At 70.5% G+C, this 56,938-nt stretch carries 54 protein-coding genes and 2 tRNA genes (1 of these 56 cut by a window edge); 22 read left to right on the top strand and 34 right to left on the bottom strand.

The annotated features are described in order from the left end of the window. Positions 1-1,874: the 5' portion of an alpha-ketoacid dehydrogenase subunit alpha/beta gene (locus VFF97_RS01730; RefSeq protein ID WP_325031768.1), read on the bottom strand. The gene continues 316 nt to the left of window position 1, outside the view; the window shows 1,874 of its 2,190 coding nt (coding positions 1-1,874); its start codon is at positions 1,872-1,874; the stop codon falls past the left edge of the window. Between the two features lie 154 nt (positions 1,875-2,028). Here VFF97_RS01730 and VFF97_RS01725 point away from each other — a divergent pair, with 154 nt between their 5' ends. Then, entirely contained in the window at positions 2,029-2,559 is a 531-nt protein-coding gene (locus VFF97_RS01725; protein WP_325031767.1) for a VOC family protein, read from the top strand. 5 nt (positions 2,560-2,564) lie between these two features. Further along, entirely contained in the window at positions 2,565-3,233 is a 669-nt protein-coding gene (locus VFF97_RS01720) for a GntR family transcriptional regulator (protein ID WP_325031766.1), read from the top strand. A 12-nt stretch (positions 3,234-3,245) separates the two neighbouring features. On the opposite strand, the gene VFF97_RS01715 is transcribed toward VFF97_RS01720, so the two are convergent. The 15 genes from VFF97_RS01715 to cysS form a co-directional block, all read right to left on the bottom strand. After that, positions 3,246-4,556 carry a Xaa-Pro peptidase family protein gene (locus VFF97_RS01715; RefSeq protein ID WP_325031765.1) on the bottom strand — a complete coding sequence of 437 codons (1,311 nt, stop codon included), beginning with the start codon at positions 4,554-4,556 and terminating at the stop codon, positions 3,246-3,248. Further along, the gene (locus VFF97_RS01710) at positions 4,553-5,491 is read right to left on the bottom strand and encodes an NAD(P)-dependent oxidoreductase (RefSeq protein ID WP_325031764.1); all 939 of its coding nucleotides are present in this window, start codon (positions 5,489-5,491) and stop codon (positions 4,553-4,555) included. The genes VFF97_RS01715 and VFF97_RS01710 overlap by 4 nt, the downstream gene beginning before the upstream one ends. Positions 5,492-5,520: 29 nt before the next feature. Beyond that, positions 5,521-5,985: a RidA family protein gene (locus VFF97_RS01705; RefSeq protein WP_325031763.1), complete on the bottom strand. Its 465-nt coding sequence runs from the start codon at positions 5,983-5,985 to the stop codon at positions 5,521-5,523. A gap of 120 nt (positions 5,986-6,105) precedes the next feature. Next, positions 6,106-7,137, bottom strand: a complete 1,032-nt coding sequence (locus VFF97_RS01700; protein ID WP_325031762.1) for a LacI family DNA-binding transcriptional regulator — start codon at positions 7,135-7,137, stop codon at positions 6,106-6,108. 36 nt (positions 7,138-7,173) lie between these two features. Then, positions 7,174-7,806, bottom strand: a complete 633-nt coding sequence (locus VFF97_RS01695; protein WP_325031761.1) for a helix-turn-helix domain-containing protein — start codon at positions 7,804-7,806, stop codon at positions 7,174-7,176. Positions 7,807-7,825: 19 nt separating this feature from the next. Beyond that, positions 7,826-8,488, bottom strand: a complete 663-nt coding sequence (locus VFF97_RS01690; RefSeq protein WP_325031760.1) for a cupin domain-containing protein — start codon at positions 8,486-8,488, stop codon at positions 7,826-7,828. Then, the gene (locus tag VFF97_RS01685) at positions 8,485-10,149 is read right to left on the bottom strand and encodes an amidohydrolase (protein ID WP_325031759.1); all 1,665 of its coding nucleotides are present in this window, start codon (positions 10,147-10,149) and stop codon (positions 8,485-8,487) included. Before VFF97_RS01685 ends, VFF97_RS01690 begins: the two co-directional genes overlap by 4 nt. Positions 10,150-10,161: 12 nt before the next feature. Then, entirely contained in the window at positions 10,162-10,875 is a 714-nt protein-coding gene (locus VFF97_RS01680; RefSeq protein ID WP_325031758.1) for an ABC transporter ATP-binding protein, read from the bottom strand. Then, complete coding sequence (locus tag VFF97_RS01675; RefSeq protein WP_325031757.1) at positions 10,872-11,669, bottom strand: ABC transporter ATP-binding protein; 798 nt, start codon at positions 11,667-11,669, stop codon at positions 10,872-10,874. The genes VFF97_RS01680 and VFF97_RS01675 overlap by 4 nt, the downstream gene beginning before the upstream one ends. A gap of 10 nt (positions 11,670-11,679) precedes the next feature. Next, positions 11,680-12,972: an ABC transporter substrate-binding protein gene (locus VFF97_RS01670; protein ID WP_325031756.1), complete on the bottom strand. Its 1,293-nt coding sequence runs from the start codon at positions 12,970-12,972 to the stop codon at positions 11,680-11,682. A gap of 11 nt (positions 12,973-12,983) precedes the next feature. Then, a complete protein-coding gene (locus tag VFF97_RS01665; RefSeq protein WP_325031755.1) occupies positions 12,984-14,042 on the bottom strand; it encodes a branched-chain amino acid ABC transporter permease in 1,059 nt (352 codons plus the stop codon). Next, positions 14,042-14,908, bottom strand: coding sequence for a branched-chain amino acid ABC transporter permease (locus tag VFF97_RS01660; protein ID WP_325031754.1), 867 nt, complete (start codon positions 14,906-14,908; stop codon positions 14,042-14,044). The genes VFF97_RS01665 and VFF97_RS01660 overlap by 1 nt, the downstream gene beginning before the upstream one ends. A 243-nt stretch (positions 14,909-15,151) precedes the next feature. Then, entirely contained in the window at positions 15,152-15,793 is a 642-nt protein-coding gene (locus tag VFF97_RS01655; RefSeq protein ID WP_325031753.1) for an NAD(P)-dependent oxidoreductase, read from the bottom strand. An 83-nt stretch (positions 15,794-15,876) separates the two neighbouring features. Continuing rightward, a complete protein-coding gene (gene rlmB / locus VFF97_RS01650; RefSeq protein ID WP_325031752.1) occupies positions 15,877-16,881 on the bottom strand; it encodes a 23S rRNA (guanosine(2251)-2'-O)-methyltransferase RlmB in 1,005 nt (334 codons plus the stop codon). Beyond that, the gene (gene cysS, locus VFF97_RS01645; RefSeq protein WP_325031751.1) at positions 16,881-18,383 is read right to left on the bottom strand and encodes a cysteine--tRNA ligase; all 1,503 of its coding nucleotides are present in this window, start codon (positions 18,381-18,383) and stop codon (positions 16,881-16,883) included. Before cysS ends, rlmB begins: the two co-directional genes overlap by 1 nt. Positions 18,384-18,422: 39 nt before the next feature. Between cysS and VFF97_RS01640 the strand changes: the two genes are divergently transcribed. Both VFF97_RS01640 and VFF97_RS01635 read left to right on the top strand, forming a co-directional pair. After that, entirely contained in the window at positions 18,423-19,349 is a 927-nt protein-coding gene (locus VFF97_RS01640; RefSeq protein ID WP_325031750.1) for a DMT family transporter, read from the top strand. A 4-nt stretch (positions 19,350-19,353) separates the two neighbouring features. Further along, on the top strand, positions 19,354-19,833 hold the full coding sequence (locus VFF97_RS01635) for a GNAT family N-acetyltransferase (protein WP_325031749.1): 480 nt from the start codon (positions 19,354-19,356) through the stop codon (positions 19,831-19,833). Between the two features lie 19 nt (positions 19,834-19,852). Here VFF97_RS01635 and ispD read toward each other — a convergent pair whose 3' ends face one another. Both ispD and VFF97_RS01625 read right to left on the bottom strand, forming a co-directional pair. Beyond that, positions 19,853-21,070, bottom strand: a complete 1,218-nt coding sequence (gene ispD / locus VFF97_RS01630; protein WP_325031748.1) for a 2-C-methyl-D-erythritol 4-phosphate cytidylyltransferase — start codon at positions 21,068-21,070, stop codon at positions 19,853-19,855. Between the two features lie 21 nt (positions 21,071-21,091). After that, positions 21,092-21,574, bottom strand: a complete 483-nt coding sequence (locus tag VFF97_RS01625; protein WP_325031747.1) for a CarD family transcriptional regulator — start codon at positions 21,572-21,574, stop codon at positions 21,092-21,094. Between the two features lie 143 nt (positions 21,575-21,717). On the opposite strand from VFF97_RS01625, the gene VFF97_RS01620 reads away from it, so the two are divergent. Continuing rightward, entirely contained in the window at positions 21,718-22,185 is a 468-nt protein-coding gene (locus VFF97_RS01620) for a DNA modification methylase (RefSeq protein ID WP_325031746.1), read from the top strand. Between the two features lie 26 nt (positions 22,186-22,211). Here the strand turns inward: VFF97_RS01620 and VFF97_RS01615 are convergent, their stop codons facing one another. Both VFF97_RS01615 and VFF97_RS01610 read right to left on the bottom strand, forming a co-directional pair. Next, positions 22,212-22,895, bottom strand: a complete 684-nt coding sequence (locus tag VFF97_RS01615; RefSeq protein ID WP_325031745.1) for a response regulator transcription factor — start codon at positions 22,893-22,895, stop codon at positions 22,212-22,214. Continuing rightward, on the bottom strand, positions 22,892-24,127 hold the full coding sequence (locus tag VFF97_RS01610; protein ID WP_325031744.1) for a sensor histidine kinase: 1,236 nt from the start codon (positions 24,125-24,127) through the stop codon (positions 22,892-22,894). Before VFF97_RS01610 ends, VFF97_RS01615 begins: the two co-directional genes overlap by 4 nt. A 167-nt stretch (positions 24,128-24,294) precedes the next feature. Here VFF97_RS01610 and phoU point away from each other — a divergent pair, with 167 nt between their 5' ends. Further along, the gene (gene phoU / locus VFF97_RS01605; protein ID WP_325031743.1) at positions 24,295-24,981 is read left to right on the top strand and encodes a phosphate signaling complex protein PhoU; all 687 of its coding nucleotides are present in this window, start codon (positions 24,295-24,297) and stop codon (positions 24,979-24,981) included. A gap of 9 nt (positions 24,982-24,990) precedes the next feature. Here the strand turns inward: phoU and VFF97_RS01600 are convergent, their stop codons facing one another. Further along, the gene (locus VFF97_RS01600) at positions 24,991-25,740 is read right to left on the bottom strand and encodes a phosphoglyceromutase (protein ID WP_325031742.1); all 750 of its coding nucleotides are present in this window, start codon (positions 25,738-25,740) and stop codon (positions 24,991-24,993) included. 50 nt (positions 25,741-25,790) lie between these two features. Here VFF97_RS01600 and VFF97_RS01595 point away from each other — a divergent pair, with 50 nt between their 5' ends. Further along, positions 25,791-26,636 (top strand): class I SAM-dependent methyltransferase, encoded by an 846-nt coding sequence (locus VFF97_RS01595; protein ID WP_325031741.1) that lies wholly within the window; start codon positions 25,791-25,793, stop codon positions 26,634-26,636. 15 nt (positions 26,637-26,651) lie between these two features. Here the strand turns inward: VFF97_RS01595 and VFF97_RS01590 are convergent, their stop codons facing one another. The 3 genes from VFF97_RS01590 to VFF97_RS01580 form a co-directional block, all read right to left on the bottom strand. Continuing rightward, complete coding sequence (locus tag VFF97_RS01590; RefSeq protein ID WP_325031740.1) at positions 26,652-27,755, bottom strand: YgfZ/GcvT domain-containing protein; 1,104 nt, start codon at positions 27,753-27,755, stop codon at positions 26,652-26,654. Continuing rightward, complete coding sequence (locus VFF97_RS01585; protein ID WP_325031739.1) at positions 27,755-28,363, bottom strand: FABP family protein; 609 nt, start codon at positions 28,361-28,363, stop codon at positions 27,755-27,757. Before VFF97_RS01585 ends, VFF97_RS01590 begins: the two co-directional genes overlap by 1 nt. A 166-nt stretch (positions 28,364-28,529) precedes the next feature. Further along, positions 28,530-28,820 (bottom strand): hypothetical protein, encoded by a 291-nt coding sequence (locus VFF97_RS01580; RefSeq protein WP_325031738.1) that lies wholly within the window; start codon positions 28,818-28,820, stop codon positions 28,530-28,532. 125 nt (positions 28,821-28,945) lie between these two features. Between VFF97_RS01580 and VFF97_RS01575 the strand changes: the two genes are divergently transcribed. The 7 genes from VFF97_RS01575 to pstB all read left to right on the top strand — a co-directional run bounded on the left by VFF97_RS01575 (position 28,946) and on the right by pstB (position 36,985). After that, positions 28,946-29,659, top strand: coding sequence for a response regulator transcription factor (locus VFF97_RS01575; RefSeq protein WP_325031737.1), 714 nt, complete (start codon positions 28,946-28,948; stop codon positions 29,657-29,659). Positions 29,660-29,701: 42 nt separating this feature from the next. Further along, entirely contained in the window at positions 29,702-31,867 is a 2,166-nt protein-coding gene (locus VFF97_RS01570) for an RNA degradosome polyphosphate kinase (protein ID WP_325031736.1), read from the top strand. Beyond that, positions 31,864-32,802 carry an NUDIX hydrolase gene (locus VFF97_RS01565; RefSeq protein ID WP_325031735.1) on the top strand — a complete coding sequence of 313 codons (939 nt, stop codon included), beginning with the start codon at positions 31,864-31,866 and terminating at the stop codon, positions 32,800-32,802. Before VFF97_RS01570 ends, VFF97_RS01565 begins: the two co-directional genes overlap by 4 nt. A gap of 145 nt (positions 32,803-32,947) precedes the next feature. After that, positions 32,948-34,045 carry a phosphate ABC transporter substrate-binding protein PstS gene (locus VFF97_RS01560; protein WP_325031734.1) on the top strand — a complete coding sequence of 366 codons (1,098 nt, stop codon included), beginning with the start codon at positions 32,948-32,950 and terminating at the stop codon, positions 34,043-34,045. 77 nt (positions 34,046-34,122) lie between these two features. Next, positions 34,123-35,076, top strand: a complete 954-nt coding sequence (gene pstC, locus VFF97_RS01555; RefSeq protein WP_325031733.1) for a phosphate ABC transporter permease subunit PstC — start codon at positions 34,123-34,125, stop codon at positions 35,074-35,076. A 1-nt stretch (position 35,077) separates the two neighbouring features. Beyond that, positions 35,078-36,178, top strand: a complete 1,101-nt coding sequence (gene pstA / locus VFF97_RS01550; protein ID WP_325031732.1) for a phosphate ABC transporter permease PstA — start codon at positions 35,078-35,080, stop codon at positions 36,176-36,178. Positions 36,179-36,205: 27 nt separating this feature from the next. After that, positions 36,206-36,985 (top strand): phosphate ABC transporter ATP-binding protein PstB, encoded by a 780-nt coding sequence (pstB, locus tag VFF97_RS01545; RefSeq protein ID WP_325031731.1) that lies wholly within the window; start codon positions 36,206-36,208, stop codon positions 36,983-36,985. Between the two features lie 9 nt (positions 36,986-36,994). Here the strand turns inward: pstB and VFF97_RS01540 are convergent, their stop codons facing one another. Together VFF97_RS01540 and VFF97_RS01535 are read right to left on the bottom strand one after the other, a co-directional pair. Beyond that, positions 36,995-37,879, bottom strand: coding sequence for an aminodeoxychorismate lyase (locus tag VFF97_RS01540; protein WP_325031730.1), 885 nt, complete (start codon positions 37,877-37,879; stop codon positions 36,995-36,997). Positions 37,880-38,042: 163 nt separating this feature from the next. Next, positions 38,043-38,678 (bottom strand): DNA-directed RNA polymerase subunit beta, encoded by a 636-nt coding sequence (locus VFF97_RS01535; protein ID WP_325031729.1) that lies wholly within the window; start codon positions 38,676-38,678, stop codon positions 38,043-38,045. Positions 38,679-38,836: 158 nt separating this feature from the next. Between VFF97_RS01535 and VFF97_RS01530 the strand changes: the two genes are divergently transcribed. The 7 genes from VFF97_RS01530 (at position 38,837) to VFF97_RS01500 (ending at position 48,480) form a co-directional block, all read left to right on the top strand. Next, complete coding sequence (locus VFF97_RS01530; protein ID WP_325031728.1) at positions 38,837-40,288, top strand: serine/threonine-protein kinase; 1,452 nt, start codon at positions 38,837-38,839, stop codon at positions 40,286-40,288. A 41-nt stretch (positions 40,289-40,329) separates the two neighbouring features. Continuing rightward, a tRNA-Lys gene (locus VFF97_RS01525) sits at positions 40,330-40,402 on the top strand. A gap of 60 nt (positions 40,403-40,462) precedes the next feature. Next, on the top strand, positions 40,463-44,164 hold the full coding sequence (locus tag VFF97_RS01520; RefSeq protein WP_325031727.1) for a nitrate reductase subunit alpha: 3,702 nt from the start codon (positions 40,463-40,465) through the stop codon (positions 44,162-44,164). Then, positions 44,164-45,858: a nitrate reductase subunit beta gene (gene narH, locus VFF97_RS01515; RefSeq protein ID WP_325031726.1), complete on the top strand. Its 1,695-nt coding sequence runs from the start codon at positions 44,164-44,166 to the stop codon at positions 45,856-45,858. Before VFF97_RS01520 ends, narH begins: the two co-directional genes overlap by 1 nt. Further along, on the top strand, positions 45,855-46,478 hold the full coding sequence (gene narJ / locus VFF97_RS01510) for a nitrate reductase molybdenum cofactor assembly chaperone (RefSeq protein ID WP_325031725.1): 624 nt from the start codon (positions 45,855-45,857) through the stop codon (positions 46,476-46,478). The genes narH and narJ overlap by 4 nt, the downstream gene beginning before the upstream one ends. Then, complete coding sequence (narI, locus tag VFF97_RS01505) at positions 46,475-47,254, top strand: respiratory nitrate reductase subunit gamma (RefSeq protein ID WP_325031724.1); 780 nt, start codon at positions 46,475-46,477, stop codon at positions 47,252-47,254. Before narJ ends, narI begins: the two co-directional genes overlap by 4 nt. Continuing rightward, positions 47,251-48,480: a nitrate/nitrite transporter gene (locus tag VFF97_RS01500; RefSeq protein WP_325031723.1), complete on the top strand. Its 1,230-nt coding sequence runs from the start codon at positions 47,251-47,253 to the stop codon at positions 48,478-48,480. Before narI ends, VFF97_RS01500 begins: the two co-directional genes overlap by 4 nt. Positions 48,481-48,495: 15 nt before the next feature. Here the strand turns inward: VFF97_RS01500 and VFF97_RS01495 are convergent, their stop codons facing one another. Further along, complete coding sequence (locus tag VFF97_RS01495; RefSeq protein WP_325031722.1) at positions 48,496-49,077, bottom strand: isochorismatase family protein; 582 nt, start codon at positions 49,075-49,077, stop codon at positions 48,496-48,498. Next, on the bottom strand, positions 49,074-51,356 hold the full coding sequence (locus VFF97_RS01490) for an MMPL family transporter (protein WP_325031721.1): 2,283 nt from the start codon (positions 51,354-51,356) through the stop codon (positions 49,074-49,076). Before VFF97_RS01490 ends, VFF97_RS01495 begins: the two co-directional genes overlap by 4 nt. 87 nt (positions 51,357-51,443) lie before the next feature. Between VFF97_RS01490 and VFF97_RS01485 the strand changes: the two genes are divergently transcribed. Then, positions 51,444-52,406 (top strand): EamA family transporter, encoded by a 963-nt coding sequence (locus VFF97_RS01485; protein WP_325031720.1) that lies wholly within the window; start codon positions 51,444-51,446, stop codon positions 52,404-52,406. A 34-nt stretch (positions 52,407-52,440) separates the two neighbouring features. On the opposite strand, the gene VFF97_RS01480 is transcribed toward VFF97_RS01485, so the two are convergent. The 6 genes from VFF97_RS01480 to VFF97_RS01455 all read right to left on the bottom strand — a co-directional run. After that, positions 52,441-52,833 carry a hypothetical protein gene (locus VFF97_RS01480; protein WP_325031719.1) on the bottom strand — a complete coding sequence of 131 codons (393 nt, stop codon included), beginning with the start codon at positions 52,831-52,833 and terminating at the stop codon, positions 52,441-52,443. Between the two features lie 53 nt (positions 52,834-52,886). Next, positions 52,887-52,959: transfer RNA gene (locus tag VFF97_RS01475), tRNA-Thr, on the bottom strand. An 83-nt stretch (positions 52,960-53,042) separates the two neighbouring features. Then, on the bottom strand, positions 53,043-54,590 hold the full coding sequence (locus VFF97_RS01470) for an alpha/beta hydrolase (protein WP_325031718.1): 1,548 nt from the start codon (positions 54,588-54,590) through the stop codon (positions 53,043-53,045). Continuing rightward, on the bottom strand, positions 54,587-55,765 hold the full coding sequence (locus VFF97_RS01465; RefSeq protein WP_325031717.1) for a DNA polymerase III subunit delta': 1,179 nt from the start codon (positions 55,763-55,765) through the stop codon (positions 54,587-54,589). The genes VFF97_RS01470 and VFF97_RS01465 overlap by 4 nt, the downstream gene beginning before the upstream one ends. A 39-nt stretch (positions 55,766-55,804) precedes the next feature. Next, a complete protein-coding gene (tmk, locus tag VFF97_RS01460) occupies positions 55,805-56,467 on the bottom strand; it encodes a dTMP kinase (RefSeq protein ID WP_325031716.1) in 663 nt (220 codons plus the stop codon). Beyond that, positions 56,464-56,938: topoisomerase C-terminal repeat-containing protein (locus VFF97_RS01455; RefSeq protein WP_325031715.1), on the bottom strand; the 475-nt coding region annotated here is incomplete at its 5' end. The genes VFF97_RS01455 and tmk, both read right to left, overlap by 4 nt.

Below are 56,938 nucleotides of genomic sequence, written 5' to 3'. Positions count from 1 at the left end.
CCGGTCTGCTCGATCGCCTCCGCGGCGTGGTGGACCATCGACAGGTACGTGAGCACGGTCACCTCCGAGCCCTCGCGCCGCACAGCGGCCGTGCCCGGCGGAATGATGTAGTCGAGATCGCCGTCGGGCACGCGGTCGGCGCGGCCGTACAGGTCGACGTGCTCGATCACCAGCACGGGGTCTTCGAGCGCGAGCGCGGCGTTCATGAGTCCCACGTAGTCGGCCGCGCTGGAGGCCGCCGCGATGCGCCACCCGGCCGAGGTCGCGAAGATGCCGGCGGGGTCCATGAGGTGCTGCGAGCCGTAGCCCGACCCCATCGCGACCTTCGTTCGCAGCACGAGCGGCATCGAGTGGTTGTTCCCGAACATGTGCCGCGCCTTCGCGACCTGGTTGAAGACCTGGTCGGCGGCGACCCACATGAAGTCCGGGTACATGAACTCGACGACGGGACGGAACCGGCCGTCGGCCGCGAGGCCGCCGGCCAGACCGAAGAACCCGTTCTCGCTGATCGGCGTGCCGATGATGCGGTCCGGGCCGTACTTCTTCGCGAGGCCCTTCGTCGCGCCGTTCGTGCCTCCGTTGAGGCGGTGCACGTCCTCGCCGAGCACGACGATGCGCTCATCCACCGCCATGCGACGGTCCATGACCTCGGCGACGGCGTCGACGAACTTCGTGTCGCGCCAGGCGCCGTCGTACGTGAGCGGCTCGCCCACGGTGAGCGATTCGAGCTCGGATGCGTCACCGCGGATGCCGACGTCGACGAATCCCGGATCGGGCCACAGGTCCGGCTTGATGCGCCGCTTGCCCTCGGTCTCCGGGTCGTCCTCGATGAGCTCGGCGACCGCGGCGGTCATCGCCGCCTGCGCCTGGGCCCGCACCGATTCGACGCCCGCCTCATCGATGAGCCCGAGCGTGATCATCTCCCGCGCGACGCGGTCGAGCGGGTCGCGCGCACGCCACTGCCCCTCCTCGTCCTTCGTGCGATACCCGAAGGCGCTGCCGGGGAACGGCCCGTTCTGGTGGAAGAACCGGTACACCTCGGCCTCGATGATCGCGGGACCCTCGCCCGATCGCATCCGCGCCTCGGCCTCCTGCATCGCGAGGTGCACGGCGAGCGGGTCCATGCCGTCGACGCGCCACGAGGGGATGCCGAAGCCCTGCCCGCGCACCGAGAAGCGCGAGTCGGCGGTGACCTCGTCGGCGTGGGTCGAGACGGCGTAGAGGTTGTTCTCGATGAAGTAGAGCACCGGCAGCTTCCACGCCGCCGCGAGGTTGAACGACTCCAGCACCGAGCCGATCTGGCTCGCGCCGTCGCCGAAGTAGTTGATGCTGATGTCGGTCGTGCCCGAGTGCTTCTGCGCCCACGCATGGCCCGTCGCAGCGGGCGCGCCGCCGCCGACGATCGCATTCGTGCCGAGCGCGCCGGCCTCGAGCCACTGCAGGTGCATCGAACCGCCGCGCCCTCCCGAGAACCCCTGCGCGAGGCCGAGGATCTCGGCGAGCGTGCGCTGCAGGACGGCCTGCACGTCGGGGGTGACGAGCGCCGCGAGGTCGAGCGAGCCGCCCGAGACGTGGGTGATGACCTTCGCGAGGAACTGGTGGTGCCCGCGGTGCGAGCCGTTGACGGCATCCGTCGATCTGAGTCCGACGATCGAGCCGACGGCACCGCCCTCCTGCCCGATGCTCGAGTGAGCGGGTCCGTGGACGAGCCCCTCGGCGGCGAGGTCGAGCACCGTCTCCTCGAACGCGCGGATGAGGTGCAGCTCGCCGAGCATCGTGGCCAGCAGGGCAGGGTCGGCCGCCTTCCAGTCATCCGGCGTGGTCTCGAGCTGGATCCAATCGACCCCGGTCTGCAAGCGCCGTCGCTCCGCCATGTCAGCCCACTTCCCTGTGTCGCGGCACGCTGTATGCGTGTACACACTGTAGGACGCGGTTGGATCCAATACAAGGCATGCACCGCCCCTCGCGCTGGCGTTCAGCGCTGGCTTGCGGCAAGATGGGATCCAATCGGACGAGGAGGTCGCGAACATGCCAGGGATCCCCGGTCTGCGCGGAACGGACCACATCGGCTTCACGGTGCCCGATCTCGACGAAGCGGAGCACTTCCTCGTCGACGTGCTCGGCGCAGTGCACGTCTACACGCTCGGTGCGAAGCGGTCCGACGACGATGACTGGATGACTGTGCAGCTCGGCGTGCATCCGCGCACCGTCATCCGCGAGATCCGCTTCTATCGGCTCGGCAACGGCTCCAACCTCGAGGTCTTCCAGTACGACGCGGCCGACGGTCAGGCGCCGCAGCCCCGCAACAGCGACATCGGCGGCCACCACCTCGCGCTGTACGTCGACGACATGGACGCGGCGATCGAGCACCTGCGCGCGCACGACGTCGAGATCATGGGCGAGCCGGTCGCGAGTGCGGGCGCATCCGCGGGTCAGCGGTGGCTGTACTTCCGGGCGCCATGGGGCATGCAGTTCGAGCTCGTGAGCTTCCCCGAGGGCAAGGCGTACGAGAAGGACGCGGGCGTGCTGCTGTGGCATCCGGCCCATCCAGAGAAATGAGCGCGATGGACGTCGACACGGACGGCCACGGCCGGGCGGGAGCCCGCATCGCGGGACTCGTGCGCGAGGCGATCCTCGACGGCGCGTACGCGCCGGGCGCGCGCATCCGCCAGGAGGACCTCGCCGACCGCTACAAGGCGAGCCGTGTGCCGGTGCGCGAGGCGCTGCGCATCCTCGAGTCCGAGGGACTCATCACGCGCGTCGCCAACGCCGGCGCGTGGGTGTCGCAGCTCAACCTCGCCGAGTGCGAGGAGCTGTACCAGGTGCGCGAGCGGATCGAGCCCCTTCTGCTGCGGCTCAACGTGCCCCTGCTCACCCCGGGCGCGATCGACGAGCTCGACGAGCTCGCGGGCAGCATGGAGGCCGCCGCCGACGCCGAGGAGTTCCTCGCGCTCGACCGCCGCTTCCACCTCGCGACCTACGCTGCCGCGCCGACGATCATGCTCCACGAGACGGTCGTGCGCCTGTGGAACCGCACGCACCACTACCGCCGCGCGTTCGTTCGCGTCGCGCGGTCGACGGGCGACGCCTCCGCCCATCACGACCACCGGCTGCTCGTCGCCGCGCTCCGCCGGCGCGACGCCGACGAAGCGGAGAGCATCATCGCTCACCACATCCGCCGCACGCGGCTCGAGCTGGCGCGGCATCCGGAGATCTTCGCCGACCCCTCCTGAACCGCGACCCGGTCAGTACGGGTTCGCGACGAACAGGTCCTGCGCCGGGAAGCGCGTGAGCACCTCGATGCCGTAGTCGGTGACGACGACCTCCTCCTCGATGCGGGCGGCGGAGAACCCGTCGGATGCCGGGCAATACGTCTCCATCGCGAAGACCATGCCCGCCCGCAGCTCCACGGGGTCCTTCATCGAGTTGAGCCGCGAGATGATCGGCCGTTCGTGCAGGCCCAGCCCGAGGCCGTGGGCGAACTGGAGTCCGAACGCAGCGAGCTCGTTCTCGAAGCCGAAGTCGGTCGCCTTGGGAAGCACCGCAGCGACCTGGTCGCTGCCGACCCCCGGGCGAATGGCGTCGAGCGCCGCGTCCATCCACTCGCGCGCCTGCTTGTACGCGTCCTGCTGGCTGGGCGTGGCCCACCCCACGCCGAACGTGCGGTAGTAGCACGTGCGGTACCCGTTGAACGAGTGGATGATGTCGAAGAACGCCTGGTCGCCGGGGCGGATGATGCGGTCGGTGAAGTTGTGCGGATGCGGGTTGCACCGCTCCCCCGAGATCGCGTTGATCGCCTCGACCTGGTCCGACCCGTACTCGTACAGGCGGTGGTTCGCGAGCGCCACGATCTCGTTCTCGCGCACGCCGGGCTTCAGGGCCTCGGCGATCTCCTGGTAGACGCCGTCGACCATCGCCGCCGCCTGGTTCAGCAGCAGGATCTCGTCCTGGTTCTTGATGACGCGCGCGTCGAGCATCGCCTGTTGCGCGTCGACGATGCGAAGCCCCTGCCGCTGTGCCTCGAAGAGGAACGGCGGCTCCACGATGTCCACCCCGAGCGGCGCATCCGCGAGCCCTTCCGCGCGCAGCAGCGACACGATCTCCTCGATCGCCTCGCGCATGAGTCCCGCCGGCTCGGGCGCGACGGCGCCGCGGAACCCGAGGAAGCCGGCGCGGTAGTTCTCGTCGGGCACCCAGTCGGAGTAGAGCTTGTGGTGCCGCACCGCCGAGCCGAAGTCCCACAGGACCGGGTCGCGTCCGCGCATGAGCAGCGCGTAGCGGATCATCTTGTCGCCGAGCGCGCCGCCGATCCACGTCTGGGTCGTGTAGCGGATGTTGTAGAAGTCGAACAGCAGGAAGGCTCCGCACTCGCTCGCCTCGAGCGCGGCCCTGGCGCGCCCGAGCCGGTACTGCCGCAGCCGCTCGAAGTCGACGCGGTGCTCGTAGTCGACGCCGTTCTGTCCCGGCGCCCCGAGTGGGCGCACGCCGGCGGGCCGGGCGCTCGGGCGCTCGAACCGGCGCGCGCCGCCGTGCGCGTGGCCGTGACCGTGGCTCATGACTCAGGTGCCAATCCGTCGTCGACCTCGACGTTCTCCGGCTGCAGGTCGATGCCGGAGTGCAGAGCCGCACGCACGATCATCGACGCGAAGTCCTGCTCCGTGTTGCCCGCGTTCACCTCGGTCGCGACGACCTCCCGCGTGACCGCCGTGACGGGCATGACGACACCGAGTTCACGGGCGGCGGCGAGGCCGAGGTCGAGGTCCTTCAGCAGCAGCACCGGCGTGAACGTCGGGGTGAAGTCGAGGTTGACGAGCGCGGGCGACTTGTAGCGGCTGTACGGCGATCCCATGACGGAGTCGTTGAGGAAGGCGAGGAAGTCGGCACGCTTCACGCCCGCCTTCTCGGCGAGCAGCGTGATCTCGATGAGGTTCTGGATGACGACGCCGAGGAACACGTTGTGGGCGATCTTGACGATGCGCGCGGCTTCGCCCTCGCCGACGTACGTGACGCCGCGCCCCCACGTCTCCAGGAGCGGGCGGATCAGCTCGAAAGCGTCGCGAGGGCCGGATGCCGCGACCGTGAGCTTTCCTGCCGCGATCACCTTGGGGTTGCCCGACACGGGCGTCGCGACGAACCCGACGCCGCGCTCCTCGGCGGCGGCGCGGATCTTCGCGCTCGCCTCCATCGACACCGTCGACGCGTCGCCGATGGCCTTCGGGGCGTGGTTCGGGTCGGTGAGCAGACCGCCGTCGCCGAGCATGACCTCCTCGAGGTCCTTCGATGCGGACACCATCACGAAGACGACGTCGCGCTGCGCCAGATCGGCCGGGCGGTCGACGAGGGTGGCTCCGGCCTCGGCGAGCGGCTCGGCCTTGGCCCGCGTGCGGTTGTAGACCGCGACGTCGTGGCCGGCCGCGAGCAGCCGCTGCACGAGCTGCGCGCCCATGCGTCCCGCCCCGATCCAGCCGATGGTCGGCGATGCATCCGTCATGTCGTCTCCTCCTTCTGCGCGGCCGCGCGTCACTCGCCCGCGACCGCCGCGACGGCCTGGATCTCGAGCCGCAGGCGCGGATCGGTCGCGAGGCGAACGACCTGCACCGAGCTGCTCGTGGGGATGTGTCCGCCGAACCACTCGGCCTGGTGGCGGTTCACCGTGTCTTGATCGGCGTCGACGTCGGTGAAGAACCGGATGAGGTTCACGACGTCGGACCGCTGCGCGCCGGCGGCCTTCAGCGCGAGGTCGAGGTGGTCGAACGCGTTCGCGACCTGGCCGGCGATGTCGAGGGGGGTCGAGTCGAACACCTCCGCGCGGTGCGGGTGGTCGTGGTAGACCGGCGCCCCGGTGACACCGCTGATGAACACGAGGCGCGCGCCCGAGACGGTTCGGATCGCAGGCACGAACGGACTGAAGATCGTCTCGTCGTAGCCCTCGTGGTGGATGATCTCGGCGCTTCCGACGCGCCGCGGTTCCGGGATCGAGCTCATGGGAGACCCCCTTCTTCGTCGAACGAGTCCCTGCGTCGATCGCCCCGCGCCAGAACACGGGCGCAATCGATTGCATTCATGCAACCGGACACGGCTCCCGGTGTCAACAGCTCTTCTCAATCAACGGGGTGCGGGGCCCGTGGAATCGCGCACGACGAGCGACACCGGGAGCACGATCCGCGCGTGATCCTGCTGCTCGCCGTCGAGCTGGGCGAGGAGCATCCGCGCCGCCTCCGCGCCCATCTCGGTCGTCGGCACGTGCACGGTCGTGAGCGGGGGCTGCACGTCCTCGGCGAAGGGCATGTCGTTGAAGCCGACGACCGACACGTCGCCGGGGCACTCGAGGCCGTGCGCGCGCAGCGCGCGCAGCACGCCGAGCGCGATGAGGTCGTTGCTCGCGACGATCGCCGTCGGGGCTTCGTCGGCGAGCACGGCCTCCATCGACTCGCGACCGGCGGAGACCGTGAGGGCGGATGCCTCGACCACGCTCCCCCGCATGCCGTCGCGTGCGGCGACGGCGGTCCGGAAGGCGTCGGCGCGCACGATGCTCGTCGAGAGGTCGAGCGGGCCGGCGATGTGCACGACATCGCGGTGCCCGAGCTCGTGGAGGTGCTCGACGGCCGCCGTGACCCCGGTGGCGTCGTCGCCGGTCACGAGCGGGTACGGCAGCGACCCCGCGTCGCGGTTGAGCATGACCGCCCGCACGCCGGCCTCGTGCGCGCGCTCGAGCACGGGCTGGTCGCCGTGCCGGCCGGTCGCGACGATGAGACCGTCGACGCGACGCCCGAGCAGCGTCGTGAACTGCGCCGCCTCCGCCGCGTCGTCGCCGTCGGTGTTGGCGATGAGCGCGGTGTAGCCGCGGGGCTGGAGGTGGTCCTCGATGCCGCGCACGATCGGCGGGAAGAACGGGTTCGTGAGGTCGGGGATCACGACGCCGATCGTCATCGACGCGTTCTTGCGGAGGCCCCGTGCGACGATGTTCGGCACGTAGCCGAGCTCGCTCGCGGCCTCGCGCACGCGGCGGACGGTCTCGTCACTGATGAGGCCCGCGGTCGCCGGGTCCAGCGCGCGCGACACCGTCGCCTTGTGCACCCCCGCGCGCTTCGCGACGTCGTCGAGCGTCACGCGCCTCGTGCTGTCGCGCTGCGGCATCCCCCACCTCCGGCGCCACAGTATCGCGCGGCGGACTCACGCGTGCGGCACGGAGCCTCCGGTGATGCGGTCGCGCACGAACCAGATCGCGCGCACGTCCTCGTCGGACTCGTTCCAGAACCGATGCGGCAGGTGGGAGTCGAACACGATCGAGTCCCCCGGCTCGAGCACGGTCTCCGCACCGTCCACGACGACGTTGAGCCGCCCCGAGATGACGATGCCGTACTCCCGCCCCTGATGCCGGATGTCGTCGGCGGGAGCCGGCGTGCCGGCCGCGTACACGACCTCGAGGAACTCGGCGTCGGGCTCGCCCACGACCGTGAGCCGGCTCCACCGCGGCCCCGAGCTGAGCTTGATCACGGGATGATCGGCGGCGCGCTGCACGATGCCCGACACGGCGAGGTCGCGCCCGGTCGGGGGTCGCGAGCCCCGCACGCCGGCGGGGACCGCGGGCGGGTCGAGCAGCTCGTTCATCGACACGCCCAGCTCACGCGCGACCGAGTACAGCGCGGGCACGCTGAAGGCGCCGATCCCGCGCTCGACCTGCGACACGTGACTGGCCGAGACGCCGATCCGCCGCGCAAGCTCGCGCACCGACATCCCGGCGGTCGTGCGCGCCGAGCGCAGGCGCTCTCCGACGGTGTTCCACGGCGTGTCGAGGTCGGGCATCGGTCTCCTGTGTCGTCGGTCACCCGCCCACACGGCGGGGCAGGCGGCTCATGGCGTCGAGCGCGTCGACGGCGTCGCGCACGGGGCCCGGTGCGGAACGGGCGGATGCCCCGCCCCCGCGGTCCGCGACGAACCACACGCCTTCGGCCATGGCATCCGTGTCGTTCCGGAACAGGTGCGGGCGCGACGAGCTGAAGCAGAACGAGTCGCCCGCGCGGATGACGTAGGTCTCGAAGTCGATCTTGAGCGTGAGCTCCCCTCGGATGAGATAGCCGTACTCCGTGCCCGGGTGGCGCATGTGGGTGTCGTCGGGCGAGCTCGCCGCGCCCGGCGCGTAGGTCACGAGCACGGCATCGACGTTCGAGTCCATGACCGCGAGGCCGCGCCATGTGACGCCGTTCTCGACGACGATCTCGGGCGCGTCCCTGGCCCGCTGGATCGGGTTCGGATGCTCGACGCGCAAGGGCTCGCGCGACGCCGGCGAGTGCCCGAGCACCGCGTCGATCGACAGCCCCAGGCACGTCACGATGGCCCACAGCGTGCTCACCGAGGGCTGCACCTTTCCCGTCTCGACCTGCGAGAGCAGGCTCGGCGAGATGTCGGCCTCGGCCGCCATCGCGCGCAGGCTCATTCCCCGTGCGATGCGGGCTTCGCGGATGCGCCCGCCGAGCTCCGTCGTCATGACACCCCTCCCCCCGTCGACGCGAACACGCCCGAATCGTGCGTCACCCGGCCGCCCATGATCGTGAGGTCGCTCATGATGTCGCGCAGCTCGTCGTCGGAGCACGTGAGCGGATCCGCCGTGGGGACGCACACATCGGCGTCGTACCCCGGCAGCAGGCGGCCGCGATGCCCGTGCTCGCCCGTGAACCAGGCCGCATCGCGCGTGTACGCCGCGAGCGCGTCCCACCGCGAGAGGCGGTGGCGAGGCAGACGCGTGCCGCGCCCGTCGAGCGTCGCACCCGTCACGAGCCACCAGATCGACGCCCAGGGCGAGAACCAGTTCGCGCGCGTCGCGTCGGTGCCGCCGCCGATGACGATCCCGAGGTCGCGCATGGCGCCGATGGGCGGTGCGTTCTCGGTCGCCTCCGCGCCCCACGCGTCGACGTAATCGCCGCCCTTGAGCACCAGGCGGTTCTGCACGAGAACACCGGCGCCCAGCCGCGCGATGCGTTCGAGGTTCGGCTGCGACGCCTCGTCGGCGTGGACGATCGCGAAGCCGGCGCCGGTGATGCCGCCCGTCTCGCGGTCGACCTCCTCCCACGCGTCGAGGACACGCGTGAGCGAGTGGTCGAGCACGGCGTGCACGATCATGCGCCAGCCGCGCTCGACGCACACGCGCACGATCTGGACGAGCTCACGATAGGCCTCGTCGCCCAGCTCGAACGGGTCGAGGCCCTCGAGGTCATGGCAGCCGAGATGGGCGATCTCGCCCGCACCGGCGATGCGCAGCATGTCGTCGCCCGACCCGGGCTGGACGAGTTCGGTGAGCGACCGGAAGTCGTCGATCTCTCCCCCGCGTGTCCACGCCGACAGGAAGAGCCGCGTGCGCACGTCGAGCCCGCCGTCGCGCCACACCGCGTAGAGCGCGTCGTAGTCGCGCGGGGTGACGAGCAGGCCACCGCCGTCGACGACACCCGTCAGCCCGTGCCGCGCGAACTCGGCGTTCATCGCGCGCACGCCCGCCTGCGCCTCTTCGCGACTGACGCGCAGGGCGAGCGCGGTCGGCACCGCGAACGCGCCGACGCCGCGCACCTCGCCCGTGAGGTGTCCGCGCTCGTCGCGCACGAGCGTGCCGCGCGGGGGATCGTCGGACTCCTCGGAGAATCCGCACGCGCGCAACCCCGCCGAGTTGAGGACTCCGTGGTCGTACAGCTCCTGCACGTAGACGGGATTGTCGGGGGCGACCGCGTCGAGCTCCTCGCGCGTCGGGCCGCGCCGCTCGGCCAACTGCGTCGAATGCCAGCCGCCGATGACGCTCACCCATTCGCCGGGGCCGCGGGCCGCGGCATCCGCCCTCGTCCGCTCCAGCGCCTCGGCGAGTGACCTCACGTCCTCCCAGTGCATCGTGCGCGTCCACGAGACGCCCGCGCGCACCGCGTGGATGTGCGAGTCGTTGAGCCCCGGGATCGCGCGGCGACCGGCGAGGTCGACGACGCGCGCGGCGAGCGCGATATAGGGCTCGATGTCGGCGTCGCTGCCGATCGCGACGACCCGACCGCCGGCGAGCGCGATCGCCTCGACTTCTTCCGGCCCCTGCACGGGATCGGCGAACGTCGAGATGCGGCCGTTGTGCAGCACGAGGTCCACGACGGGCAGGGCGGCGGGAGGGCTGTGCGTCATCTGCGACCTCGCCTAGATGCTCAGGTGGCGCTCGAGGAGTCCGGCGTCGGCGCGCAGCTCGGCGGGCGCGCCCGTCCACGCGATCGTGCCCGTGTCGTCGATGACGATCACGCGCTCGGCGATCTCGAGCGCGAGGTCGACGTTCTGCTCGGCGATGAGGATCGACAGGCCCGACGACCGCAGTCCTTCGAGCCGGTCCTGGATGACGTCGAGCACATTCGGCGCGAGGCCCTCGCTCGGCTCGTCCATGATGAGCAGCGTCGGGTCCGACATGAGCGCGCGCCCGATCGCGAGCATCTGCTGCTCGCCGCCCGACAGCGACCGAGCCATCGACTTCGACCGCTCGGCCAGCCGCGGGAAGAACTCGAACACGCGCTCGACCGTCCACGCCTCACCGTCCGCGCGGCGTCGGCGTGGCACGACGGTGAGGTTCTCGGTCACCGTGAGCGAGCCGAACACGCGGCGGCCCTGGGGGACGATCGCGATGCCCGCGCGCGAGATCTGGAAGCTGGGTCGCTTGGTGAGCTCGACGCCCTCGTACGTGATGGTGCCCGCCGTGACGACGGGCGGCCGCAGTCCGCAGATCGCGCGCACGAGGGTCGTCTTGCCCATGCCGTTGCGACCGAGCAGCGCGACGCTCTGACCGGACTCGACCGTGAAGTCGACGCCGTTGAGCACGCGCGCCGTCGCGTAGCCCGCGTGCAGTCCGCTCACCTCGAGAGTCACTTCTGGCCACGCCTTCCCAGGTAGATCTCCTTGACCTTCTCGTGCTCGCGCACCTCGTCGGGGGTGCCGGTCACGACGTGCCGCCCGTTCTCCATGCACATCACGCGATCGGTGAGGCCGAGCGCGAGCGACATGTCGTGCTCGATGAGCAGGATCGGCAGCGTCCGCGGCAGGTGCTCGATGAGCTCGCGCAGCGTGCTGCGCTCGGTCGCCGAGAGGCCCGCCGCGGGCTCGTCGAGTAGCAGCAGGTCCGGCTCGCCGACGAGTGCCATCGCGATCTCGAGCTGACGCTGCTCACCGTGCGAGAGGTCCGCCACGGTGTCGTTGCGCCGCGACATGAGCCCGACGGCCTCGAGGTGGTCGAACGCGCTCCGGGTCACGGCATCCGACAGTCCCTGCGTGCGCCAGAAGACGCGCGCCTTCGCCGTCCCGCCGCGCGCGGCGACGCGGACGTTGTCGAGCACCGTCATGTCGCGGAACAGGTTCGACACCTGGAACGTGCGTCCGACGCCGAGCCGCGCGCGGCGGGCGGTGCTCATGCGGGTGACGTCGCGGCCGAAGATCTCGATCGTGCCGGTCGTCGGGCGCACGTCGCCCGCGATCATCTTGAACAGCGTCGTCTTGCCCGCGCCGTTCGGTCCGATGACCCCCATGCGCTCGCCCGGCGCGAGCTCGAGCGAGATGTCGACGACCGCCTGCACGCCGCCGTACCTCTTGCCGGCGCCCGCGACCACGAGCGCCGGGGCTCCGGTCCCGGGCCCGTTGGGGCCCGGGACCTTCGCCTGATCCGTCATCGTGTGCACGCTACCCCTGGAAGGACTGGCTGTACGTCGGCTGCTGCATGGCCTCTTCGGGGTCCTTGCCCAGCCACTGGTCGACGTCCTCGAACGTCTCGATCGGGACGTTCACCCAATTGCCGTCGACCTCCTGCACCTCACGGATGTAGACCGGGCCGACCGTGTTGTTGTAGTCGTCCCACGAGACGCGGCCGAAGATGCTGTCCTCGAACGTGTACTCGGTGATCGCCGACACGAGCTCCTCGCCGGTCACGAGGCCGTTCTCCTCGAGCACCGCGGCGACGAGGCTGGCCGTCATGTAGCCGCCCGCCACGTTCGCCGACGGCAGCTTGCCGTCGTAGCGCTCGCCGTACGCCTCGGAGAACTCGCGCACCGCGTCGCTGTCGCGACCCTCGGCCCAGTAGCTCACCGACTTGAAGCCCTCGATCTCCGGGCCGAGCGCGCGCAGCGTCGCCTGGTCCATGCCGCAGCAGTTCATCAGCAGCTCCTGGCTCTCACCGAGCCCGAGGCCGAGGAAGCTGCGCAGGAAGTCGGGGCCCGGCGCGCCGCCGGCCGTCGCGACGAACGCGATGTCCGCGCCCGCGGCCTGGATCTGCGACACGTACGTCGAGAAGTCCGACGTGCCGTTCGGGAACCAGTACTGCGCGACGACCTCGCCGCCCTCGGACTCGAAGCCCTGCTTGAACCCGGCGCACGACTCCCACCCGAACGCGTAGTCGGGGCACAGCGTCACGGCGGTCTTGTGGCCCTCGCGAGCCGCCCACTGTCCGCCCGGGAAGTTCGTCTGCGATCCGGACTGCGAGCCCGTGCGCACCGTGAGGTCGTTCGCCTGACGCTGCGTGAGGTCGTCGGCCGCGGCGACGGGCTGCAGGCTCGGGATGCCGACGCTCGACGTGTAGGCCGCCACGGCGAGCGCCGTGTTGGCCAGGAGCGGTCCGATGACGACGTCGACGCCGTCCGACTCGACGAGCTTCTTCGCCTTGGTGAGCGAGGTCTCGGGGTTCCCGGCGTCGTCTTCGACGATCGTCTCGACCGTCACGCCGTTCACCTCGTTGCCGTTCACCTCCCAGTAGAGGTTCCAGCCGTCGACCATCTCCTGGCCGGCGATGGCGAAGTTGCCCGTGATGGGCGAGATGTACCCGACCTTGAGCGTGCCGGTGGCGGTCTCCCCTTCGGTGGGAGCCTCCGACGGCTGCGCCGCTCCGGGAGGGGCACATGCTGCGAGTGCGAGCACGGCGGCGACGCCGAGGGCCGCCGCCCCTGCCCGCCGGACGGGAGCCGAGGTCTTCATCGACTTCATGGCGATTCCTTTCATGCGGTGTGACTGCTATCGGTGGTTGGGGCGTTCTCGAGCAGGTCCTGCTCGCCGGGTGGTCCGTCCGACCTTCGCCGCCACCGTCGGAAGAGCTTCTGCAGGCTCCCGACGACACCGGCGCGGGCGAACAGGATCACGAGGATGAAGATCAGGCCGAGCACGGTCGGCCACCGCTCGACCGAGTTCGACAGCACGTTCTCGACGAGCACGACGATCGCGGCGCCTACGAGCGGACCGAACGTCGTGCCCACGCCGCCGAGGATGACCATGACGATGAGCAGCACCGACCGGTGCACGCCCGCCGCCGAGGGGCTCACGAAGTGCGTGTGCCACACCGACAGCAGGCCCGCGAAGCCCGCCACGATCCCCGAGATCATGAACGCGCTGAGCTTGTACGAGGGGACGGAGTAGCCGAGGCTGCGCATGCGGCTCTCGCTGTCGCGGATGCCGCGCAGGCTCGCGCCGAACGGCGAGCGGCCGACGACCCACAGCAGCAGCGTCCCGAGCACGAAACCGGCGAGCACGAAGTAGTAGAAGGTCCAGTACTCGGCGATGAAGTCGGGGCGACGGATGCCGGTGATCCCGTTCTCGCCGCCGGTGACCGTCGACAGGCGGTACGCCAGCCCGAAGACGACCATCCCGACGGCGAGTGTCACCATGAGGAAGTAGATTCCGCTCGTCCGCATCGACAGCAGGCCGTACACGAACGTGACGACGATGGTCGTGCCGAGCGCGAAGACGACCTGCATCCCCGGGTCCATGCCCTGTCGCGACGCCCATGCGGCGCCGTAGGCGGATGCCGCGGCGATCCCCGCGTGCCCGAGCGACGCCATGCCGCCGTCGCCGACGAGGAAGTTGACACTCGCGGCGAGGAGTCCCGCGATGAGGATCGTGGTGACGAGCGAGATGACGTACGACGTCGTGCCGAGGTACGGCAGCGCGAGCGCGATGCCGAGCGCGAGGGCGAGGCTCACGAGCGTGATGATGCGCGTTCGGGTGCTGCGGGGCGCCCCGATCGTGCGGACGGTGCGCGTCTCGACGAGCTTCGCGAGCATCATGCCGCCTTTCCGAAGAGGCCGGTCGGGCGGAGCACGAGCACGAGCGCCATGGGCGCGAAGATCGTGAAGTACGCGAGGTCGGGGATCCACGCCTTGGCGAAGGCGTCGATGAGGCCGATGAGCACGCTCCCCACGGCGGCTCCCGGAACGCTGCCGAGGCCTCCGATGATCACGACGACGAGCGCGTACAGGAGGACCTCGTCCTGGATGCCGGGGCGCACGCTGATGATGCCGGCGCCGATCGTGCCGCCGATCGCGGCGAGCGCCGCACCGACCACGAACATGCCGGTGAACACCCACCGGATGTTCACCCCCATCGCCGAGATGATCTCGCGGTCGTCGACGCCGGCCCGCACGATCGCACCGACGCGCGTGCGGTTCTGCACGAGGGCCAGGGCGATGCCGATGACGATCGCGACCGCCATCACGAAGATGCGATACCACGGGTAGGTGAGCGGGCCGATCGTGAGCGAGCCGGTGATCGTCGCCGACACGGGGAGGGTCCGGGGGTCTCCGCCGAAGATCGCGAGGCACAGGTCGGCGATGACGAACGAGACGCCGACGGTCAGCAGCACCTCGGGCAGCTCCTGCCCGCGCACGAACCGCAGCAGGCCCACCTCCACGACGAGCGCCGTGATCCCCACCGCGACGACCGCCGCGAGCACCGCGAGAAGGAGGTTGCCGGTGAGCGTCGCGATCACGACGCCGATGTAGCCGCCGAGCATGTAGAAGGCCCCATGCGCGAGGTTCACGATGCGCATGAGGCCGAACACGAGCGTGAGGCCGCTGGCCAACAGGAACAGCAGGGCGCCGAAGCTCAGGCCGTTGAGCGCCTGCTGCGCGAGGAAGACGGGTTCGAACACCGGGTGATCAGACCTTCCACGTCGTCGGGGATCGCTGGAATCGTTCGCTGGCGCGTCCTAGTACAGCAACGCACGCCACCCGATGTCAATTGATACTGAACAAACCGTTACCTTCACTTGACAAACTCACCGCGGAGAAGGTCCTGCAATCGATCCGCGCGACTCGGCGGCCGCATCGTTGTTCAGTAATAGTGATCGGCCCGGAAAGAACAGGGGCGGATGCCGCAGCATCCGCCCCCTTGTTCAGTATCCGACCGTGAACCGCTCGCGTCGATGCCTCGGGTTCTCGATCTCGTCGATGAAGGCCACCGCCAGATCGGCGCCCGAGATGTCGGAGACGCCGTTCTCGTCTCGGACGAGGACGTCGCCGCCGACGCGGTAGGTGCCCCTGCGCTCCCCCGGGTTGAACGCTCCGAACATCTGCGCGGGGTGCACGAAGAACCAGTCGAGCGATTCGGGGCTGCGCTCCAGCGCCTCGAGGACGTCGATCGCCGCCTGCGCCTCCGCCTTGAACTCCTCGGGGAAGTCGGTGTCGATGAGGCGGGGGCCGCCCGGCGCGACGAGCGAGCCACCCGCACCGCCGATGACGCCGAGGCGCGTCTCGGTGCCCGTGAGCGCGTCGGCGAGCTCCAGCATCGCCGGAACGTAGGACTCGGCCATGTCGCCGCGCGGCGAGACCGCGACGACGATGGCGTCGGCCCCCTGCAGTTCTGCAACGAGGCTCGGCACGTCGAGCAGCGTCGCCTCGACGTACGTCGCGCCGTGCACGCGCTCCGCCGCGGGCCTGCGCGCGACCGACACGACGTCGTGTCCGCGCTGCACCCCCTCGGCGACGATGTGGCTGCCGGCGTAGCCGGTCCCTCCGATGACGGCGATGCGGGCCATGCTGTTCCTTTCGGGTCAGGTGTCAGTCTGACTGAGACAAGGTGCGTTGCGCGCGCTTCATTCCCCCGAATGGAAACGTATCGTCATCCCTCGCGTCCGGCGCGCATCGTGGCGATCTGGTACAGCGCGACGGAGGCCGCGATCCCCGCGTTGAGCGACTCGGCCGCCGACGAGATCGGGATCGACACGATCTGGTCGCACGTCTCGGTCACCAGGCGCGAAAGGCCCTTGCCCTCGGAGCCGACGACGATCACGACCGGGCGGTCGGCGAGCTCGAGGGACGGAAGCGACACGTCTCCTCCGCCGTCGAGGCCCAGCACGAACACGCCCTGCTTCTTGAACTCCTTGAGCGTCGTGGTGAGGTTCGCCGCGATCGCGACGGGGATGCGCGCCGCCGCGCCCGCGCTCGTCTTCCAGGCGGCGGAGTTGACGCTCGCCGAGCGGCGCTGCGGCACGATGACGCCCTGCCCGCCGAACGCGGCGGTCGAGCGGATGATCGCACCGAGGTTGCGCGGGTCGGTCACACCGTCGAGCGCGACCAGGAGCGGCACCTCGTCGTCGGCGAGAACCTCTTCGAGCACGTCCTGCGGGTGGGCGTACTCGTACGGCGGAACCTTCAGCGCGACGCCCTGGTGCACGCCGTCGAAGCCCGCCATGCGGTCGAGCTCGGGACGAGTGACCTCGAGCACCGGGATGTCGCGGTGCGACGCGATCGCGAGCATCTCCTTCACGCGGTCGTCCATCTCGACGCGCTGCGCGATGTAGAGCGCCGTCGCGGGGATCTTCGCCCGCAGCGCCTCGAGCACGGAGTTGCGCCCGGTGACCGTCTCGGTGTCGTCGCCGCCCTTCGCCTTCGACGCGCGGTTCGGGTTCGAGCCCTGCGGCTTGGCGCCCGGCCGGCCCTTGCCGCCCGCGGCGGCGTACCGCTCACGCGCGGCCTTGCGCTTGCCCGCCACGTGCCACGCGCGGTCTTCCGCCTTCGGCGTCGGACCCTTGCCCTCGAGCGCCTTGCGGCTGTGCCCGCCGGTGCCCTTGGTCGGGCCCTTCTTCTTCGGCTTGCCCGCTCCCGGGCGTCCTGGCTTGGCCATCAGCTCTCCTTCACGAGGGGTCCACCCCCGGCATCCGTGTGCGATCCGGCCGGTGCGGGCGCGTCGATGAGCGCCCAGTGCGTGCCGTCGGGCCCGTCCTCGAGCGCGATGCCCGCGGCCGCGATCGCGTCTCGGATGCGATCGGCCGTCTCCCAATCCTTCGCGGCCCGCGCCTGCGCACGCTGCGCGATCATCGTCTGCACGAGGGCGTCGAGGGCGGATGCCTCGGCCGACCCGCCCGCCTGCCACCGCGCATCCGTCGGGTCGATCCCGAGGATGCCCGTCATCTCGTGCACCTGCGCCGCGGCGACGTGCGCGGCTCCCGCGTCTCCCGCGTCGAGGGCCGCGTTGCCCGCGCGCACCGTCTCATGGATGACGGCGAGCGCCTGCGGCACCCCGAGGTCGTCGTCCATCGCGGAGGCGAACGCGGGCGGAAGCAGGCCGACGGGCTCGTCGGACGCGCCCTCCGGCCGCTCCGCGGTCCACACGAGGGTGCTGGGGGTGCGTTGCACGCGCTCGAGGAACGTGCGGATGCGGCCGACCGCCGCCTCGGCCTCGTCGAACGTCGAGGCGGTGACATCGAGGCTCGAGCGGTAGTGCGCCGCGGCGAGCGCGTAGCGCACGACCAGCGGGTCGCGCTCGCGCAGCAGGTCCTCGGCGAGGACGAAGTTGAACAGCGACTTCGACATCTTCTGCGCGCCGACGGTGACCAGCCCGTTGTGCACCCAGTACCTGGCGAAGCCATCGCCCGCCGCCGTCGACTGGGCGAGCTCGTTCTCGTGGTGCGGGAAGCGCAGGTCGAGGCCTCCGCCGTGGATGTCGAACTCGGCGCCGAGGTAGCGGCGCGCCATCGCGGAGCACTCGATGTGCCAGCCGGGGCGCCCGCGCCCCCACGGCGAATCCCACGACGCGCTCTCCGGCTCCTCGGGCTTGGCGCCCTTCCACAGCGCGAAGTCGCGCGGGTCGCGCTTGCCGCGCGGATCGGCGTCCTCGGCGGGCTCCATCGCGTCGAGCGACTGGCGCGTGAGCGAGCCGTAGTCGGACCACGACCGCACGTCGAAGTACACATCGCCCGCGGCATCCGCCGACGTCGCGGCGTATGCGTGCCCCGCCTCGATCAGCCGCGCGATGATCTCCTGCATCTGCGGGATCGACGCGGTCGCGCGCGGCTCGTACGTCGGAGCGGCGATGCCGATCGCCGTGTACGCACGCGTGAACTCGAGCTCCATGCGGTAGGCGAGCGCCCACCACGGCTCGTCCGGCGTCGCGTTGGCCAGCACCTTGTCGTCGATGTCGGTCACATTGCGCACGAACGTCACACGGCCGAACCGGTGCTCGAGCCAGCGACGGAGGATGTCGAAGCTCAGCGCGCCGCGGAGGTGCCCGATGTGGGGGCCGGACTGCACAGTCGGGCCGCACACGTACATCGTGACGTTCGACGGGTCGAGCGGCGCGAAGTCGCGCAGCGCCTGAGCCTTCGTGTCGTAGAGCTGAACCGTCACCGCACCAGCCTACCGGCGGGGTCGTTGTACAAATGGGGGATGCTCCCGATCCTCGCCGTCGTCGCGGCCGCCGTGCTCTTCGGCACGACCGGCACGTCCCAGGCCCTCGGACCGGACGACACGACACCCCTCTCCGTCGGCGTCATGCGCCTCGTCATCGGCGGCACCGCGCTCGCGCTCATCGGCTGGTTCCTGGCCCGCCGTCACCGGCGCCGCACGGGTGCGCCGCCCCGACGCGCCACAGCCCGCGACATCGCCCTCATGGCCACGACCGGCGTATGCCTGGCCGCCTACCAGCCCCTGTTCTTCCTCGGCACGGAGCGCAACGGCGTGGCGGTCGGCACCGTCATCGCGCTCGGCTCGGCGCCTGTGCTCGCGGGAGTCCTCGAGTGGGCGCTCACGCGCCGCACACCCTCCGGCACGTGGGTGCTCGCGACCGCGCTCGCGACCGCGGGCGTGGTGCTGCTCGGGGTCGGCGGCGATGCGGGCGCGACGGCGGGCGCCGATCCGCTCGGCATCCTCGGGTCGGTCGGCGCCGGGGCATCGTTCGCGGTGTTCGCGAACGCGCAGCGACGCCTCATGGACTCGGGGTGGGACCCGTTCACCGTCGCCGGTGCCATGGGCGCGTGGTCGGCGCTCGTCGCCGCGCTCGCGCTGCCGTTCGTCGACCTGTCATGGCTCTCGGAGGGCCGCGGACTCGCGATGGCGCTGTGGCTCGGCATCGCGACGATCGCGGTCGCGTACACGCTGTTCACGTGGGGACTCGAACGGCTCACAGCGGGTACCGCCGCAACGCTCACCCTCGCCGAGCCCCTCACCGCGAGCCTGCTCGGCATCCTCGTGCTCGGTGAGCGGCTGAGCGCCCTCGCGATCGTGGGCCTCGCCGTGCTCGCCGCGGGGCTCATCCTGCTCGCGTGGGGCGCCAGGTCGCCGCGCGATCCGGTCCCGTTCGCGGTGGAGGGCTGACGCCGTGGCGATCGAGATCCGGATCGACGACCTCTCCGGGCCGCTCACGCAGGCCCTCATCGCGAAGCACCTGAGCGGCATGCACGACTCCTCGCCGCCCGAGAGCGTGCACGCGCTCGACCTGGAGGGGCTGCGGCATCCGTCGATCACGTTCTGGTCGGCGTGGGTCGACGGCGAACTCGCCGGCATCGGCGCCCTCAAGGCGATGGACGCGCCGGATGCCCCGGTGCAGCGCGGCGAGATCAAGTCGATGCGCGTCGACGACCGCCACCGTGGCGCGGGCATCGGTCGTGCGCTCTTGCGGCACATCGTCGCCGAGGCGCGCGAGCGGGGCTACGAGAGCCTGTGGCTCGAGACCGGCACACCGCCCGACTTCCTCCCCGCGCGAGCGCTGTACGCGGCCGAGGGGTTCGTGGAGTGCGGTCCGTTCGGCGACTACGTCGACGACCCGTTCTCGGTCTTCATGACGCTCGACCTGCGCTGACGTCGTGGGAGCGGCGCCGTCACGCGGGGACGAGGAGGGCGACCGCGACGGCCTCGACGCCTTCGCCGCGTCCGGTGAACCCGAGTCCGTCGGTCGTCGTCGCCGACACTGAGACGGATGCGCCGCCCAGCGCCTCCGACAGGGCACGCTCCGCCTCGGCGCGGCGCTCCGCGAAGCGCGGTCGGTTCGCGCGCACCTGCACGGCGACGTTGCCCACGGCCCAGCCCGCCTCTCCGAGGAGACCGAGCGTGTGCGTCAGGAACGTGTCGGCGTGCGCGCCCTCGAACTCGGGGCGATCGGTGCCGAAATGCGTTCCGATGTCGCCGAGACCGGCGGCCGACAGCAGCGCGTCGACGATCGCGTGCGCGACGGCGTCGCCGTCAGAGTGCCCGCTCAGCGCCGGCTCGCCGGGCCACTCGAGACCCGCCAGCCACAGCGTCCCGGAGCCGCCGAACGCGTGCACGTCGGTTCCGACCCCGACGCGCGGCGAACGGGGCGTGCGGTCGAGCGACACCGGGATCGCGGGCAGCGGTTTTTCGGACACGAGGGCACGGGCTCGCTCGAGGTCCGTCGGCGTCGTGATCTTGAACGCGAGGGCCTCGCCGTCGACGACGCCGATCGGGTGCCCGGCATCCGCCATGAGCGCCGCGTCGTCGGTGTACTCGTGATCGGCGACGCGGTAGGCCGCCTCGAGGGAGGCGCGCGCGAAGCCCTGCGGGGTCTGCGCGGCGGCGAGCTGCGATCGGTCCACCATTCCCGCGACGCGGTCGCCCTCGAGGCGCTTGATGGTGTCGACGACCGGCACGACGGGGACGATCCCCCAGTTCGTGCGGTCGATGGCCGACACGACGCGGTCGAACACGGCGCCGGGCGTCAGCGCGCGGGCGGCGTCGTGCACGAGGACGATTTCGATGCCGGGCCACAGCGCATCGAGCCCGGCCGCGACCGACTCCTGGCGCGTGGCGCCGCCCGTGACGACGCTCACGAGGTCGCGCGACGCGCCGGCGGCCGCGGCGGCTTCGAAGAGATCCGTCTCGGCCTCGCCTTCCCGACCCTCGGGTGCGACGACGATGACCTGCGCGGTCTCGTGAGCGGCGAACACGCCGTCGAGCGCGTGACGCAGGATCGTGTGCCTGCCGAGACCGACGAACGCCTTGTGCTCGCCCGCTCCGAGTCGCGTGCCGGAACCGGCCGCGACGACCACGACGGCGACGCGAGGAGAGGGGGTGATGCTCACACCCCTGAGGCTAGCGCGCGACTAGGACGCGAGGACCTCGTCGAGGATGACGCTCGCGCGCTCCTCATCGGTCTTCTCGGCGAGCGCGAGCTCGGAGATGAGGATCTGCTTCGCCTTCGCGAGCATGCGCTTCTCGCCCGCCGACAGGCCGCGGTCCTGATCGCGGCGCCACAGGTCGCGAACGACCTCGCTCACCTTGATGACGTCACCCGAAGCGAGCTTCTCGAGGTTCGCCTTGTACCGGCGGGACCAGTTCGTGGGCTCCTCCGTGAAGGGCGCACGCAGCACCTCGAAGACGCGCTCGAGGCCCTCCTTGCCGATGACGTCGCGGACGCCGACCAGGTCGACGTTGTCTGCGGGTACCTCGATGGTCAGGTCGCCCTGTGTGACGCGGAGCTTCAGATAGACCTTCTCTTCGCCTTTGATGATGCGGGTCTTCACTTCCGCGATCGTGGCAGCCCCGTGGTGCGGGTAAACGACCGTCTCGCCAACCTCAAAAAGCATGCAGTTATGTCCTTTCGGCAACTAATAGGATACCACAGGCGACATACGCTAAGGTTCTCACCCGCACCCCTCGGGGCGTCCACGGAGAGGGGCCGAAGCCCCATAGAATGCAAGGGTTGCTGTCTTCGGCCCTGGGAGGATCCGTGATCACATCGCGTCTCGTCGCGTCCGTCGCCCTGGCTGTCGCCGTCGCCGTGGGCACGAGCGGCTGCGCCATGGTCTCGACCCAGGCGACAACCATCCCCTACTCGCCCGCCGACGGCGTGAACATCCCCGACTCGGGGCCGCTCAAGGTGCGCAACGTCCTCATCGTGGCCGATGAGGAGGGCGTCGACGGCAACCTCGTGGCGGCCATCGTCAACGACACCGCTGAGCCCCAGACGCTCCGCATCGAGTTCGGCGAACCCGCCGAGCGCGTGAGCGTGCGCGTGCCCGCCAACTCGGTCGTGAGCCTCGGCGAGGACGAAGAGCCGATCCTGCTCGAGGGCATCGACACCATGCCCGGGGCCGACCTCGACATGTTCTTCCAGTCGGGCGACCACACCGGCGTCGTCCAGCCCGTTCCGGTGCTCGACGGCACCCTTCCGTACCTCGCCGACCTCGTTCCCTGAGCGGGGGGGAGCGGAAGCGGGGCCGATCAGCCCTCGAACCGATACCCGAGCCCGCGCACGGTGACGAGCATCTTGGGCTCGCTCGGGTTCTCCTCGATGCGTGAGCGGATGCGCTTGATGTGCACGTCGAGCGTCTTCGTGTCGCCGAAGTAGTCACTGCCCCACACGCGGTCGATGAGCTGCCCGCGCGTGAGCACCCGGCCGGCGTTGCGCATGAGCACCTCGAGCAACTCGAATTCCTTGAGCGGTATGGCGATCTCACGGCCGTCGACGGCGACCGTGTGGCGGTCGACGTCGAGTGTCACACGACCGCCCGTGAGCACCCGCTCATCGAGGTCGGCGTCGAGCGCCGCAATGCGCCGCAGCACCGCGCGCATGCGCGCGAGCAGCTCGCGCGACGAGTAGGGCTTCGTGATGTAGTCGTCGGCTCCGAGCTCGAGACCGACGACGATGTCGACCTCGGAGTCCTTCGCCGTCAGCATGATGATCGGCACGTTCGACCCGGCCCGAAGCTGCCGCGCGACCTCGGTGCCGGGCATGCCCGGCAGCATCAGGTCGAGCAGCACGATGTCGGCGCCCCGTTCGCGATACGCCGTGAGACCCGTCGGGCCGTCCTCGGCGATCTCGACGTCGTATCCCTCGCGGCGCAGCAGATACGCGAGCGGGTCGGCGAGGTCGGGCTCGTCCTCGACGATCAGGACGCGGGTCATGGCTCTCCGTTCGTGGTCGCGATGGTCGCGGCGGGCGCGTGCGCCTTCTTCCCTGCCTTGTCGGCCTTCTTCTTGCCCTTGCGGCGCTTGCGGGGCTCTTCGCCTTCGGGCGGTTCGATGAGCGGCAGCCGGATCGTGAACGTCGATCCCCGCCCGGGGCGCGACCACAGGCGCACTTCGCCGCCGTGGCGTTGCACAGCGTGCTTGACGATCGACAGGCCGAGGCCCGTGCCGCCGGTTCGGCGCGAGCGCGCCTGGTCGGCACGATAGAAGCGCTCGAAGATGCGGTCCTGCTCGCCCTCGGGGATCCCGGAGCCGTGATCGGTCACGGCGATCTCGACGACGCCGTCCGCGTTCTTGACACCCACGCCGACGGTGGCCCCGTGCGGCGAGTACGCGATCGCGTTCGCGATGAGGTTGCCGACCGCTTCGATGAGGATCTGCGCGTCGCCGCGCACCCACAGCCCTTTGCGCCCCCCGCGCGCGAGCTCGACGCCGGCGGAGGCCGCCTGCACCACGTGGGCCTCGATCGCCGCCGTCACGATCTCGTCGACGGCGACGTCGCGCGTCTCGATGAGCTCGTCGGCCGCCTGCAGCCGTGAGAGGTTCATGATGCGCGACGTCAGGAGTCCCAGGCGCGACGCCTCGGCGGTGAGCCGCGAGGCGAACACGCGCACCTGCTCGGGGTCGTCCGCCGCCGATTCGATCGCCTCGGCGAGGAGCGTCACCGCGCCGACCGGCGTCTTCAGCTCGTGGCTCGTGTTCGCGACGAAGTCGCGGCGCATCTGCTCGACGCGCTCGCGCTCGGTGATGTCGCGCATGACGACCAGCGTGAGCCTCGGCGAGATGACGCTCGCCCGCACCGCGACGAGTCGCGGCTCGGCGGGGGTTGCGCCACGACGCAGCCGGAGCGTCTCGGTCACCACGGCCTCCGACTCACGCGCGCGCCGCGCGAGATCGCGCAGCTCGTCGGACGGGAGGACGGTCCCTTCGCCGAGTCCGAACGGGATGGCGCCGACGGATGCCGCCACCACCGTGCCCGACGCGTCGACGACGATCGCGGCGTCGTCCATCGCGTGGAGCACCGCCGAGACGCCGTCGGGGATAGCGGACGAGGTCACGTGCCGCATCCGGTCCCGCATCCGCAGCGCGACGAACACCACGGCGACGACGGAGCCCCCGATGATCACCCCGACGATCAGGGAGAGCAGCGCGAGCTGCGTGGTGTCCATGGCCTCCAGCGTAGGGCGCGCGCCAGCACGGGACCCCCCGCGAACCCGCGCGGAGACCGGGCCGAAAGGTACTATTCACTGTTCCGGCACCGGCCGTTAACCTTCGCCGGTGACAATCGCCGGGGTCGCCGAACCGCGGTGTCGCCATGTCCACGAAAGGTGCTTCGATGCGCGAAGTCTTCCACCAGTCGCTCGAAGACGTGCAGAACCGCCTCGTCGAGATCGCGGAGCTCGTGACCGTCGCGATCGACAAGGCGACGCGTGCGTTCGAATCGAGCGATGTGGCCCTCGCCGAGGAGGTCATCGAGGAGGACGTCGTCATCGACGAGAAGGCGACGGCGCTCGACGAGCTCGCGATCGAGATCCTCGCGCGGCAGCAGCCGGTCGCTCGCGACCTGCGCATCGTCGTGAGCGCGCTGCGCATGAGCGCGTCCCTCGAGCGCATGGGCGACATCGCCGAGCACATCGCGCAGCTCACGCGCATGCGCTTCCCCGAACGGGCGATCCCGAAGGGTCTGAAGTCGACGTTCACCAAGATGGGCAAGCTCGACGCCGAGGTCGCGCGCAGGCTCACGGAGCTGCTGCGCACCGAAGACCTGGCGCTCGTCGAGGAGATCCGCAACTTCGACGACAAGCTCGACGACCTGCACGTGAGCGTCTTCGAGAAGGTGCTCAGCGACAGCTGGCAGGGAGACCCGTCCGCCACGGTCGACGCGACCCTCGCGAGTCGCTACCACGAGCGCTTCGCCGACCACGCGGTGTCGGTCGCGAAGAAGGTGCTCTACCTGTCGACGGGCGACTGGATGGTGCACACCGACACGATCGAACTGCCCCCGACGGAGCAGCCCGGCTGATCACCCCGGTTACTTCTTGCCCTGGCTCGCGACGGCGGCCGCGCCCGCAGCGGCGGCCTCGGGGTCGAGGTACTCGCCCGGGCCGACGGGCATGAGGTCCTCGCCGATGCGGTACACGAGCGGGATGCCCGTCGGGATGTTCAGCTCCGCGATGTCGGCGTCGCTGATGCCGTCGAGATGCTTCACGAGCCCGCGCAGCGAGTTGCCGTGCGCCGTCACGAGCACCGTCTTGCCGGCCTTGAGGTCGGGCACGATCTCGTCGTACCAGTACGGCATCATGCGGTCGATCACGAGCTTGAGCGACTCGGTGCGGGGCACCTCGCCGTCGATGTCGGCGTAGCGCGGATCGCCCACCTGGCTGTACTCGTCGTCGTCGGCCAGCGGCGGCGGAGGCACGTCGAACGAGCGGCGCCACAGCATGAACTGCTCCTCGCCGAACTCCTCGAGCGTCTCCGCCTTGTTCTTACCCTGGAGCGCCCCGTAGTGGCGCTCGTTGAGGCGCCACGAGCGCTTGACCGGGATCCACAGCCGGTCGGCCGCCTCGAGCGCGATGTTGGCGGTCTGGATCGCCCGCGTGAGCACGGACGTGTGCAGCACATCGGGCAGGAGCCCCGACTCGAGGAGCAGCTCGCCGCCGCGCTTGGCCTCGGCGGCCCCGAGCTCGGTGAGACGCACGTCGACCCACCCGGTGAACTGGTTGGACTTGTTCCACGTGCTCTGGCCGTGGCGGAGCAGGATCAGCGTGTAGGGCTCGGTCATCCGCCCATGATATCGAGGGGCGGATGCCGCGACTGGGCGATGATGGAGGCATGGCCTCCTCCCCCGTCGGGCAGGTGACCCGCGGGACCACGGGCACCAACCGGCTGCGTCGCGTCGATCGGTGGATCGCGCGCCACGCCGCCCTTCGTCGAGCGACCGACCCGTTCGTCGTCGACCTCGGCTACGGGGCGAGCGGTGTGACGGCGCTCGAGTTGCATGCGCGCCTCGCGCGCACGCGGCCCGACGTCGAGGTGCTGGGGCTCGAGATCGATCCGGCGCGCGTCGAGCGCGCACGCGGCCAGCTCACCGACGTGCGCGCCGGACGCACGTCGTTCGCCCGCGACGCGCACGTGTCGTTCGCGCTCGGCGGGTTCGAGGTACCCGCCCCGCACGGGCGCCGTCCCGCCGTCATCCGCGCCATGAACGTCCTGCGGCAGTACGACGAGCCCGAGGTCTCCGACGCGTGGCAGCGCATGGCCGGACGCCTCGCGCCGGACGGGCTGCTGGCCGAGGGCACATGCGACGAGCTCGGCCGCATCGTGACGTGGGTCGCGATCGGACCGGATGCCGCGCCCCGCAGCCTCAGCATCTCGCTGCGCCTGCCGCGCGGTGACTCCACGATCGCGGGCGGCGAGGCGTGGCATCCGTCGATCGCCGCGGAGCGGCTCCCCAAAGCCCTCATCCACCGCAACGTCCGCGGGGAGAGGGTGCACGATCTGCTGGACGCGCTCGACCGAGAGTGGGACCGCGCCGCGGCGCTGTCGCCGTTCGGCTCGGTGCACCGGTGGCAGGCGGCCCTCGGGTCGCTCGTCGAGCGCGGTTGGCCGCTCGTGGCGCGGTCGCGGTGGCGCCTGGGAGAGCTCACGGTGCCGTGGGCGGCGGTCGCGCCCCGGTGATGCCGACGGCTCGCGTCAGGCGCGGGCGCGGCGCGAAAGCCGCGGGATGCGCGGGACGGATGCCGTCGCCCCCGCCTCGGGCGGCACGATGACCTGCTGCGCGGCGGCCACTGGGCCCGCGTCGGTGTCGATCGTCAGCTCGGCGTCGACCGGGGTCGTGCGGCGGACGATTGCGAGCGCGATCGGCCCCTCCTCGTAGTGCAGCGCCGACGACGTGACGGTGCCGACGATGTCGCCGCCGACGCGCACCACGGCACCCGACTCGGGCAGCACGCTGTCGCTGCCGTCGAGGTGCAGCGCGATGAGTCGCCGCGGCGGATGCCCGAGGTTGTGCACCTTCGCGACCGTCTCCTGCCCGCGGTAGCAGCCCTTGTCGAGGTGCACCGCCGTGCGGATCCAATCCACCTCGTGCGGAAGCGTGCGCTCGTCGACCTCGCGCGAGCGGCGCGGGCGCCACGCGGCGACGCGCAGCGCCTCGGCCGCGACCGCGCCGGCCAGTGCGATCTCGCCCGCCGCGGCCGCCTGCGCGAGCCGCTTCTCCTCATCGCGCGCGACGATCGCCTCGGCCCACTCCCGTTCGGCGCCGGGGTGCGGGTCGACCGGCGAGTAGGCCCAGCCGCCCACGGTGACGTTCGGCCACGGGTCGTGCCACACGAGCGCGACCCCCGCGGGTGCCGCGACGTGGACCGGCGCGAACGCATCGGGAGCACCGCCGATGACCGCGTACTCCTCCCCCGCGTCGCGCGGGTCGACGCGAAGGCGGAACCGCATCTTGCGGAGCCAGTGGAGCAGTCCGGCGGCGTCGACCGCGTCGGCGATGAGCCACGTGGTCTCTCCGTCGTCGACGACGGATGCCTCGTGCTCCACGTGACCCTTCGGATCGAGCACGAGCAGCTCGGCGCTCACGCCGGGCGCGAGGTCTTTGAGCGCCTGCGACGTCAGGGAGTCGAGCCACGACAGGCGATCCTCGCCGGTGACGGCGAGCACGCGACGGTCGGCGAGCGGCGCGATCGCCCTCGCCGCGGCGAGCGCGCGCTGCTCGACGAGAGGATTGCCGACGTGCAGGAGCACGCCGTCTTCGACGACGGCACCCGGGACGTCGGCGAACGGGCTCGACATCAGTCCGCCCTCGCGAGGCGCGCCGACGCGTGCGACGACAGCTCGGTGCCGAGGGCGGCGATGTCCCACGCCCACAGCAGATGGTTCTCGACGAGGCCGTACATGCGGGTCGCCGCGGCGTAGTTCTTCGCGCCGGCGGTGCGGACGACGGCATCCGTCGCGATGTCGATGCGAGGCCCGCGGATCTGGCCGAGGTACAGCTCGCTCACGCCGTCGGCGTGCACGAGCGAGACCTCGATGTCGAAGCCGCCCTCGGCGTTGCGCAGCACCTCGACGTCTTCGGCGGTGCGGGGCGCGGGCTCGGCGATCGCCGGCAGCAGCCCCGGGCCGGGGTCGGCGTCGGTGGACGGGCGCGACAGCCGCCAGAAGCCCATCTCGGCGACGAGCGGCTCGCGCGGGGCATCCGGATCGTCGCCCAGCAGCCACGCCGTGGCCGAGTAGTTGAGATAGTCGCCGCCGTCGTGGCTGAAGCTGACGCGGTGCGCGAACTCACCGGAGAACCGATGACCGGATGCCTCGTAGTCGATGACGCCCGTGCCTTCCCACACGCCGATCAGCCACGCGAACGGGACGAGGTCCGCGGGGAGGTCGGTGGGCAGGTCCAGCACGACGCCGCCCGTCAGCGCTGGCCGCGGTAGAGGTTCCAGACCACGACGCCCGAGACGAAGACGATGGCCAGCGACGCAAGCGCGAGAAGGCCCACGAAGAAGAGTTCGAGCGCGACGAGGTCCATGGCTCCACTCTACCCCCGCGCGAGGGCGCGACCGCCGCGCGTCAGACCGAGAACAGCGACGCGAGCCCGAACCCGAGGCTCAGGATGCCGAGCACGACGAACGCGCCGAGCACGCTCGCGCCGACGCGCTGCGTGAAGCCCTGCGAACGCCCGTACGCGAGCTGGACGAGGAACGAGACGATGAGGCATCCGGCCAGACCGACCGCGAGCCACTGCGCGCGCCACCCGAGCGGGACGAACAGGGCGATCGCGATGCCCACGAGCGCCGCGACGATCCAGACGGCGATGATGCCGCCGATCGTGCGGCGGGGAACGAGTTCCGGCGCGACCACGCCTCCATTCTCGCGCAGTCGGACGTTCCTCGTCATCCTGCGTCGTGTGACGGCCTCGCGCAGCCGCTTCGCGCGTGCCTTTACACTGGTGTGGCACGGCGCACCCGTCGCCGGGAGGGCCCCCCTTGGCACAGCTTCTCGTTCTGAGCTCCACCCACGGTGGCGGTCCCGTCCTGCCTTCGCTCGAACTGCTGAGCCACCGGGTGCGCCTCATCGCCGCCGAGCCCGCCCAGCTCGTGAACGCCCCGAGCGCCGACGTCATCTTCGTCGACGCCCGCGTCGACCTCGTCGGGGCGAAGTCCCTGTGCAAGATCCTGAACACGACGGGGCTCGACGCGCCGCTCATCCTCGTCGTCACCGAGGGCGGCCTCACGGCGGTCTCGACGGACTGGGGCGTCGACGACGTCATCCTCGTGACGGCCGGTCCCGCCGAGGTCGACGCCCGCATCCGGCTCGCGATCGGGCGGCAGTCGGCCGCCGACCAGGGGTCCACGCGCATCCAGACCTCCGGCATCACGATCGACGAGTCGTCGTACTCGGCGAAGGTGCACGGCAAGCCGCTCGACCTCACCTACAAGGAGTTCCAGCTCCTGCACTTCTTCGCGACGCATCCGTCCCGCGTGTTCACGCGCGAGCAGCTGCTGAGCGAGGTGTGGGGCTACGACTACTTCGGCGGCACGCGCACCGTCGACGTGCACGTGCGGCGCCTGCGCGCGAAGCTCGGCGACCTCGAGCAGCTCATCGGCACCGTGCGCAACGTCGGCTACCGATTCAACGTGTACGAGGACGACCAGGTCCCCGCCCCTCGCACGCGCAGCGACTCCCGCACTGACGCCTGATCCGGATCCCCGCGCGTCACGTGCGTTTGCAATGATGTGTTGATGATCGAACAGGACGTGCTCGACGCCGGACTCGGCGACGCGGACGACGACGACTTCGACCTCGATGAGGCGTTCGACTCACAGCTGCCCGACAACCGCTACCTGGATCGGGAGCTGAGCTGGCTGGCGTTCAACCAGCGCGTGCTCGAACTGGCCGAGGATCCGTTCGTCCCGCTGCTCGAGCGCGCCAACTTCCTCGCGATCTTCGCGAGCAACCTCGACGAGTTCTTCATGGTGCGCGTCGCCGGACTGAAGCGTCGCATCGTGACCGGCCTCGCGGTTCCGACGAACGTCGGCCGCTCGCCGCAGGAGGTGCTCGCCGACATCTCCGCCGAGGCGCACCGCCTGCAGCTGCGCCACGCCGACGTGTGGCTCAACCAGGTCAAGCCCGCTCTCGCCGACACGGGGATCTCGGTCGTCGGGTGGGACGAGCTCGACGACGACGAGCGCGAGCACCTGAGCGACTACTTCCACGCGCAGGTCTTCCCCGTGCTCATGCCGCTCGCGGTCGATCCGGCGCATCCGTTCCCCTACATCTCCGGCCTCTCGCTCAACCTCGCGATCCGCATCCGCAACGCGCGCACCGGGCGCCAGGAGTTCGCGCGCCTCAAGGTGCCGCCGATGCTCCCGCGCTTCGTGCAGGTCTCCGACGGAGAATCGGGCGTGCGCTACGTGCGGCTCGAGGAGCTCATCTCGAACCACCTCGGCGACCTCTTCCCCGGCATGGAGATCCTCGACCACCACGCGTTCCGCCTCACGCGCAACGAGGACGTCGTGATCGAGGAGGACGAGACCGAGAACCTCATCCAGGCGCTCGAGGCCGAGCTGCTGCGCCGGCGGTTCGGCCCGCCGATCCGGCTCGAGGTCGGCGACGACATGGACGAGCTGACGCTCGACCTGCTCCTGAAGGAGCTCGACATCACGGCGCAGGAGGTCTACCGCATCCCGGGTCCGCTCGACCTGCGCGGGCTCTTCGACCTGGCACGCATCGACCGCCCCGACCTGCACTACACGCCGCACGTGCCCACGACAGCGGTGGCGTTCCAGCCGGGCGACAACAACGAGCGCGCCGACATCTTCGCGGCGATCCGCAAGGGCGACGTGCTCGTGCACCACCCGTACGAGTCGTTCGCGACGAGCGTGCAGGCGTTCCTCGAGCAGGCCGCGCGCGACCCGCACGTGCTCGCGATCAAGCAGACCCTGTACCGCACGTCCGGCGACAGCCCGATCGTGCAGGCGCTCATCGACGCGGCCGAGTCGGGCAAGCAGGTGCTCGCGCTCGTCGAGGTCAAGGCACGGTTCGACGAGGCGGCCAACATCGTGTGGGCGCGCAAGCTCGAGAAGGCGGGCGTCCACGTCGTGTACGGCCTCGTCGGCCTCAAGACCCACTGCAAGCTCGCGCTCGTCATCCGCGAGGAAGACGGGGTGCTCCGCCACTACAGCCATGTCGGGACGGGCAACTACAACCCCAAGACGAGCCGCATCTACGAGGACTTCGGGCTGTTCACGGTGGACCCCGTGGTCGGGCGCGACCTCACGCGCCTGTTCAACGAGCTGAGCGGGTACGCGATCGAGAAGAAGTTCAAGCGGCTCCTCGTCGCACCCCTCCACCTGCGCAAGGGTCTGCTCAGGCTCATCGAGAAGGAGCGGCGCAACGCCCTCGCCGGCAAGGCGTCCGGCATCCGCATCAAGGTCAACTCGATGGTGGACGAGCAGATCATCGACGCGCTCTACCGGGCCAGCCAGGCGGGCGTCCCCGTGGAGGTCTGGGTGCGCGGCATCTGCTCGCTCAAGCCGGGCGTGGCGGGCATGAGCGAGAACATCACGGTGCGAAGCATCCTCGGCCGCTACCTCGAGCACTCGCGCATCTTCGCGTTCCACAACCAGGGCGACCCGCAGGTGTACATCGGCAGCGCCGACATGATGCACCGCAACCTCGACCGCCGCGTCGAGGCGCTCGTGCGGGTCGTGGCGCCCGCGCACATCGCGGCGCTCACCGAGCTCTTCGATCGCGCGATGTCCGACAAGACGAGCTCGTGGTGGCTAGGGCCGGACGGCGAATGGACCCGGCATCATCTCGACGAGTCGGGCAAGCCGCTCACCGACCTCCAGGACCGCACGATGATGAGCGTGCAGCGTCGCCGGCGCGCTCGGGCGGTTCGATGACGGACGTCGCCGTCTACGCCGCGGGCGGCGTCGTGTGGCGCGTGGTGGAGGGCAAGGTGATGGTCCTGCTCATCCACCGCACGCGCTATCGCGACGTGACGCTCCCCAAAGGCAAGGTCGACCCCGGCGAGACGCTCGCCGAGACCGCTGCGCGCGAGATCTTCGAGGAGACCGGCATCCGCGTCGCGCTCGGCGTGCCCGTCGGCGTCTCGCGCTACCACATGCCGAACAAGCGGCAGAAGATCGTGCACTATTGGGCGGCCGAGGCGACGGATGCCGCGATCCGCGCCTCCGCGTTCGTGCCGAACCGCGAGATCGCCGCGCTCGAATGGGTCTCGCTGCGCAAGGCGAAGGGCCGCCTCAGCTACCCGGTCGACGTCGAGATCCTCGAGCACTTCGCCCGCATCGTGGAGGAGGGCGTGCTCACGACGTTCCCCCTCGTCGTGCTGCGCCACGCGAAGGCGGTCTCGCGCGACGCCTGGAAGGGCAAGGACCGCAAGCGCCCGCTCACGTCGCGCGGCCGCAAGCAGGCGAAGGCGCTCGTCGGCCCCCTGCGCGCGTTCGGCGTGCGCAAGATCATCTCGAGCCCCGCCGTGCGCTGCGTCGAGACGGTCGAGCCGCTCGCGCGCGTGCTCGACCGGCGCATCGAGACGACGAAGCTCATCAGCCAGGACGCCTGGGAGAAGGGCGAGTCCGACGCGCGGACCGTCGTCGGGCAGCGCGTGCGCGCACGCAAGCCCGCCGTGCTGTGCAGCCACGGCCCGGTGCTCCCCGACATCCTCAACGAGCTCGCGCTCGCGACGGGCACGCTGCGCGGCTCGTACCTCGGCAGCGCCTCGGCGCTCGAGCCCGCGGCCTTCTCGGTGGTGCACCTCTCGGTCGACAGCCCCGGCTCGGGGATCGTCACGATCGAGACGCACGTGCCCAAGGACTGACCCCCGCGATCCGGAGATTCCGGGACTTCCGTCGTTCACCTTCCGTTCACCGTCGCACCCCACTCTGGTAACGACCGGTGTCTACGTTTCAGGGCGAACCCCGCACCGGGTGACTCAATCCCTGAAACGTGAAGAAGGATCCACTGTGAAGATCTCCCGCATCGCCCAGGTGGGCGCTGTCGCCGCGATCGCGGCCCTCACGCTGTCGGCCTGCGCCGCGAACGAGTCCGGCGCCGGCGCCGCCGAGAACGACGGCGGCGCGCAGCTGTCCGGCAACCTCGTCGGCGGCGGCGCGTCGTCGCAGGAGGTCGCCGTCCAGACGTGGACCGCGGGTCTGCAGACGGCCAACCCCGACCTCACGATCGACTACGACCCGGCCGGCTCCGGCACGGGTCGCGAGTCGTTCCAGGCCGGCGCGTTCGCGTTCGCCGGCTCCGACCGCGCGTTCACGACCGATGAGATCGCCGAGGGTCCCTTCGACGCGTGCGTCGACGGGTCCGACCTCGTCGAGCTGCCGACCTACATCTCCCCGATCGCCGTCATCTTCAACCTCGAGGGCATCGACTCGCTCAACCTCGACCCCGCGACCGTCGCGGGAATGTTCACGGGTGACATCACGCGGTGGAACGACCCCGCGATCGCCGCCCTCAACGATGGCGTCGAGCTCCCCGACCTCGCGATCACGCCCGTGCACCGCTCGGACGACTCGGGCACGACCGAGAACTTCACCGACTACCTCTTCCAGACCGCACCCGACGTGTGGACGTACGAGCCCGACGGCGTGTGGCCGGTCGAGGGCGGCGAGGCCGCGCAGGGCACGAGCGGCGTGGTGTCGGCCGTCGAGGGCGGCGAGGGCACGATCGGCTACGCGGATGCCTCGCGCGCCGGCGACCTCGGGACCGTCGCGATCCAGGTGGGCGACGAGTTCGTGCCGTACTCGCCCGAGGCCGCCGCCCGCGTCGTCGACGCGTCGCCCGAGGAGGAGGGACGCGCCGCGACCGACATCGCGATCGCGATCGACCGCACCACGACCGAGCCGGGCGTGTACCCGATCGTGCTCGTGAGCTACCTCATCGGCTGCGCCGAGTACACCGACTCGGCGACAGCCGAGCTCGTGAAGGCGTTCTTCTCGTACGCCGCGAGCGCCGAGGGTCAGGAGGCTGCCGCGGCCGCCGCGGGCAACGCCCCGATCTCCGACACGCTGCGCGAGCGGATCGACGCGGCGATCGACGCCATCAACTGAACAACGACACGGATGCCCGACCCGGCCCTCCCCGGCCGGGTCGGGCTCCCGGCTGGAAACACACCACGGAAGGGCCGATGACCACCACCGCACCTGTCGCGCCGAAGAGCGCGGCGAAACCGCGCATCCGGCCCGGGGACCGCTGGTTCTCGGCCACCGCGCTGTTCGCGGGCTCGATGATCCTGGTGACGCTCGCCGCGGTCGCGGTGTTCCTCATCGTGCAGTCGCTCCCGGCCCTGTTCGCGACGAGCGAGACGGCGTCGATCCTCCCCGCGAACTTCTGGGACTATGTGTGGCCGCTCGTCTTCGGCACCGTATGGGCGGCTTTCCTCGCCCTGCTGATGGCGGTGCCGCTGTCGCTCCTCGTTGCGCTGTTCATCACGCACTTCGCGCCGCGCCGCCTCGCACAGGGCCTCGGCTACGTGGTCGACCTGCTCGCCGCCGTGCCGTCGGTCGTGTTCGGCCTGTGGGGCATCCTCGTGCTCGCGCCCGCCGTGCAGCCCGCGTACGCCTGGGTGAGCGACAACCTCGGCTTCATCCCGCTGTTCGCGGGCGACGTCTCGGCGACGGGACGCACGATCTTCACCGCGGCGATCGTGCTCGCGGTCATGGTCGTGCCGATCATCACGGCCATCTGCCGTGAGATCTTCCTGCAGACGCCCGTGCTCCACGAGGAGGCGGCGCTCGCACTCGGTGCGACGCGGTGGGAGATGATCCGCATGGCGGTGCTCCCCTTCGGCCGCTCCGGCATCGTGTCGGCGTCGATGCTGGGCCTCGGCCGCGCACTCGGCGAGACGATGGCCGTCGCGATGGTGCTCTCGGTGTCGGGCGGCGTCACGTTCCGGCTCTTCACATCCGACAACCCCAACACGATCGCGGCGAACATCGCCCTGAGCTTCCCCGAGGCGTACGGACTCAACATCAACGTGCTCATCGCGACGGGCCTCGTGCTGTTCGTCGTGACGTTCGCGGTGAACGCGCTCGCGCGGTGGATCGTGAACCGCCGCAAGGACTTCTCGGGGGCGAACTGACATGACGCTGACAGCCGCCCCTCCCCAGGTCCGCCCGGAGACCCGCCCGCAGACGTCGCTGCGCAGCGGACGGCTCCCCGCGTGGGTGCCCTGGACGCTCCTGGGAGCCACGCTCCTCATCGTCCTGAGCGTGTTCGGCGTGATGGCCCTCGCCGCCGGCGAAGGTCTCGACGTCGCGGCGTGGCTCATCGTCTCGGCGATCGCCTACCTCGTCGCGATCTTCGCGCTTTCCGGGGTCGTCGAGGGCCGCCGCAAGGCGGTCGACCGCTTCGTGACGGGCCTGGTCACGATCGCGTTCCTCATCGCGATGGTGCCGCTCATCTCGGTCGCATGGACCGTCGTCGCGAACGGCATCGCGCGGTTCGACGCCGATTTCTTCTCGATGTCGATGCGCAACATCGTCGGTGAGGGGGGCGGGGCGCTCCACGCGATCGTCGGCACGCTCCTCATCACGCTCGCGGCGGCCGTCATCTCGATCCCGATCGGGCTGTTCACCGCGATCTACCTCGTGGAGTACGGGGAGGGCAAGCGCCTCGCGCGCGGCATCACGTTCCTCGTCGACGTCATGACCGGCATCCCGTCGATCGTCGCGGGCCTGTTCGCGTACGCCCTCTTCGCGCTGTTCCTCGGTCCCGGCATCCGTCTCGGCATCATGGGGTCGGTCGCGCTGGCGGTCCTCATGATCCCCGTGGTCGTGCGCTCGAGCGAGGAGATGCTGCGGCTCGTGCCGAACGAGCTGCGCGAGGCGGCGTACGCGCTGGGCGTGCCGAAGTGGGCGACGATCGCGAAGGTCGTGCTGCCGACCGCCGTGGCCGGCATCACGACCGGCGTCATGCTGGCGATCGCGCGCGTGATCGGCGAGACGGCCCCGCTGCTGATCACCGCGGGCTTCACGGCATCGATGAACTACGACCTGTTCAACGGACGGATGCAGACCCTGCCCGTCTTCACCTACACGCAGTACATGAACCAGGGCATCCCCGCCGAGGCGTACATCGACCGCGCGTGGGCCGCGGCCCTGACCCTGATCGTCATCGTCATGGTGCTGAACCTCGTCGCGCGGGTCGTCGCACGGGTGTTCGCCCCCAAGACCGGCCGCTGATCGGCCACGGACCAACGAGAGAGAATCTTGTCGAAGAGCATCGAAGTCAAAGACCTCAACGTCTACTACGGCGACTTCCTGGCGGTCGAGGACGTCTCGCTGCAGATCGAGCCGCGCTCGGTCACGGCGTTCATCGGGCCCTCCGGATGCGGCAAGTCCACGTTCCTGCGGACGCTCAACCGCATGCACGAGGTGATCCCCCGCGCGCGCGTCGAGGGCCGGGTGCTGCTCGACGGCGAGGACCTGTACGCGCCCGGTGTCGACCCCGTGCTCGTGCGCCGGCAGGTGGGCATGGTGTTCCAGCGGCCGAACCCGTTCCCGACGATGTCCATCCGCGAGAACGTGCTCGCGGGCGTGAAGCTCAACAACCGGCGCATCTCGAAGTCCGATGCCGACGACCTCGTCGAGCGGTCGCTGCGCGGCGCGAACCTCTGGAACGAGGTCAAGGACCGCCTCGACAAGCCCGGGTCCGGGCTCTCGGGCGGGCAGCAGCAGCGCCTGTGCATCGCTCGCGCGATCGCGGTGTCGCCCGACGTGCTCCTCATGGACGAACCGTGCTCGGCACTGGATCCGATCTCGACCTACGCCATCGAAGAGCTCATCGCGGACCTCAAGCAGGAGTACACGATCGTCATCGTGACCCACAACATGCAGCAGGCGTCGCGCGTGTCCGACAAGACGGCGTTCTTCAACATCGCCGGTACGGGCAAGCCCGGCAAGTTGATCGAGTACGACGACACCCGCACGATCTTCACGACCCCGTCGGTGCAGGCCACCGAGGACTACGTGTCGGGCCGCTTCGGATGATCCGGGCGGTCAGTCCCGCGGGCTCAGCAGGTAGGCGTTGAGCGATCTCGTGAACTCCGGGTCGAACGGGACGGGATCCCCGTCGACGGCGACCACGGGGGCGGCGAGGCGCACGCTCGAGACGAGCCACGCGGCATCCGCTTCTCGCAGCGCCTCGACCGGAACGTCTTCGTAGGCGGTCGCGAAGCCGCGCCTCTCGAGCTCCTCGAAGAGGCTGAGCTGTGTCGTGCCGTGCAGGATCCCGGCGCCGGGCGCGGGCGTCACGAACGTCTCGCCCCGGCGCAGGATGACCGACGACGTCGGCCCTTCGAGCACGAAGCCGTCGGACGACACGAACACGGCGTCGTCCGCGCCGCGGCGCTTCGCCTCGCGGATCGCCGCCATGTTGACCGCGTACGACAGGGTCTTCGCACCCAGCAGCAGCCACGGGGCGCGCGCCGGCGTGTCGATGCTGTACCCGCGGTCGAGCGTCGCGACGCGCACTCCCCGCTCGCGCGCCGCCGTGTTGTCGGCGGCGGGTGCGGCCGTGACCCATGCGGTGGGCGTCGGCCCGTGTTCGATGCCGCGGCTCAGGATGAGCTTGATGACCGCCTCGCCCGGCGCGCACGAAGCCGCCGCGACGGCGACGGCCTGGCGCCACTGCTCGATGTTCGGCGCGGGCAGATCGCACAGCGAGGCCGAATGGGCGAGGCGCTCGAGGTGGGCCCGGACCTCCTGGGCGTGGCCGTCGACCACGCCGATCGACTCGAAGACGCCGTCGCCGCGCTGCGTGCTCAGCTCGCCGACGGTGAGCGCGGGAGCCGACGCGTCGATGACCGTGAACGTGTCGGCGAAGTCGTGACGGGGATCATCGGATGCCGCGGGCTCGATCACGAGCGCGAAACGCCAGGTCATCCTCCGAGCCTAACCGGGCCGGAATAGACCACCGTGTGCAGCGGTTACACTTGATCGGCCGGGCCGCAGTAACCCCGGGCTCCAACTTCTGCCGCTGCGAGCGGCCTCGCGCCGAGAGGCGTTCTGCGGCCCGGCACTTTCATGCCCGGCGCATCCGCTGGCCTCAGGTCAGCGAGTCGCGGCGCCACAGGGCGGCGCACGCTGTGAGGTCGGTCGCGTAGGTCGACAGCCGCAGCGCGCGCGTCGTGAGGGCGGATGCGCGGTCGGGCTCGGTGCCCTCGTAGTCGTCGGCGATGTGGCTCGCGCCGGACGCCTGCACGCGGCAGAACGCCGCCGCGCGATCGAGGGCCACCGCGAAGTCGCCCTGGAACAGCCCCCGCAGGATCGTGTCGACGAGCGCGACGAGCTCGTCGGGCCCCGCTGGCGACGGCGCCCCGGCGATGACGTCGTCGGCGGACATGAGCTCGGTGCGACCGCGCGCGTACAGCAGCGCCGCGGTGTTCGGATCGTCGTGGATCATCAACTGCAGCAGGTACAGCCGCCACAGCGCGCCAGGGAGCGTGCGAGCCGGCGACCGTGACCACAGCTCCGCGATGTCGTCGATGCCGTGGTCGTCGGTGAACGCGACGAGCCGTTCGACGACGGCGGAGTCGGGATTCTCGCGCACGCGTGTGAGAAGCGCGCTCGCGGTGGCGTGGGCGACGCGCGACACCTCGGCGGGATCCTCCGCCGAGAACAGCCGGTCGAAGAGCTCGGCCGGCCGCCGCACGGGCTTGTGGAAGTCCCTCGATTCGCTCACCCGCTCAAGGGTACTCCGGGCGTTTCAGGGCGGATCCGAGAGGCTCCGTTGCATCGATCGGCCGACAAGTCAAGGGCGTCTCGGCGGAAAGTGGTCGAAGCGTAGCGTGAACCTGCCCGAGTCACGAGGCCGTGTTGACGGGCAGGGGGAACCAGACCATGACGGATGTACGCGAGATCAGCGGACCGACCACCGGCGAACTGCTCGGTGGACGGTATCGCCTCGAGGAGTGCATCGGCGTCGGAGGCATGGCCCGCGTCTACCGCGCGGAGGACACGCTGCTGCACCGCCCCGTCGCGATAAAGATGCTTCAGGGCCCGTTCTCCGAGCCGGGAGGCCACGAACGCGCCGAGTCCGAGACGGCGGCGCTCGCGACGCTCAACCACCACTCGCTCGTGACCCTCTTCGATGCGCACCTGTCGCACGAGGACGTCAGCTACCTCGTGATGGAGCACGTCGAAGGACGCACGCTGCGCGACCTCATCGCGGAAGGTCCCGTCGACCTCGACGAGCTCGCCGCGATCGCCGTCGACATCGCCGAGGGGCTCCACCTCGCGCATTCCGCGGGCATCGTGCACCGCGACATCAAGCCGTCGAACATCCTGCTCTGTGAGTCGCCGCTGCCGGGGCATCCGCGGCGCGCCAAGGTCGCCGACTTCGGGATCGCCTATCTGCTCGACTCCGCACGGATGACCAACCCGGGAATCGTGATCGGGACGATCGCCTACATCGCCCCTGAGCAGGCGAGCGGGGCACCGCCCGCGCCGCCCGCCGACGTGTACGCGTTCGGCATCATGCTGCTCGAGGCGATCACCGGAAAGCGCCCGTTCGCCGAGGCGGAGGGTTTCGGCGCCGTCACCGCGCGCCTCGTGCGATCGCCGGAGATCCCCGAAGACCTCGACGAGACGTGGAAGTGCCTTCTGCGCGGCATGACCGCATCGCGTCCCGAAGACCGTCCGTCGGCGCTCGACGTCGCGGCGACCCTCGCCGGACAGGCCGCCGCCGCGCGCTCGAACGCGGAGACCGTCACGGTGAACACGGCTCCCCTGACGATCCCGGCCGAGTGGATGCGCGAGGAGCCGGTGACGCCCCAGCCGATCGCGGCGGTGCCGCAGACGGCGGATGCGGAGACCGCCGCCTATCCCGCGGCATACCTCATCGAAGACGACGACCGTGCGGCGCCGCTCGCGCCTTCCCGCCGCCCGCGCGGCGTGTTCGTGGCGATCCTCGCGGCCGCCGCCCTGCTCGCGGCGGCGATCGTCATGGTGATGTGGCTGCCCGGCCTGGGCGCCGCGACACCGCTGACCGACCGCGACCCCAACCCGGCCTACACGTCCGGAGTGGACCCGCAGGACTCCGTGGGAGACGATCCCGTCGAGCAGGTGCCCGTGGAGCAGGCTCCCGCCGAGCAGGGTCCCGCCCAGCAGGGTCCCGCCCAGCAGGGTCCCGTCGAGAGCGAGCCCGTCGAGCCGGTCGACGACTCCGGACCGTCGGGCGGCGGCCCCGGCAACGGCGGCGGCAACGAGAACCGCGGCCCGGGCAACAACAACGGCGCCAACGGCAACGGCGGCGGCTCGAACAGCGGCAACGGCAACGGCCGCAACGGCTGAGTCGGTCAGCCCGTCCGCATCGGCCAGTAGGCTTGATGAACGGGCCTGTAGCTCAGTTGGCAGAGCATCGGACTTTTAATCCGCGGGTCGAGGGTTCGAGCCCCTCCGGGCCCACCGCTCACCCCTCGCCGGGGGCCCTGGTGGAGACATCCGCACCTGAGTATCGTCCCGAGCATGACGCCTCGCATCGGTGTTGATGGGCCGGCTTCAGACGCTCTGCTCGCGGCAGGGCGGTTCTTCACGCGATGGGAGGAGACCCCCGATCATCGCGCGGCGTTCCTCGAAGGCGGGCGCGAGGGCGACGTCTTCTACCGGGATCGGTGGAGTCACGACAAGGTCGTCCGCTCGACGCACGGCGTGAACTGCACGGGATCCTGTTCGTGGAAGGTCTACGTGAAAGACGGGATCATCACGTGGGAGGCGCAGCAGACGGATTACCCGAGCGTCGGCCCCGACCGTCCCGAATACGAGCCCCGCGGGTGCCCCCGCGGGGCCGCGTTCTCCTGGTACACCTACTCCCCCACGCGCGTGCGCTACCCGTACGTCCGGGGCGCGCTGCTGGAGGCCTACCGCGAGGCGCGAACGCGCACGGGCGACCCCGTGCTCGCATTCGGCGAGGTCACGAAGAACCCCGAGACTCGGCGTCGCTACCAGCAGGCGCGCGGCAAGGGCGGACTCGTGCGCGCGAGCTGGCGCGAGGCGGTCGAGCTCGTCGCGGCGGGTTACGTCCACACGATCAAGGAGTACGGCCCGGACCGCGTCGCGGGCTTCTCACCGATTCCGGCGATGTCGATGGTGTCGCACTGCATCGGCACGCGGTTCACACAGCTCGTCGGCGGGGTCATGACGAGCTTCTACGACTGGTACGCCGACCTCCCGGTCGCGAGCCCGCAGGTGTTCGGCGACCAGACGGATGTCCCGGAGTCAGGCGACTGGTGGGACGCGACCTACCTCATGATGTGGGGCTCGAACGTCCCGGTCACGCGCACGCCCGACGCGCACTGGATGGCGGAGGTGCGCTACCGCGGCACGAAGGTCGTCACGGTGAGCCCGGACTACGCCGACAACACGAAGTTCGCCGACGAGTGGCTGCCGTGCCAGGCGGGGACGGATGCCGCGCTCGCTATGGCGATGGGACACGTCATCCTCAAAGAGCGCTACGTCGACGCGCGCGTGCCGTTCTTCGTCGACTACGCCCGCCGGTACACCGACCTCCCGCACCTCATCACACTCGTGCCGCACGCCGACGGCGGGCTCGTGCCCGGCAAGTTCCTCACGGCGGCGGATCTGGGCGAAGAGGCCCCGGAGGACGCGTGGAAGACGGTCGTGCTGGATGCCGCATCCGGTGCCCCTCGCGTGCCGAACGGCTCGATGGGCTTCCGCTACGCCGAGTCGGGCGAGGGTCGATGGAACCTCGACCTCGAGGGCATCGTGCCGGCGCTGTCGGTGCGCGACGCGAAGGTCGCCGAGGAGGCGGCGGAGGTGCTGCTTCCCCGCTTCGACGCGCCGGACGGATCCGGCGCCGTCATGCGCCGCGGGGTCCCGGCGACGCGCGTGCACGGCGTGCTCGTGACGACCGTGTTCGACCTGCTGCTCGCGCAGTACGGCGTGGGGCGCGACGGACTGCCCGGCGAATGGCCGACCGGGTACGACGACGCCACGACGCCCTATACGCCGGCGTGGCAGGAGGACATCACGGGCGTCCCCGCGGAGGCGTGCACGCGCATCGCGCGCGAGTTCGCGGCGAACGCCGCCGACTCGGGCGGACGCTCGATGGTCATCATGGGCGCGGGCATCTGCCAGTGGTTCCACGGCGACGCGACGTACCGCGCGATCCTCGCGATGCTCATCCTCACGGGCTCGATGGGGCGCAACGGCGGTGGCTGGGCGCACTACGTCGGACAGGAGAAGTGCCGCCCGATCACGGGCTGGATCTCACTCGCGAATGCGCTCGACTGGGCGCGCCCGCCGCGCACGATGATCGGCACCGCGTACTGGTACATGCACACCGACCAGTGGCGCTTCGACGGCTACAGTGCCGACGCGCTCGCGTCGCCGCTCGCCGAAGGCAACCTCGACGGACTGCACACCGCCGACACGATCGCGCAGTCGGCGCGGCTCGGCTGGATGCCCTTCTATCCGCAGTTCGACCGCAACCCGCTCGACCTCGCCGACGAGGCCGCCGACGCCGTCGAGGCCGGACAGGCGCCGGATGCCGCCGCCTACGTCGTCCGTCAGCTCGCCGACGGCGAGCTCAAGTCCGCGATCTCCGACGTCGACGCGCCCGAGAACTGGCCGCGCCTGCTGACGCTGTGGCGGTCGAACCTGCTCGGCTCGAGCGCGAAGGGCAACGAGTACTTCCTCAAGTACCTCCTCGGCACGCACAGCAACGTGATGGCGTCGGATGAGGCATCCGTTCGGCCCCGTGATGTCGTGTGGCGCGATGAGATCCCCGAGGGGAAGCTCGACCTGCTGGTCTCGGCGGACTTCCGGATGACGTCGACGACGCTGCTGTCGGACGTCATCTTCCCCGCGGCGACGTGGTACGAGAAGCACGACCTCTCCTCGACCGACATGCACCCGTTCGTGCACGCCTTCACGCCTGCGATCGATCCGCCGTGGGAGGCGCGCAGCGACTTCGACCTGTTCCACGCGATCGCGCGCGAGCTGTCCGAGATGGCGAAGAAGCACCTCGGCGTGCGGCAGGACCTCGTGTCGGTGCCGATGCAGCACGACACCCCGGGCGAGACGGCGCAGCCGGGCGGTGTCGTGCGCGACTGGGCGCGCGGCGACGTCGCCCCGGTGCCGGGGCGGACGATGCCGCAGTTCGTGGTGGTGGAGCGCGACTACACCGCGATCGCCGACAAGCTCGCCGCGATCGGGCCGCTCGCCGACGAGCTCGGGTTCACGGTCAAGAACGTGACGTACGACGTGTCGCACGAGGTCGAGCGTCTCGCGCACATGCACGGCGTGTACCCATCCGGTCCCGCCGCCGGGCGCCCGGCGATCGACACCGACGTCAAGCTCGCCGAGGCGATCCTCACGTTCTCGGGCACGACGAACGGCGAGCTCGCGCGGCAGGGGTTCCGCACCCTCGAAAAGCGCGTCGGGAAGCCGCTCGCCGACCTCGCGGCGGGTTCGGAGGAGAAGCACATCACGTTCGCCATGACACAGGCGGCGCCCGTGCCGGTCATCACGTCGCCCGAATGGTCGGGTTCGGAGACGGGCGGGCGGAGATACGCGCCGTTCACGGTCAACATCGAGCGCCTCAAGCCGTTCCACACGCTCACGGGGCGCATGCACTTCTACCTCGATCACGACTGGATGCGCGACCTCGGCGAGGCGATGCCGATCTATCGCCCGCCGCTGGATCTGCACCGGCTGTTCGGCGAGCCGCGACTCGGCCCCGACGGCGCGCAGCAGGTGACGGTGCGCTATCTCACGCCGCACTCGAAGTGGTCGATCCACTCGGAGTACCAGGACAACCTCTTCATGCTGTCGCTGTCGCGCGGCGGGCCCACCGTGTGGATGAGCCCGCAAGACGCAGCCGCGATCGGGGCCGCCGACAACGACTGGGTCGAGTGCGTCAACTCCAACGGCGTGCTCGTGGCGCGCGCGATCGTGTCGCACCGGATGCCCGAGGGCGTCGTCTACGTGCACCACGCGCAGGAGCGCACGATCGACGTGCCGAAGTCCGAGGCCACCGGGAAGCGCGGCGGCATCCACAACTCCGTCACGCGACTGCTCGTGAAGCCGACCCACCTCATCGGCGGGTACGCGCAGCTGTCGTACGCGTTCAACTACCTCGGCCCGACGGGGAACCAGCGCGACATGGTGGCGACCATTCGCCGCCGTTCGCAGGAGGTGACGTACTGATGCGTGTCATGGCCCAGATGGGCATGGTCATGAATCTCGACAAGTGCATCGGATGCCACACCTGCTCGGTCACGTGCAAGCAGGCGTGGACGAACCGGGCAGGCACCGAGTACGTGTGGTTCAACAACGTCGAGACGCGGCCCGGGCAGGGCTACCCGCGCCGGTACGAGGATCAGGAGCAGTGGCGCGGCGGGTGGACCCTCAACAGCCGCGGACGCCTGAAGCTGCGCACCGGCAGCCGCCTGCGGCGCCTCCTGACGATCTTCTCGTCCCCCGTGCAGCCCAAGCTCGCCGACTATTACGAGCCGTGGACGTACGACTACGAGACGCTCATCGACGCGCCGCTGGGCGACGACTTCCCCGTCGCGAAGCCGAAGTCGCTCATCACCGGTGAGGACACGAAGATCACGTGGTCGGCCAACTGGGACGACAACCTCGGCGGCACGAGCGAGCTCGGCCACCTCGACCCGATCGTCGAGAAGGTGCGGCGTGAGTCCGAGGACGCCATCAAGATGCAGTTCGAGAAGACGTTCCTCTTCTACCTCCCGCGCATCTGCGAGCACTGCCTGAACCCGTCGTGCATGGCCTCGTGCCCGTCGGGCGCGATCTACAAGCGGGCCGAGGACGGCATCGTCCTCGTCGACCAGGACCGCTGCCGCGGCTGGCGCCAGTGCATCACCGGATGCCCGTACAAGAAGATCTACTTCAATCACAAGACCGGCAAGGCCGAGAAGTGCACGCTGTGCTACCCGCGGCTCGAGGTCGGCATCCCGACGGTGTGCTCGGAGACGTGCGTCGGGCGCCTGCGGTATCTCGGGCTCTTCCTGTACGACGCCGACCGTGTCACCGAGGCCGCCTCGACGCCCGACGAGAAGGATCTCTACGAGGCACAGCTCGACCTCATCCTCGACCCCGACGACCCCGAGGTCATCGCGGCGGTGCGGGCCCAGGGCGACATCCCCGAGGACTGGATGGACGCGGCGCGGCGGTCGCCCGTCTACGCGCTCGCGAAGAAGTACCGCGTGGCTCTGCCGCTGCATCCGGAATATCGCACGATGCCGATGGTCTGGTACATCCCGCCACTGTCGCCCATCGTCGACCTGCTGCGCGACCAAGGCCACGACGCCGAGGCGGCCGGCACGCTCTTCGGTGCGATCGAGGCGCTTCGCATCCCGGTCGAGTACCTCGCCGAGCTCTTCACGGCGGGCGACACCGACATCGTGTCGGACGTGCTGTGGAAGCTCGCGGCGATGCGGTCGTACCTGCGCGACATCACGCTCGACCGCGAGCGCGATGAGTCGATCCCCGCCGCGGTCGGCATGACCGGCGACGACATCTACGCGATGTACCGGCTCCTCGCGATCGCGAAGTACGAGGACCGGTACGTCATCCCGACCGCGCACTACGAGCAGGCGCACGAGCTCGAGGAGCTCGGGTGCTCGCTCGACTTCGACGGCGGCCCGTACGCCGAGGAGTCGGGTCCGTTCGGCGAGGCGAGCGGACGCCCGACGCCCGTCGCCGTCGAGAACTTCCACGCACTGCGCGAACGCCAGACGTCCGATGCGCGCGCCGGCGACGAGACGCTGCGCGGCCGCGTGAACCTCCTCAACTGGGACGGCAACGGCGCACCGCCGGGCCTGTTCCCACCCCGGCGGACGGTCGACGCGGATGCCCCGGACGGAGGCTCGTCATGAGGGCCGCGGTCGTGCACCAGGCGGCATCCGTGTGTCTTTCGTATCCCGACGACGAGGTGCTGGCATCCGGTCCGCTCATCGCCACGGCGCTGCGCGAGTCGGCGCCCGAGGCGGCGGAGCAGTTCGCGCCGTTGCTGGAGTGGTGGGCGCAGACGGATGCCGCTGTCGTGCGGACGGCCTACGTCGACACGTTCGACATGTCGCGGCGCCATGCGCTCTACCTCACGTACTGGACGGACGGGGACACACGGAGGCGAGGCGGCGCGCTGGCAGACCTCAAGGCCAGGTACCGTGCGGCGGGCATGGAGGCGGACACGGGCGAACTGCCGGACTATCTGCCGCTCGTCCTGGAGTTCACGCGCCACCGGCCCGACGCGGGCACCGCGATCCTGCAGCAGTACCGCGCGAGCGTCGAGCTCATCCGCATCGCGCTCGCCGAACGAGGATCGCCGTACGCGGGCGTCGTCGCGGCGGTGTGCGCGACGCTGCCGGGGCCGTCGCCCGCCGATCGGCAGCAGGCGATGGCGATGGCCGCCGCCGGGCCGCCCCAGGAGTCGGTGGGCCTCGACGCGGGCGATCCGCGATTGATCCCCCTCGTACCGGCGGGAGGTCGCGCGTGAGCCTCCTGTTGTGGGGAATCCTCCCCTACGCCATGGTCATCATCCTCATCGGCGGCCTCATCTGGCGCTACCGATACGACCAGTTCGGCTGGACCACGCGGTCGTCCCAGCTCTACGAGTCGAGGCTGCTGCGCATCGGGTCGCCGCTGTTCCACTTCGGCATCCTCGTCGTGGTGATCGGGCACGTCGCCGGGCTCGTGATCCCGAAGTCGTGGACCGACGCGCTCGGCATCACCGAGGACATGTACCACTTCGCCGCCCTCGGGCTCGGCACGATCGCGGGCGTCGCGACGCTGGTCGGCGTCGGCATCCTCATCTACCGGCGCCGCACGACCGGCCCGGTGTTCATGGCGACGACCAAGAACGACAAGACGATGTACGTCGTACTCGTCGCCGCCATCGTCGCGGGGCTCGCGACGACCGTGCTGAGCGTCGTCGGCCCGCACGAGGACCAGACCTACCGCGAGACCGTGTCGCCGTGGTTCCGGTCGCTGTTCATCTTCCAGCCCGACATCCAGGCGATGTCGGAGGCGTCGTTCGCCTTCCAGCTGCACACGCTCATCGGCATGCTGCTGTTCATCATCTGGCCGTTCACGCGGCTCGTGCACGCGTTCACCGCGCCGATCCATTACCTGTTCCGGCCGTACATCGTGTACCGGTCGCGTGACGGCAGGCCGACGACGGCTCGCGGCATCCGTCGCGGCTGGGCGCCCGTCGGCACGCGAGACCGCGAACCCGACCGCACACCCCGTCGCTCGCGAAGGAGCCCCCGGTGAGCACGACCGCCCCGACCCCGACCACGGCCGCCGTTCTGCAGGGCCGCACGCTCAACCTGTGGCTCGCCCTGCTCGCCTTCGCGATCACGTTCTGGGCGTGGAACATCATCGGCCCGCTCGCGGTGCAGTACGCCGCCGAGCTCGACCTCGACGCGACGCAGCAGTCGCTGCTGATCGCGACGCCCGTCATCGTCGGCTCGCTCGGGCGCATCCTCACCGGCGCCCTCACCGACCGCTACGGCGGGCGGATCATGTTCACGATCCTCACGGCCGTCTCGGCGATCCCGGTGCTGCTCGTGATGTTCGCCGGTCTCATCGGCTCGTACGTGCTGCTCATCGTGTTCGGCTTCATCCTCGGCATCGCCGGAACGACGTTCGCGATCGGCATCCCCTTCGTCAACGCGTGGTACGAGCCGTCCCGCCGCGGGTTCGCGACCGGACTGTTCGGCGCGGGCATGGGCGGCACCGCCCTGTCGTCGTTCTTCACACCGCGCATGGTGGCGTGGTGGGGCTATGTCGCGACGCACATCGTGATCGCCGTCGCGCTGCTGGTCGTGGCGGCTCTCGTGTGGTTCCTCATGCGCGACTCGCCGGCGTGGAAGCCGAACCGCGACCCCGTGCTCCCGAAGCTGGCGGCCGCGTCGAAGCTCGCGGTGACGTGGCAGATGGCGTTCCTGTACGCCGTGACGTTCGGCGGCTTCGTCGCCTTCTCGACGTATCTGCCGACATACCTCAAAGAGGTGTACTCGTTCGATCTGGCGGATGCCGGGGCGCGCACCGCCGGCTTCGCGATCGCCGCTGTCGTCGCACGCCCTGTCGGCGGGTGGCTGTCCGACAAGATCGGACCGCCGATCGTGCTCGGCATCTCGCTCGCGGGCGCCGCGATCATGGCGGTCGTGATCGCGTTCAAGCCTCCGCCCGAGCTCGCCGCCGGCACGTCGTTCGTGCTCATGGCGCTCGCCCTGGGCCTCGGCACCGGCGCGGTGTTCACGTGGGTCGCTCAGCGCGCGCCGGCGAACCGTGTCGGCGCGGTGACGGGGATCGTCGGCGCCGCAGGCGGACTCGGCGGGTACTTCCCGCCGCTCGTCATGGGTGCGACGTACAACGCCGCGGCCCACAGCTACACGATCGGGCTCGCGCTCCTGTGCGCGACCGCGCTCGTGGCGCTCGCGTTCACGGTGTTCCTCGCGATCCGCGACAGCCGCCGGCGCGCCGACACGGAGTGAGCCGAAGCGCCGCGGTCAGACACCCGACTCTGCGAGCTCGGCGCCCGCGTGCGCCAGCTCGGCCAGCGCGGCCTCTCCCGATCCCGGGGCGACCGCCGCGACGAGGTCGGTGAACACGCGCACGCGGCGACCGTGCTCGACGGCGTCGAGAGCGGATGCCCGCACGCAGTAGTCGGTCGCGATGCCGACGATGTCGACCTCGACGACCCCATGGCGCTCGAGCAGCTCGTGCACGCTCTCGCCCTCGTCGGTCGTGCCCTCGAAGAGCGAGTACGCGGGCTGACCCTGCCCCTTCTTCACATGATGCGTGACCCGGCTCGTGTCGAACGCGGGGTCGTACTCGGCACCCTCGGTGCCTCCGACGCAGTGCACCGGCCACGTCTCGATGAAGTCCGGCTCGCCCGAGGCGAAATGCCCGCCGTTGTCGTTGTCGCCGTCGTGCCAGTCGCGCGAGGCGACGATCATCGAGTACTCGTCCGCGTGGTCGGCGAGGAACCGCGAGATGCGCTCGGCGACGGCGTCGCCGCCCTCCACGCCGAGCGCACCGCCCTCGGTGAAATCGTTCTGAACGTCGACGATGAACAGCGCCTTGCTCATGACACGAGCGTACGCCGCCGTGCCGCACGCGTCGCCGGAGCGACGGCATCCGTTTCGTCGACCGGCCCGCCCGTGTCGACCGGCTTCGGCTCAGCGTCCTTGCGCGACAGCTTCGACGGCCACCAGATCGCCCGGCCGATGTCGTACGAGATCGCCGGCACGAGCAGCGACCGCACGACGAACGTGTCGAGCAGCACGCCGAACGCCACGATGAACGCGATCTGCGCGAGGAACAGGATCGGGATGACGCCGAGCGCCGCGAACGTCGCCGCGAGCACGAGGCCCGCCGAGGTGATGACACCGCCCGTCGCGACGAGGCCCCGCAGGATGCCCGGCCGCGTGCCGTGCGTGATCGACTCCTCCCGCACGCGCGACATGAGGAAGATGTTGTAGTCCACGCCGAGCGCGACGAGGAACACGAAGCCGTACAGCGGCACGGCGGGGTCGGCGCCCGGGAAGTCGAACACGTTGTTGAAGACCAGCGCGCTCACGCCGAGGGCCGCGCCGAACGACACGATGACGCTCAGGATGAGCAGCACCGGCGCGACGACCGATCGCAGCAGGAGCATGAGGATCGCGAGGATCACCAACAGCACGACGGGGATGATGAGCGTCCGGTCGCGGATCGACGTGTCGATCGTGTCGACGTCGGTCGCGGTGACGCCGCCCACGAGCGTCGTGCCGTCGCCGAACGCGTCGTCGAGGGCGACCCGCAGGTCGCGCACGGTGTCGTCGGCAGCGGTGGAGTCCGCGGCATCCGTCAGCGTGCCGATCAGCAGCACATCGCCGTCGGCGACACTCGGCGCGGGCGCGGGCACGGGCGTTCCGGGAGGTCCGGGCGCGGCGAACACGGCCTCGCCGTCCTCGAGGGTGACGGTCGCCTGACCGGTCGGAGAGTCGGCGGATGCCACGGCCACCGCCTCGATGCCGTCGCTGTCCTCCAGAAGCTCGACCGCCTCCGCGAGGTCATCCTCGGGGGCGATGACGTAGACGGGGCTTCCCGAGCCCGCCGGGAAGTGCTCCGACAGCACCTCCTGGCCGTCCCGCGCCTCGGACGCGCCCAACACGAATTCGCTCGTGGGCACGCCGTCCGCCTTGAGCTGCAGCACGCCGGCGGTCGCCGCGAGCAGCACGACGGTCGCGACGATCCACACCGGACGCGCGTGACGTGCGACGAAGCGCGCCTGACGCGGCCAGATGCCTTTCGCGGGCTTGGTGAGGTCGGCCGGCAGCGCGCCCGTGCCGGGCTTCGGGACGAAGGGCCAGAACGCCGCGCGACCGAAGATGGCCAGCAGCGCCGGCAGGAATGTGAGCGCCGACAGGATCGAGAACGCGATGCCGATCGACGCGATCGGACCGAGCGCGCGGTTCGTCGCGAGGTCGCTCAGCAGGAGGCACAGCAGTGCCGCGATGACGGTGCCGCCGGATGCGAGGATCGGCTCGAACGACCCGCGCCATGCCCGCGTCGTCGCCTCCCATCGAGGAGCGCCGTCGGCGATCGCCTCGCGGAATCGCGCCACGTACAGCAGCGCGTAGTCGGTCGCCGCTCCGATCACGAGGATGAACAGGATGCCCTGCACCTGGCCGTTGAGCACGAACACTCCGGCCTTCGCGAGCCACCACACCGTGAGCAGAGCGACGCACAGCGCGAACGTCGACGTCAGCAGCACGAGGATCGGCAGCAGCGGCGACCGGTACACGATCACGAGGATGATGAAGACCGCGATGAGGGCGACCGCCAGGAGAAGCCCGTCGATGCCGAGGAAGCCCTCCGCGAGGTCGGCCGTGAAGCCCGCGGCGCCTGTGACCCACGCCTCGAGCGGCGCGTCGAGATCTTCGGCGATGAGCGCGCGCACCTCCTCGACGCTGTCGCGCACCTCGTCGCCGTCGATCGGCACGAACAGCTGCGCCGACTCGCCGTCGTCGGAGACGATGGGCGGCGACACCTCGCCCGCGATCCCGTCGAGGTCGGCGAGATCGTCGGCGAGCGTCTGCAGCGCCGCGAGGTCGCCTTCGGTGAGCTCTCCGTCGCCGGTCGCCACGACGACGGCCGGGATCGAGTCTTCGCCGAGGAAGTCCGCGAGCCGCTCGCTCACCTGCGTCGCATCCGCACTCTCGGGAAGGAAGGTCGACTGGTCGTTCGTCGACACCTCACCGACCTTGCCGAAGTACGGGCCGCCGACGGCGCCGCCGACGAGCCACACGAGGACGAGGACGACCGGGATGCCGATCCTGACCCAGCGATTGGTCGTGTGGCGGTCCCTTTGGCGCAATGACATATCGCTAGCTTATCTAGCATCTACGCGATTTGCATAATCCTGACGTGAGCCCGCCGGCGGTGTGCGCGTCGGTCGTAGGCTGGGCGGATGCTGTCCGCCCTCATCGCGCTGCTCGGCGCCCTCGTGTACGGGTCGGCTGATTTCCTCGGTGGGATCGCGGCGAGGCGGTTGCGTTCGATCGTCGTCACGGCGGTGTCGGCAGCATCCGGTCTCGTCGTCCTCGTGCTGGCGCTCCCCCTTTTCGGGGTCGATGCGACGGGCGCCGACATGGCGTGGGGCGTCGCGGCGGGCCTCTTCGGGATCGTGGCGGTCGTGCTGCTGTATGCGTGCCTCGCGATCGGACCGATGAGCATCCTGTCGCCGCTCACGGCGGTCGTCTCGGCGATCGCGCCCATGCTGTGGGGACTGCTCGTGAAGGGCGAGAGCCTCTCGCCGCTCGGCTACGCGGGACTCGGCGTCGCGCTCGTGGCTGTCGTGCTCGTCGGCTTCATTCCGGGAGAGAAGGTCGTGCGGCCGAGCGTGCGCGGCCTCGTGATGGCCGTCGGCGCCGGCATCGCGATCGGCGCTTTCCTCATCGTGATCGACCAGACGCGCGACGAGAGCGGCCTCGTGCCGCTCGTGTTCAGCAGGCTCACGAGCGTCGTCATCACGGGTGCGGTCGTCGGCGGCATGATCCTCGCGGCCGTGCGGCGTGGCCGCGCGGTCACCGCCGTGCTCACTCCCGCCGACCCCGACCTCGGTGCGACCCCGACCGGGCATGCGGATCTCGCGCACGCGACAGCGCCCATCCCCGCGCGGATCCTCACGTCCACCCGCGGCCGCGCATGGTGGCTCGCAGTCGGATGCGGCGCGCTCGACGCCGTCGCGAACGGCTTCATGCTGCTCGCGCTGAGGCTGGGGGATCTGTCGGTCGTCTCGGCGCTCACGGCGCTCTACCCCGGCGGGACCATCCTGCTCGCGGCGATCGTGCTGCGCGAGCGCATCGCCGCGGTGCAGTGGGTCGGGCTCATCCTCGCGCTCGCCGCGGGTGCGATGCTCGCGGTCGGCTGATCCGGCGGGGCGTGCTCGCGCGTGCGCCGGGCGGTCAGCCTCGGGCGAAGAGCAGCACCCACGACGCGACGAGCGCGATGATCCCGAGCCCCCCGAGCGCGAGGGCGATCAACGCCGTGAACCGCACGCCGGGCGCCGTACGGACGAGTCGCACACGGTCTCGCGATCCGCGCCGCGCGTAGAGGTCGGCTTCGTCCTTGTCGCCGAGCTCGCGCACGAGGTGCGGCGTCAGGACGGCCTCGCCCACTCCGCCGTCATCGAACCACCGGGCGACCCGTCCGTTCGCAGAATCGTCGATCACGACATGCACCGGCACCCACGTGCCGTCCGCGATCCGCAGCATGAGAGCGAGAAGCGCGAGGACGAGGCCGCCGCCGATGCCGACCCATGCGAAGATCTCGAGGACCGCGTCGAGCACGTGCCCCATCGCGCCTCCCCGGTGTCGAGAAAGGCCCGGGCGAAACCCGGGCCTTCATCTCGAGCCACCTAAGGGAATCGAACCCTTGACCTATTCATTACGAGTGAATCGCTCTGCCGACTGAGCTAAGGTGGCGCGCCCCGCTTGCGCGATGCACGATCAACGATCTTACAGGGTCGCGGGAGTGCTCGCGAACCGAGGCGGTCGCCGAGCGGCGGCTACTCGCACCGGAGCCCGTCTTCGGGAACCGTGCCCTCGAGCAGGTAGGCCTCGACCGCCGAGTCGACGCATTCGTTGCCCTTGTTGTAACCGGTGTGCCCCTCGCCGACACGCGTGACGAGCACACCCGACGAGAGCTGGTCGGCGAGCGCGACGGACCACTCGTACGGCGTCGCCGGATCGTTCGTCGTGCCCACGACCACGATCGGGGCGGCGCCGTTCGCGGTGAGCGGCTCACGCGCGTTCGTGGACTCGTACGGCCACACCCGGCACAGATTCGGCCCGATGTTGTACTCGGCGATGGTCGGTGCTTCGGCCCGCAGTCGATCGTCGGCGGCCGCCTCCTCTTCGGGAGTCCAGTCGACCGGGTAGTCCATGCAGTTGTATGCCGTGAAGGCCTGGATGAGGTTCGACAGGTAGACGCCGTCCTGGCGGTCGAAGTACGCGTCGACGAGGAGCCATGCGATCTCGGGGTCGCCTTGCAGCACTCCTCGAAGAGCCTCGGTCAGGAAGTCCCAGTACTGGCGGGCGTACAGCGCGGTCGAGATCGCCGTTTCGAGGGCGTCCGCGCCGAACGGGCGCTCGTCCCCGCTCGGCAGGGGCGATCGGTCGAGGCTCGCGAACAGCGCGTTGAGATCGGAGAGCGCCTCGTCGACCGTCCCGCGGAACGGGCACTCGTCGTCGGCGAGGCAGTTCTCCATGTAGGCGCGCAGCGCCCGCTCGAACCCGATCGTCTGCACGACACCGAGCTCGAGCATCGAGATCGTCGGGTCGAGGGCGCCGTCGAGCACGAGGCGTCCGACGCGCTCGGGGAAGAGCTCGGCGTACTGCGCGCCGAGGTACGTGCCGTACGAGTAGCCGAGGTACGTGAGCTCCGACTCCCCGAGGACCGCGCGCAGCAGATCGAGATCGCGAGCGGAGTTCTCGGTCGTGATGTACGGCAGGATGCCGTCGCTGTTCGCGTCGCACGCCTGCGCGAACTCCTCGCTCGACGCGATGACTTCGGCGGTCCACTCCTCGGATCCGCGCGGGGCCTCGGGGATTCCGAAGAGGAACTCGTCCATGCCCGCGTCGTCGAAGCAGCGCACGGCCGTCGATTCACCCACGCCACGCGGGTCGAACCCGACGACGTCGAACGACTCGGTGAGCTCCTCCCCCACGGCGAACGACAGCGAGTCCGCGACGTACGACTTGCCGCTCACCCCGGGGCCGCCGGGGTTCGTGAACAGCGCCCCCTGCGACTGACCGGTCGCCGCGTGGCGGATGACCGCGAGCTCGATGTCGGCGTCGCCGGGGTTCTCCCAGTCCAGCGGTGCCCGGACGGTCGTGCAGTCGAAGCCTTCGCCGCACGGCTCCCACTCGAGCTCCTGGTCGTAATACGGCAGCAGCTCTGCCGGAACGCCCTCGGTGTCGGGGGTGAGGCTCGGAGCAGGACGCGACTCGGGGATCATCGCGTACAGGCATCCGGACAGCGCGACGGATGCCGCGGCGAGTCCGGCGACGACGGCGAGGAGCCGCCGGGAGCGGCGGGGGGCGGTTCGGGTCACAGGGTCCTCCCGCTCGCGACGGTCACGAGCATGCTCTCCAGGGCCAGCGCGGGGGCGACGTTCTGTTCGAGATTGCGCCGCGTCTCAGCGATGCGATCCAGCACCGTGAGCGTCCGCTCACGCGGCCACGCTTCGGCGAGCGCACGCAGCTCGGGTTCGAGCTCGCGGTTGACGAGGTCTGCGTCGCGGCCGAACTGCAGCACGACGACGTCGCGGAACATCGACTGCAGATCGGTCAGGACGCGATCGATGCCGTCGCGCAGGCTGCGCGTCGCGCGGCGCTTCTGCTCTTCCTCGAGCGCGGTGAGCTGCGAGCGGACCGCCGGCGGCACGGGCGCGCCCTCGACGATTCCCAGTGTGCGCAGCAGGTTCGCGCGCTCCGCCTCGTCGCGCTCGGCGGTGAGCGCCTTCGCGTCTTCGGTGGCGGCCTGCACGATGTGTCCGGCGACCTCGACGGCGTCGCCCACGCCTCGCACGGCGAGGGCCGCGCGCAGGGTCGAGTCGCGGCGGGCGCGGGCCGCGGCATCCGTCGCCAGTCTCTGCGCCATGCCGATGTGACGCTGGGCGTGACGGGCGGACTGCTCCGCGACGGCCGGATCGACGCCCGTGCGCAGCGCGATGAGCTTCGCGACCTCGTCGACCTCGGGCTCGCGCAGGCGCAGCGTGCGCACACGCGACCGGATGGTCGGCAGCAGGTCGGCGTCGCTCGGCGCGCACAGCACCCAGACCGTGCGCTCCGGCGGTTCTTCGAGGGCCTTGAGGAGCACGTTCGACGTGCGCTCGGTCATACGGTCGGCGTCTTCCATGACGATCACGCGGTACCGACCGATCGACGGCGAGAAATACGAGCGCTCGACGAGCGCGCGGGCGTCTTTGATCGAGATGATGACGCCCTCGGTGCGCAGTGCGGTGAGGTCGGGATGCGTTCCCGCGAGCACCTGCCGCATCGCCTGCTCGTCGCCGGGCTCGGCGATGAGCGCGGCGGCGAACGCGTGCGCGAGGATCGAACGGCCCGAGCCGGGCGGGCCCGTGAGGAGCCACGCGTGGGTCATCAGGTCGGGGTCGGATGCCGCAGCCCGCAGCACCTCGACGGCGGCCTGTTGCCCCCACACCGCGCCCCACGGCGGCTCGTCGAGCGTGGCCGGCTCGACGGGCGCGGCGGCGGTGGCGTCCATGAGGTTCAGCCTAATCGGCGGCGCCGACGCGGCGTCCGGTCAGATCCCGGCCCACTCGAGTGCCGACTGCACGCGCCTGCGCACGGCGGCGGCGATCTCGTCGGCCGGCTGCGACGCGTCCACCACGAGGAACCGGGCAGGCTCCGCATCGGCGAGCGCGAGGAACTCGCGGCGCACGTTCTCGTGGAACTCCGCCTCCTCCGCCTCGAGCCGGTCGAACGGCTTGCCCTGGGCCTCACGGCGCTCGCGCGCGATCTCGGGGTCGAGGTCGAGCAGGACCGTGACATCGGGGATCAGGCCGTCGACCGCCCACAGCGACAGCCGGCGCACCTCCTCGCGGCCGAGCACGCGCCCGGCGCCCTGATAGGCGAGCGACGAGTCGAAGTACCGGTCCTGGATGACGATGTCGCCGCGCTCGAGCGCCGGCCGCACGACGGTGGCGACGTGCTGCGCACGATCCGCCGCGTACAAGAGCGCCTCGGCGCGCGCGACGATCTCGCCGCGATGGTGCAGCACGATGTCGCGCACGAGCTTGCCGACCTCCGTGCCGCCGGGTTCGCGCGTGCGCACCGTCGTGTAGCCCTCGGCGTCGAGCCATTCCTGAAGGCGCTGCGCCTGCGTCGACTTGCCGACGCCGTCGCCGCCTTCCAACGTCACGAACACACCGCGGGCGGAAGCGACCGCCTCGTTGTCGAGGGTCACTTCTTCGCCGCCGCCTTCCGGGTCGTGGTCGTGCGCCGCGTGCGCTTGGGCGCGGGACCCTTCGCCCGCTTCTCGGCGAGCAGCTGCACCGCGCGCTCGAACGTGACGTCGTCGACGCTCTCGCCGCGCGGGATCGTCGCGTTGGTCTCGCCGTCGGTGACGTAGGGGCCGAATCGACCGTCTTTGAGCTTGATCGGCTTGCCGCTCGTCGGGTCGGCCTCGAACTCCTTCAGCGCACTGGACGCACCCCGTGCGCCGTACTTCGGCTGCGCGTAGATCGCGAGCGCCTCGTCGAGCGTGATGTCGAAGATGTGCTGCTCGCTCTGCAGGGTGCGCGAGTCGGTGCCCTTCTTGAGGTACGGCCCGTAGCGGCCGTTCTGCGCCGTGATGACCTCGCCGGTCTCGGGGTCGGTGCCGACGACTCGCGGCAGGTCGAGGAGGCGCAGCGCCGTCTCGAGGTCGATCGTGTCG

This window comes from Microbacterium sp. (genome assembly GCF_035687345.1).
In the GTDB taxonomy this organism is placed as follows: Bacteria; Actinomycetota; Actinomycetes; order Actinomycetales; family Microbacteriaceae; genus Microbacterium.
Note: the sequence above shows the minus strand (reverse complement) of the source record. Positions and strands in the feature narration are given on the sequence as shown.

Excerpts from the sequence above, each read along its gene's own strand:
- VFF97_RS01725 (WP_325031767.1), top strand. The coding sequence starts at position 2,029 with ATGCCAGGGATCCCCGGTCTGCGCGGAACGGACCACATCGGCTTCACG.
- VFF97_RS01720 (WP_325031766.1), top strand. The coding sequence starts at position 2,565 with ATGGACGTCGACACGGACGGCCACGGCCGGGCGGGAGCCCGCATCGCG.
- VFF97_RS01715 (WP_325031765.1), bottom strand. The coding sequence starts at position 4,556 with ATGAGCCACGGTCACGGCCACGCGCACGGCGGCGCGCGCCGGTTCGAG.
- VFF97_RS01710 (WP_325031764.1), bottom strand. The coding sequence starts at position 5,491 with ATGACGGATGCATCGCCGACCATCGGCTGGATCGGGGCGGGACGCATG.
- VFF97_RS01705 (WP_325031763.1), bottom strand. The coding sequence starts at position 5,985 with ATGAGCTCGATCCCGGAACCGCGGCGCGTCGGAAGCGCCGAGATCATC.
- VFF97_RS01700 (WP_325031762.1), bottom strand. The coding sequence starts at position 7,137 with ATGCCGCAGCGCGACAGCACGAGGCGCGTGACGCTCGACGACGTCGCG.
- VFF97_RS01695 (WP_325031761.1), bottom strand. The coding sequence starts at position 7,806 with ATGCCCGACCTCGACACGCCGTGGAACACCGTCGGAGAGCGCCTGCGC.
- VFF97_RS01690 (WP_325031760.1), bottom strand. The coding sequence starts at position 8,488 with ATGACGACGGAGCTCGGCGGGCGCATCCGCGAAGCCCGCATCGCACGG.
- VFF97_RS01685 (WP_325031759.1), bottom strand. The coding sequence starts at position 10,149 with ATGACGCACAGCCCTCCCGCCGCCCTGCCCGTCGTGGACCTCGTGCTG.
- VFF97_RS01675 (WP_325031757.1), bottom strand. The coding sequence starts at position 11,669 with ATGACGGATCAGGCGAAGGTCCCGGGCCCCAACGGGCCCGGGACCGGA.
- VFF97_RS01670 (WP_325031756.1), bottom strand. The coding sequence starts at position 12,972 with ATGAAGTCGATGAAGACCTCGGCTCCCGTCCGGCGGGCAGGGGCGGCG.
- VFF97_RS01665 (WP_325031755.1), bottom strand. The coding sequence starts at position 14,042 with ATGCTCGCGAAGCTCGTCGAGACGCGCACCGTCCGCACGATCGGGGCG.
- VFF97_RS01655 (WP_325031753.1), bottom strand. The coding sequence starts at position 15,793 with ATGGCCCGCATCGCCGTCATCGGAGGGACCGGCTACGCCGGCAGCCAC.
- rlmB (WP_325031752.1), bottom strand. The coding sequence starts at position 16,881 with ATGGCCAAGCCAGGACGCCCGGGAGCGGGCAAGCCGAAGAAGAAGGGC.
- VFF97_RS01640 (WP_325031750.1), top strand. The coding sequence starts at position 18,423 with ATGCTCCCGATCCTCGCCGTCGTCGCGGCCGCCGTGCTCTTCGGCACG.
- VFF97_RS01625 (WP_325031747.1), bottom strand. The coding sequence starts at position 21,574 with ATGCTTTTTGAGGTTGGCGAGACGGTCGTTTACCCGCACCACGGGGCT.
- VFF97_RS01615 (WP_325031745.1), bottom strand. The coding sequence starts at position 22,895 with ATGACCCGCGTCCTGATCGTCGAGGACGAGCCCGACCTCGCCGACCCG.
- VFF97_RS01610 (WP_325031744.1), bottom strand. The coding sequence starts at position 24,127 with ATGGACACCACGCAGCTCGCGCTGCTCTCCCTGATCGTCGGGGTGATC.
- phoU (WP_325031743.1), top strand. The coding sequence starts at position 24,295 with ATGCGCGAAGTCTTCCACCAGTCGCTCGAAGACGTGCAGAACCGCCTC.
- VFF97_RS01600 (WP_325031742.1), bottom strand. The coding sequence starts at position 25,740 with ATGACCGAGCCCTACACGCTGATCCTGCTCCGCCACGGCCAGAGCACG.
- VFF97_RS01595 (WP_325031741.1), top strand. The coding sequence starts at position 25,791 with ATGGCCTCCTCCCCCGTCGGGCAGGTGACCCGCGGGACCACGGGCACC.
- VFF97_RS01590 (WP_325031740.1), bottom strand. The coding sequence starts at position 27,755 with ATGTCGAGCCCGTTCGCCGACGTCCCGGGTGCCGTCGTCGAAGACGGC.
- VFF97_RS01570 (WP_325031736.1), top strand. The coding sequence starts at position 29,702 with ATGATCGAACAGGACGTGCTCGACGCCGGACTCGGCGACGCGGACGAC.
- VFF97_RS01565 (WP_325031735.1), top strand. The coding sequence starts at position 31,864 with ATGACGGACGTCGCCGTCTACGCCGCGGGCGGCGTCGTGTGGCGCGTG.
- pstC (WP_325031733.1), top strand. The coding sequence starts at position 34,123 with ATGACCACCACCGCACCTGTCGCGCCGAAGAGCGCGGCGAAACCGCGC.
- pstA (WP_325031732.1), top strand. The coding sequence starts at position 35,078 with ATGACGCTGACAGCCGCCCCTCCCCAGGTCCGCCCGGAGACCCGCCCG.
- VFF97_RS01540 (WP_325031730.1), bottom strand. The coding sequence starts at position 37,879 with ATGACCTGGCGTTTCGCGCTCGTGATCGAGCCCGCGGCATCCGATGAT.
- VFF97_RS01530 (WP_325031728.1), top strand. The coding sequence starts at position 38,837 with ATGACGGATGTACGCGAGATCAGCGGACCGACCACCGGCGAACTGCTC.
- VFF97_RS01520 (WP_325031727.1), top strand. The coding sequence starts at position 40,463 with ATGACGCCTCGCATCGGTGTTGATGGGCCGGCTTCAGACGCTCTGCTC.
- narH (WP_325031726.1), top strand. The coding sequence starts at position 44,164 with ATGCGTGTCATGGCCCAGATGGGCATGGTCATGAATCTCGACAAGTGC.
- narJ (WP_325031725.1), top strand. The coding sequence starts at position 45,855 with ATGAGGGCCGCGGTCGTGCACCAGGCGGCATCCGTGTGTCTTTCGTAT.
- VFF97_RS01495 (WP_325031722.1), bottom strand. The coding sequence starts at position 49,077 with ATGAGCAAGGCGCTGTTCATCGTCGACGTTCAGAACGATTTCACCGAG.
- VFF97_RS01490 (WP_325031721.1), bottom strand. The coding sequence starts at position 51,356 with ATGTCATTGCGCCAAAGGGACCGCCACACGACCAATCGCTGGGTCAGG.
- VFF97_RS01485 (WP_325031720.1), top strand. The coding sequence starts at position 51,444 with ATGCTGTCCGCCCTCATCGCGCTGCTCGGCGCCCTCGTGTACGGGTCG.
- VFF97_RS01480 (WP_325031719.1), bottom strand. The coding sequence starts at position 52,833 with ATGGGGCACGTGCTCGACGCGGTCCTCGAGATCTTCGCATGGGTCGGC.
- VFF97_RS01465 (WP_325031717.1), bottom strand. The coding sequence starts at position 55,765 with ATGGACGCCACCGCCGCCGCGCCCGTCGAGCCGGCCACGCTCGACGAG.